Annotated in this window: 52 protein-coding genes, 2 tRNA genes, 1 other RNA gene and 1 pseudogene (2 of these 56 cut by a window edge); 29 read left to right on the top strand and 27 right to left on the bottom strand. The window is 71.4% G+C overall.

What is annotated here, in order from left to right; translation table 11 throughout:
- Both ACFW3L_RS02675 and ACFW3L_RS02670 read left to right on the top strand, forming a co-directional pair.
- Positions 1-406 carry the 3' portion of a hypothetical protein gene (locus tag ACFW3L_RS02675; RefSeq protein WP_378735579.1) on the top strand. The gene continues 200 nt to the left of window position 1, outside the view, so the window shows 406 of its 606 coding nt (coding positions 201-606); its start codon lies off the left edge, out of view; it ends in the stop codon at positions 404-406.
- 9 nt (positions 407-415) lie between these two features.
- Positions 416-1,762 (top strand): sigma factor-like helix-turn-helix DNA-binding protein, encoded by a 1,347-nt coding sequence (locus ACFW3L_RS02670; protein ID WP_378735577.1) that lies wholly within the window; start codon positions 416-418, stop codon positions 1,760-1,762.
- A gap of 830 nt (positions 1,763-2,592) precedes the next feature.
- Here the strand turns inward: ACFW3L_RS02670 and ACFW3L_RS02665 are convergent.
- From ACFW3L_RS02665 to ACFW3L_RS02650, 4 genes and pseudogenes are all read right to left on the bottom strand, one after another.
- Positions 2,593-2,800 (bottom strand): annotated as a pseudogene (locus ACFW3L_RS02665) (MbtH family protein).
- Positions 2,801-3,564: 764 nt separating this feature from the next.
- On the bottom strand, positions 3,565-3,756 hold the full coding sequence (locus ACFW3L_RS02660; protein WP_378735575.1) for a hypothetical protein: 192 nt from the start codon (positions 3,754-3,756) through the stop codon (positions 3,565-3,567).
- Entirely contained in the window at positions 3,753-4,286 is a 534-nt protein-coding gene (locus ACFW3L_RS02655; protein WP_378735573.1) for a Clp protease N-terminal domain-containing protein, read from the bottom strand. The genes ACFW3L_RS02660 and ACFW3L_RS02655 overlap by 4 nt, the downstream gene beginning before the upstream one ends.
- Positions 4,287-4,428: 142 nt before the next feature.
- Positions 4,429-4,992 carry a TetR/AcrR family transcriptional regulator gene (locus tag ACFW3L_RS02650; RefSeq protein ID WP_378735571.1) on the bottom strand — a complete coding sequence of 188 codons (564 nt, stop codon included), beginning with the start codon at positions 4,990-4,992 and terminating at the stop codon, positions 4,429-4,431.
- 105 nt (positions 4,993-5,097) lie between these two features.
- Here ACFW3L_RS02650 and ACFW3L_RS02645 point away from each other — a divergent pair, with 105 nt between their 5' ends.
- Positions 5,098-6,300, top strand: coding sequence for an MFS transporter (locus ACFW3L_RS02645; RefSeq protein WP_378735569.1), 1,203 nt, complete (start codon positions 5,098-5,100; stop codon positions 6,298-6,300).
- Between the two features lie 136 nt (positions 6,301-6,436).
- Here ACFW3L_RS02645 and ACFW3L_RS02640 read toward each other — a convergent pair whose 3' ends face one another.
- Together ACFW3L_RS02640 and ACFW3L_RS02635 are read right to left on the bottom strand one after the other, a co-directional pair.
- Positions 6,437-6,904 carry a MarR family winged helix-turn-helix transcriptional regulator gene (locus tag ACFW3L_RS02640; protein WP_378735567.1) on the bottom strand — a complete coding sequence of 156 codons (468 nt, stop codon included), beginning with the start codon at positions 6,902-6,904 and terminating at the stop codon, positions 6,437-6,439.
- Between the two features lie 78 nt (positions 6,905-6,982).
- Positions 6,983-7,912 (bottom strand): DUF5996 family protein, encoded by a 930-nt coding sequence (locus tag ACFW3L_RS02635; RefSeq protein ID WP_378735565.1) that lies wholly within the window; start codon positions 7,910-7,912, stop codon positions 6,983-6,985.
- 138 nt (positions 7,913-8,050) lie between these two features.
- Here ACFW3L_RS02635 and ACFW3L_RS02630 point away from each other — a divergent pair, with 138 nt between their 5' ends.
- Entirely contained in the window at positions 8,051-8,695 is a 645-nt protein-coding gene (locus ACFW3L_RS02630) for a hydrolase (RefSeq protein ID WP_378735563.1), read from the top strand.
- Positions 8,696-8,709: 14 nt separating this feature from the next.
- On the top strand, positions 8,710-9,018 hold the full coding sequence (locus ACFW3L_RS02625; RefSeq protein ID WP_378735561.1) for a GNAT family N-acetyltransferase: 309 nt from the start codon (positions 8,710-8,712) through the stop codon (positions 9,016-9,018).
- A 230-nt stretch (positions 9,019-9,248) separates the two neighbouring features.
- Here ACFW3L_RS02625 and ACFW3L_RS02620 read toward each other — a convergent pair whose 3' ends face one another.
- Positions 9,249-9,821 (bottom strand): TetR/AcrR family transcriptional regulator, encoded by a 573-nt coding sequence (locus tag ACFW3L_RS02620; RefSeq protein WP_378735559.1) that lies wholly within the window; start codon positions 9,819-9,821, stop codon positions 9,249-9,251.
- 84 nt (positions 9,822-9,905) lie between these two features.
- On the opposite strand from ACFW3L_RS02620, the gene ACFW3L_RS02615 reads away from it, so the two are divergent.
- The 3 genes from ACFW3L_RS02615 to ACFW3L_RS02605 all read left to right on the top strand — a co-directional run bounded on the left by ACFW3L_RS02615 (position 9,906) and on the right by ACFW3L_RS02605 (position 12,977).
- Positions 9,906-10,853: an SDR family NAD(P)-dependent oxidoreductase gene (locus tag ACFW3L_RS02615; RefSeq protein ID WP_378735557.1), complete on the top strand. Its 948-nt coding sequence runs from the start codon at positions 9,906-9,908 to the stop codon at positions 10,851-10,853.
- A 293-nt stretch (positions 10,854-11,146) separates the two neighbouring features.
- Positions 11,147-11,350, top strand: a complete 204-nt coding sequence (locus tag ACFW3L_RS02610; RefSeq protein ID WP_378735555.1) for a cold-shock protein — start codon at positions 11,147-11,149, stop codon at positions 11,348-11,350.
- 235 nt (positions 11,351-11,585) lie between these two features.
- On the top strand, positions 11,586-12,977 hold the full coding sequence (locus tag ACFW3L_RS02605) for a DEAD/DEAH box helicase (protein WP_378735552.1): 1,392 nt from the start codon (positions 11,586-11,588) through the stop codon (positions 12,975-12,977).
- Between the two features lie 76 nt (positions 12,978-13,053).
- Here the strand turns inward: ACFW3L_RS02605 and ACFW3L_RS02600 are convergent, their stop codons facing one another.
- The gene (locus ACFW3L_RS02600; RefSeq protein WP_378735550.1) at positions 13,054-13,950 is read right to left on the bottom strand and encodes an SDR family NAD(P)-dependent oxidoreductase; all 897 of its coding nucleotides are present in this window, start codon (positions 13,948-13,950) and stop codon (positions 13,054-13,056) included.
- A gap of 267 nt (positions 13,951-14,217) precedes the next feature.
- Here ACFW3L_RS02600 and ACFW3L_RS02595 point away from each other — a divergent pair, with 267 nt between their 5' ends.
- Positions 14,218-15,090: a helix-turn-helix transcriptional regulator gene (locus tag ACFW3L_RS02595; protein ID WP_378735548.1), complete on the top strand. Its 873-nt coding sequence runs from the start codon at positions 14,218-14,220 to the stop codon at positions 15,088-15,090.
- A 182-nt stretch (positions 15,091-15,272) separates the two neighbouring features.
- Here the strand turns inward: ACFW3L_RS02595 and ACFW3L_RS02590 are convergent.
- Both ACFW3L_RS02590 and ACFW3L_RS02585 read right to left on the bottom strand, forming a co-directional pair.
- Positions 15,273-15,348: transfer RNA gene (locus tag ACFW3L_RS02590), tRNA-Arg, on the bottom strand.
- Positions 15,349-15,495: 147 nt separating this feature from the next.
- Positions 15,496-16,746, bottom strand: a complete 1,251-nt coding sequence (locus ACFW3L_RS02585; protein WP_378735546.1) for an aspartate aminotransferase family protein — start codon at positions 16,744-16,746, stop codon at positions 15,496-15,498.
- A 160-nt stretch (positions 16,747-16,906) separates the two neighbouring features.
- On the opposite strand from ACFW3L_RS02585, the gene ACFW3L_RS02580 reads away from it, so the two are divergent.
- Positions 16,907-18,373 (top strand): NAD-dependent succinate-semialdehyde dehydrogenase, encoded by a 1,467-nt coding sequence (locus tag ACFW3L_RS02580; protein ID WP_378735544.1) that lies wholly within the window; start codon positions 16,907-16,909, stop codon positions 18,371-18,373.
- 52 nt (positions 18,374-18,425) lie between these two features.
- Here the strand turns inward: ACFW3L_RS02580 and ACFW3L_RS02575 are convergent, their stop codons facing one another.
- The 4 genes from ACFW3L_RS02575 to ACFW3L_RS02560 all read right to left on the bottom strand — a co-directional run bounded on the left by ACFW3L_RS02575 (position 18,426) and on the right by ACFW3L_RS02560 (position 21,380).
- On the bottom strand, positions 18,426-19,094 hold the full coding sequence (locus ACFW3L_RS02575; RefSeq protein WP_378735542.1) for a GntR family transcriptional regulator: 669 nt from the start codon (positions 19,092-19,094) through the stop codon (positions 18,426-18,428).
- 48 nt (positions 19,095-19,142) lie between these two features.
- Positions 19,143-19,892, bottom strand: a complete 750-nt coding sequence (locus ACFW3L_RS02570; RefSeq protein ID WP_378735540.1) for a maleate cis-trans isomerase — start codon at positions 19,890-19,892, stop codon at positions 19,143-19,145.
- Between the two features lie 37 nt (positions 19,893-19,929).
- The gene (locus ACFW3L_RS02565; protein ID WP_378735538.1) at positions 19,930-20,799 is read right to left on the bottom strand and encodes an Asp/Glu racemase; all 870 of its coding nucleotides are present in this window, start codon (positions 20,797-20,799) and stop codon (positions 19,930-19,932) included.
- A 98-nt stretch (positions 20,800-20,897) separates the two neighbouring features.
- A complete protein-coding gene (locus ACFW3L_RS02560) occupies positions 20,898-21,380 on the bottom strand; it encodes a DUF3830 family protein (RefSeq protein WP_378736174.1) in 483 nt (160 codons plus the stop codon).
- Between the two features lie 350 nt (positions 21,381-21,730).
- On the opposite strand from ACFW3L_RS02560, the gene ACFW3L_RS02555 reads away from it, so the two are divergent.
- The 3 genes from ACFW3L_RS02555 to ACFW3L_RS02545 all read left to right on the top strand — a co-directional run bounded on the left by ACFW3L_RS02555 (position 21,731) and on the right by ACFW3L_RS02545 (position 25,262).
- Entirely contained in the window at positions 21,731-22,762 is a 1,032-nt protein-coding gene (locus ACFW3L_RS02555; protein ID WP_378735536.1) for a D-2-hydroxyacid dehydrogenase, read from the top strand.
- A gap of 25 nt (positions 22,763-22,787) precedes the next feature.
- Positions 22,788-24,317: an amidase gene (locus tag ACFW3L_RS02550; RefSeq protein WP_378735534.1), complete on the top strand. Its 1,530-nt coding sequence runs from the start codon at positions 22,788-22,790 to the stop codon at positions 24,315-24,317.
- Between the two features lie 273 nt (positions 24,318-24,590).
- Complete coding sequence (locus ACFW3L_RS02545; RefSeq protein WP_378735532.1) at positions 24,591-25,262, top strand: response regulator; 672 nt, start codon at positions 24,591-24,593, stop codon at positions 25,260-25,262.
- Position 25,263: 1 nt separating this feature from the next.
- On the opposite strand, the gene ACFW3L_RS02540 is transcribed toward ACFW3L_RS02545, so the two are convergent.
- Entirely contained in the window at positions 25,264-28,374 is a 3,111-nt protein-coding gene (locus tag ACFW3L_RS02540) for a BTAD domain-containing putative transcriptional regulator (RefSeq protein WP_378735530.1), read from the bottom strand.
- 158 nt (positions 28,375-28,532) lie between these two features.
- Here ACFW3L_RS02540 and ACFW3L_RS02535 point away from each other — a divergent pair, with 158 nt between their 5' ends.
- The 6 genes from ACFW3L_RS02535 (at position 28,533) to ACFW3L_RS02510 (ending at position 33,958) form a co-directional block, all read left to right on the top strand.
- Positions 28,533-29,414 carry an NAD(P)-dependent oxidoreductase gene (locus tag ACFW3L_RS02535; RefSeq protein ID WP_378735528.1) on the top strand — a complete coding sequence of 294 codons (882 nt, stop codon included), beginning with the start codon at positions 28,533-28,535 and terminating at the stop codon, positions 29,412-29,414.
- A 181-nt stretch (positions 29,415-29,595) separates the two neighbouring features.
- The gene (locus tag ACFW3L_RS02530; protein WP_378735526.1) at positions 29,596-30,006 is read left to right on the top strand and encodes a hypothetical protein; all 411 of its coding nucleotides are present in this window, start codon (positions 29,596-29,598) and stop codon (positions 30,004-30,006) included.
- A complete protein-coding gene (locus ACFW3L_RS02525; RefSeq protein WP_378735524.1) occupies positions 29,996-31,699 on the top strand; it encodes a sensor histidine kinase in 1,704 nt (567 codons plus the stop codon). Before ACFW3L_RS02530 ends, ACFW3L_RS02525 begins: the two co-directional genes overlap by 11 nt.
- A complete protein-coding gene (locus tag ACFW3L_RS02520) occupies positions 31,696-32,355 on the top strand; it encodes a response regulator transcription factor (protein ID WP_378735522.1) in 660 nt (219 codons plus the stop codon). The genes ACFW3L_RS02525 and ACFW3L_RS02520 overlap by 4 nt, the downstream gene beginning before the upstream one ends.
- A gap of 164 nt (positions 32,356-32,519) precedes the next feature.
- Positions 32,520-33,125 (top strand): DUF4956 domain-containing protein, encoded by a 606-nt coding sequence (locus tag ACFW3L_RS02515; protein WP_378736172.1) that lies wholly within the window; start codon positions 32,520-32,522, stop codon positions 33,123-33,125.
- Entirely contained in the window at positions 33,122-33,958 is an 837-nt protein-coding gene (locus ACFW3L_RS02510; RefSeq protein WP_378735520.1) for a polyphosphate polymerase domain-containing protein, read from the top strand. The genes ACFW3L_RS02515 and ACFW3L_RS02510 overlap by 4 nt, the downstream gene beginning before the upstream one ends.
- Before the next feature lie 237 nt (positions 33,959-34,195).
- Here the strand turns inward: ACFW3L_RS02510 and ACFW3L_RS02505 are convergent, their stop codons facing one another.
- Together ACFW3L_RS02505 and ACFW3L_RS02500 are read right to left on the bottom strand one after the other, a co-directional pair.
- The gene (locus ACFW3L_RS02505; RefSeq protein ID WP_378736170.1) at positions 34,196-36,145 is read right to left on the bottom strand and encodes a heavy metal translocating P-type ATPase; all 1,950 of its coding nucleotides are present in this window, start codon (positions 36,143-36,145) and stop codon (positions 34,196-34,198) included.
- 661 nt (positions 36,146-36,806) lie between these two features.
- Positions 36,807-37,523, bottom strand: coding sequence for a phosphatase PAP2 family protein (locus ACFW3L_RS02500; protein ID WP_378736168.1), 717 nt, complete (start codon positions 37,521-37,523; stop codon positions 36,807-36,809).
- 778 nt (positions 37,524-38,301) lie between these two features.
- On the opposite strand from ACFW3L_RS02500, the gene ACFW3L_RS02495 reads away from it, so the two are divergent.
- From ACFW3L_RS02495 to ACFW3L_RS02475, 5 genes are all read left to right on the top strand, one after another.
- A complete protein-coding gene (locus tag ACFW3L_RS02495; RefSeq protein WP_378735519.1) occupies positions 38,302-38,979 on the top strand; it encodes a GntR family transcriptional regulator in 678 nt (225 codons plus the stop codon).
- Between the two features lie 499 nt (positions 38,980-39,478).
- Positions 39,479-40,579, top strand: a complete 1,101-nt coding sequence (pdhA, locus tag ACFW3L_RS02490) for a pyruvate dehydrogenase (acetyl-transferring) E1 component subunit alpha (protein WP_378735517.1) — start codon at positions 39,479-39,481, stop codon at positions 40,577-40,579.
- A 15-nt stretch (positions 40,580-40,594) separates the two neighbouring features.
- Positions 40,595-41,608: an alpha-ketoacid dehydrogenase subunit beta gene (locus tag ACFW3L_RS02485; RefSeq protein ID WP_378735515.1), complete on the top strand. Its 1,014-nt coding sequence runs from the start codon at positions 40,595-40,597 to the stop codon at positions 41,606-41,608.
- 12 nt (positions 41,609-41,620) lie between these two features.
- Positions 41,621-42,877, top strand: a complete 1,257-nt coding sequence (locus ACFW3L_RS02480; protein WP_378735513.1) for a dihydrolipoamide acetyltransferase family protein — start codon at positions 41,621-41,623, stop codon at positions 42,875-42,877.
- A gap of 118 nt (positions 42,878-42,995) precedes the next feature.
- Positions 42,996-43,382, top strand: a complete 387-nt coding sequence (locus ACFW3L_RS02475; RefSeq protein ID WP_378735511.1) for a DUF952 domain-containing protein — start codon at positions 42,996-42,998, stop codon at positions 43,380-43,382.
- Positions 43,383-43,473: 91 nt separating this feature from the next.
- On the opposite strand, the gene ACFW3L_RS02470 is transcribed toward ACFW3L_RS02475, so the two are convergent.
- Positions 43,474-43,854 (bottom strand): PLD nuclease N-terminal domain-containing protein, encoded by a 381-nt coding sequence (locus tag ACFW3L_RS02470; RefSeq protein ID WP_378735509.1) that lies wholly within the window; start codon positions 43,852-43,854, stop codon positions 43,474-43,476.
- Between the two features lie 353 nt (positions 43,855-44,207).
- Here ACFW3L_RS02470 and ACFW3L_RS02465 point away from each other — a divergent pair, with 353 nt between their 5' ends.
- Complete coding sequence (locus tag ACFW3L_RS02465) at positions 44,208-44,933, top strand: GntR family transcriptional regulator (RefSeq protein WP_378735507.1); 726 nt, start codon at positions 44,208-44,210, stop codon at positions 44,931-44,933.
- A gap of 60 nt (positions 44,934-44,993) precedes the next feature.
- Here the strand turns inward: ACFW3L_RS02465 and ACFW3L_RS02460 are convergent, their stop codons facing one another.
- The 5 genes from ACFW3L_RS02460 to ACFW3L_RS02440 all read right to left on the bottom strand — a co-directional run bounded on the left by ACFW3L_RS02460 (position 44,994) and on the right by ACFW3L_RS02440 (position 49,213).
- A complete protein-coding gene (locus tag ACFW3L_RS02460; RefSeq protein WP_378735504.1) occupies positions 44,994-46,055 on the bottom strand; it encodes an aspartate-semialdehyde dehydrogenase in 1,062 nt (353 codons plus the stop codon).
- A complete protein-coding gene (locus ACFW3L_RS02455) occupies positions 46,052-47,323 on the bottom strand; it encodes an aspartate kinase (RefSeq protein ID WP_378735502.1) in 1,272 nt (423 codons plus the stop codon). Before ACFW3L_RS02455 ends, ACFW3L_RS02460 begins: the two co-directional genes overlap by 4 nt.
- A gap of 180 nt (positions 47,324-47,503) precedes the next feature.
- Positions 47,504-48,103: a recombination mediator RecR gene (recR, locus tag ACFW3L_RS02450; protein WP_378735500.1), complete on the bottom strand. Its 600-nt coding sequence runs from the start codon at positions 48,101-48,103 to the stop codon at positions 47,504-47,506.
- Positions 48,104-48,329: 226 nt separating this feature from the next.
- On the bottom strand, positions 48,330-48,677 hold the full coding sequence (locus tag ACFW3L_RS02445) for a YbaB/EbfC family nucleoid-associated protein (RefSeq protein WP_378736166.1): 348 nt from the start codon (positions 48,675-48,677) through the stop codon (positions 48,330-48,332).
- A 59-nt stretch (positions 48,678-48,736) separates the two neighbouring features.
- On the bottom strand, positions 48,737-49,213 hold the full coding sequence (locus ACFW3L_RS02440; RefSeq protein WP_378735498.1) for a MerR family transcriptional regulator: 477 nt from the start codon (positions 49,211-49,213) through the stop codon (positions 48,737-48,739).
- 79 nt (positions 49,214-49,292) lie between these two features.
- On the opposite strand from ACFW3L_RS02440, the gene ACFW3L_RS02435 reads away from it, so the two are divergent.
- On the top strand, positions 49,293-50,429 hold the full coding sequence (locus tag ACFW3L_RS02435) for an alkene reductase (RefSeq protein WP_378735496.1): 1,137 nt from the start codon (positions 49,293-49,295) through the stop codon (positions 50,427-50,429).
- A 134-nt stretch (positions 50,430-50,563) separates the two neighbouring features.
- Positions 50,564-51,727 carry a methyltransferase domain-containing protein gene (locus ACFW3L_RS02430; RefSeq protein ID WP_378736164.1) on the top strand — a complete coding sequence of 388 codons (1,164 nt, stop codon included), beginning with the start codon at positions 50,564-50,566 and terminating at the stop codon, positions 51,725-51,727.
- 52 nt (positions 51,728-51,779) lie between these two features.
- Here ACFW3L_RS02430 and ACFW3L_RS02425 read toward each other — a convergent pair whose 3' ends face one another.
- Complete coding sequence (locus ACFW3L_RS02425; protein ID WP_378735494.1) at positions 51,780-51,977, bottom strand: DUF6243 family protein; 198 nt, start codon at positions 51,975-51,977, stop codon at positions 51,780-51,782.
- 119 nt (positions 51,978-52,096) lie between these two features.
- Here ACFW3L_RS02425 and ACFW3L_RS02420 point away from each other — a divergent pair, with 119 nt between their 5' ends.
- Positions 52,097-52,708: a TetR/AcrR family transcriptional regulator gene (locus tag ACFW3L_RS02420; RefSeq protein WP_378735492.1), complete on the top strand. Its 612-nt coding sequence runs from the start codon at positions 52,097-52,099 to the stop codon at positions 52,706-52,708.
- Between the two features lie 12 nt (positions 52,709-52,720).
- Here the strand turns inward: ACFW3L_RS02420 and ACFW3L_RS02415 are convergent, their stop codons facing one another.
- Both ACFW3L_RS02415 and ffs read right to left on the bottom strand, forming a co-directional pair.
- Positions 52,721-54,877: a DNA polymerase III subunit gamma and tau gene (locus ACFW3L_RS02415; RefSeq protein WP_378735490.1), complete on the bottom strand. Its 2,157-nt coding sequence runs from the start codon at positions 54,875-54,877 to the stop codon at positions 52,721-52,723.
- A 120-nt stretch (positions 54,878-54,997) separates the two neighbouring features.
- Positions 54,998-55,093: signal recognition particle sRNA small type (gene ffs, locus ACFW3L_RS02410), an RNA gene on the bottom strand.
- A 107-nt stretch (positions 55,094-55,200) separates the two neighbouring features.
- Between ffs and ACFW3L_RS02405 the strand changes: the two genes are divergently transcribed.
- Positions 55,201-55,288: transfer RNA gene (locus ACFW3L_RS02405), tRNA-Ser, on the top strand.
- 62 nt (positions 55,289-55,350) lie between these two features.
- Here the strand turns inward: ACFW3L_RS02405 and ACFW3L_RS02400 are convergent.
- Positions 55,351-55,535, bottom strand: the 3' portion of a protein-coding gene (locus ACFW3L_RS02400) for a hypothetical protein (protein WP_378735488.1). It continues 118 nt past the right edge of the window; the window shows 185 of its 303 coding nt (coding positions 119-303); its start codon lies beyond the right edge, outside the window; its stop codon occupies positions 55,351-55,353.

Here is a 55,535-nt window from a genome sequence, read left to right as displayed (position 1 = left end):
GGACTGCCCCATGAAGGAGTACGAGAGGGCCCGGCGTGGTGAGGGGAAGTATGCCAAGTATGTCTCACGTCCAGCGGCGACCCTCGAGGAGATGGTCAAGACGGTCGTCGGTGCCGAATGGCAGGTCGTCCCGGGCACCTCTCGGCAGAAGCCCATGCGCGCGAGGATCCGAGAGGTTGGATCGGAGGACGAGGAACGGCACTTCGTCGTCGGTCAGTTGACCCCTGGAAACCTCAAGCATCTCCTCTGGCCCGCGATCATCGACCGTTCCTCTGGGCCGTCTTGGCCGTGGACCATCTGCATCGTCGATCCGTTTCGCGCGCCGGTGACTCCCGAGCAGAAGGACTCCCACCGACGCCTGGCCGATTTCCTCGGTGTCCAGATCGTCTACTTCACCGAGATGTAGGGACGCGCGATGGGAAAGAGCGAGAATGATATCGAAGAGTGGGTGGGAGAACTCCTCGACCAGCGCGAACGGGATATCGTCACCGCCCGCGCCGAAGGACGAACCCTGGATGAGGTCGGATCGAACCTGGGCTTGAGCCGTGAGCGCGTACGCCAGCTGCAACGACGATCGCGTGGACTCCTCGCGGAGAGGGCGGACATCGCCCGTGAGGGCTGGAAGAGGACGCTCCACGAAGTGGGCTCGGGCCTGGCCACTCCGCGAAGAGTCTTCGCCGCCGCGCTAGGGCTGGCCGATCATGCCGCTCTGGACGAGCTTCTCGTCGCCGCAGGGTTGAGCCGCCCACGCACGTGGGCGGGACCCCTTGGCGGCTGGTGGAGTGTCACCCCCGAAGCACTGGGGGTTGGTTTGCGCCGCCTCACAACTTCCGCTCCGTTCCGCGGTGACGAACTCGACCTCGAGGCTGATCGGGCGGGCCTACCCAGAGATCTGCCGCTCACCGCATTACTGACCCACCCTGACTCGCGCCTGGCCCTGAGTGTCGATAGGCACTGGGTTCGCCGCAGGGCCCGGGGGCGTGATGCCGCGTATCTGTGGCTATTGGAGGTAGGACGTCCCTGTCGGTTGGAAGAGATGCTGGCGTCTATGGACGCGGTCAACATGGCCGCGGCTCGGGAAGCGCTACGCCGGGACGAGCGCTTCCGGCAGATCCGCCCTGAGGGAACTTGGGCCCTGGCTGAGTGGACCCACCTACGCTCTTCTCCTTACACGACCGCGCTGGAGGCGATGGTCTCGGTCGTCGCCGAGACCGGTCCTCTCACACGAACACAGCTCTTCGCTCGAGTCACGGAACTGTACCCCGTCACTCCATGGCGCTTGAAGCAGTGCCTACTGAGTGACCAGTTGGGGGAGACCCCGTCAGGTCACATCGACCTCGCCTCCCGCGGCGCCCGTCCCATCGAGAGGGAGGAACCCCTCAAACCCGAGACCATCGCCTCCAAAGGTCAGGTCCTCGGTGCGCGTATTCCGGTCACTCGGGACATCGTCCGTGGCAGTGGTGTCACCGTGCACCCCTGGTTGACCTGGAGGCTCGGGTTACGCCACGCTCCCACGACTCGCACGTTCTCAATGCCCGACGGGCAACCACCATTGACCGTGCTGTATGGCACCAGCAATTCCCAACTCTCCAGTCTTCGGCTACACACGCTCGCGCTCGATGTCATCGACGGGTGCGAACTCGTGGTGCTGTTCCGGATGGACGACGACACGGCGCGAGTCACTCACGGATGCGCCCCGGACGAATGTCCCGGGCGGAGGGGGACTACGCCTGCCCCCTCGGCCTCGCACCTCTGGCAGTAACGCCGTTAAGGACGCCCCCTGGAAGCGGGTAGAGACGAGATATTCCAGGGGGTCTTCTTCCTGTACCTGTGAGAAAGCGATGAACGTGGAGTTCGTGGCCGCATCTCCGGAAGGTTCTCGGGTTTGGGTTCCGCGAGGACCCGGGCGGTGCGTAGCCCGGGGCGGCTACCGCGAGTGAAGAACGAGAGCAGCGCGGTGACGACGTAGTTCCTGCCCATCCCCAGCGTCGCGATGATCACCCCACCGAGCGCGGGTGCCAGGACCGAGCCGAGTTCGCCGTTGAGGGCGGGCAGGGCACCGGCCGCGGGCAGTCTGTCACGTGGGACGAATCCGGGGGCAGCGGCCTGGCAACGACGGCGCTGAACGAACCGAGGAAGCCGTTGAAGGCGGCGACCGCGTAGATCCACTCAGAGCCAGGGTTGGGCGGGCCCGAGGGTATTGACAGCCAGGACCCCGAAGCCGGCGACGGCGGAGGACCGGCCGACGACGATGAGGCGGTGCCGGTCGGCCCCTGTCCGCGAGCATCCCGCCGACCAGGGTACCCGTGAGGACGCTCACCGCCGAGGTGGTGTAGACAGTGGCCACGAGCAGAGAGGACCCGGTGAGCTCGTAGCCTACGTGGGCAGGACTACTGCGGTGAACCCCGGCCCGAAGATGGAGACGAGTCGGGCGACGAAGCGATCCTGAACTCTCGGCTCAGGCGCAGGGGGCTAGTGTCGACCATCAGCTGGGAGAGCTTCACGGATGGGTCGAGCGGTGGACCGCTCTCGGGTGTGCCGCTGTTCGGGAGGCGGTGGGCCCCTCTTCCGGGTGAGGGGCTCACCGCGCCCTCAGGCGAGCGCCTCGCGGAGGCTGCGGGGACGCAAGTCGGTCCAGTGCGCGTTGACGTGGCTGAGCGCCTCACCTCGGGAGACGGGTCCCGTGGACGAGGGTCCAGCCTGCGGGGACCTGGGCTAACCCGGGCCACAGCGAGTACTGGTCCTCGTCGTTGACGAGGACGAGGAAGGTGCCTTCGGTGTCGTCGAAGGGGTTGGTCATGGTCGCTCCTTCATTGGGGTCGCGTGACACGGACGGGGGTCTAGAGGGTCTCCAGGACCCGTTCGATCTGGTCGAGGACGTCGTTGCCCTGGGCCCAGGTGCGCGCGGCGCCGTAGCGCAGCGAGTGGACCCGCTCCTCCTCGACGGCGGGGAGGCGCTGCCAGAGGTCCTGTGCCAGGAGGTCCGCAGTGAAGGGGGCGGTCTCGTAGAAGATGCGTCGGTGTCCTGGAGCTTGTCGATGTTCTCCTGGGACTGCCAGGCGGCGAAGTCCGTCCCGGCCTCAGTGGCGGCGGTCGCCTCCGTGCCGAGTCCGTCGAGGATGTGGGCGCCCCAGGTATTGGTGTTGGTGACGGCGAATTCGTTGTCGGCCCCGAAGACCACCGCAAAGGTGTGGTCGCTGAGCTGGTCGGCGTAGGTCTCGCTGATCTAGGTGACGCGTTCCTCGTAGCGGTCGCGCTCGGCCCGGGCAGGCTCGCCGTCCCCGACGACTTCGGCGAGCCTAAGGCTCATGTCGCGGAGTTCGTGTCCGGCACCCTCGAAGTCGAACAGGACGGTGGGGCGCGATCTCGGAGGGTCGCGACCTGTGGAGGGCGAGACGGTGGAGAAGAACGAGTCTCCTGGCCGGTACGCCGCCAGGAGTTCACCCGCTGTGGCCGCAGGTGCGGCGGGGCGCCGCCCTTCGCGTGTGGCGTCAGTTCTTCAGCCCTTCCCCACACCGGCTCGGGCTCGATCCGGGGACCCCCGAGAACCCGGGACCCCGCCCCTCAACGCCGCCGGAGCACCAGGAGGTAGATCAGGACCGAGACCCCCATCATCACCCCGCCACCCAGCATGTTCGTCGGGTCCGGATCGCCCGTGAGCGGCGTGGCGGACACCAGGATCAGCAGGCCGCCGAGGAAGAGCAGCACGCAGGCGATCACCAGCTTCAGGCGGCCCTCGGGGTCGAGTCCGCTCACGGGGACTCCGGGGCGGAGTCGGGGGAGGGCGCTTCGGTGGCCGGGTTCGTGACGGGCGGCCCCGGCTCGGCGGCCTCCCGCGTCATGGCGGCGATCAGGTCCTCGACTTCTCCTCGTACCCGTTCGGGTGCGATCCCGAGGTTCCGCAGCAGGCCGGGAACGGTCGCGCGGTCCCGGTAGAGGACCCCGAGGAGCAGGTGTTCCGTGCCCAGGTGGCCGTGCCCGTGCCGGGCCGAGGCGTGGAAGGAGTACCTCAGCGCCGCGCGGGTCTCCCGGGAGAAGGGCAGCCCGTCGTCCACGGGCCGCTTCCTCGCGGGGATGGTCCTGAGGACCTCCGCCTCGGCCGCCTCGTAGCCGACCCCGAGCCCGCCCAGGGCCCGGGCCGCCAGGTCCTCCTCCTCGCGAAGCAGACCGAGCAGCAGGTGCTCGGGGCCCATCCGCCTGTGGTGGAGCCGCGTGCCCTCTTCCTGGGCGTGGACGACCACGCGCTTCGCGGCGTCGGTGAACATGTCGAACACGGGGTCTCGCATCGCTCGGAGGGGGACGTGGGGACCCATCCTCTCGCGTCGGCCCGGAACCGGGGCGGCCGGGCTACTGCTCGGGCTGGGCGTAACCGAGCGCGTCGACACCGAGCGGAGCGATTCGCTTCCGGGGCTCCGCCGCCGCTCACGGTCAGGGCAGGCGGTCGACGAGGGCGTCCACCGCGGCGGCGACCACGACGCGATCGGGGCCGCCCTGCTCGCGCTCGAAGTACCAGTGCATGGACCAGCCCTCCACCAGGGCGTCCAGGGCTCGGCACGCCTGCGGGGAGAAGTGCGCCGACAGGGAACCCCTGCTCACACGCGGCCACTCCCGGGCCGCCGAGCGGACAGCCTCGTTGTGGTTGGCGTACGCGTACATCTCGAAGAGCAGCACGAACTGGTGCGGGGCGGCGTACTCGGTGCCGCAGACGAGGTCCACCACCGCCTCGCGCGCCTCGGCCTGGTCGCGCGCCGCGCCCATCCGCCCCGCGTAGTACTCCGACATGGTCGCGACCAGGTGGAGGAACGCCTGTTCCAGGATCGCCGTGAGGTCGTCGAAGTGGTAGGTCAGCGACCCCAGGGGCACCGAGGCCCGTTCCGCGATCGCACGGTGGGTGGTCCTGTGCACGCCGCGCTCGGCGATCACCTCCAGCGCCCCGGCGATGATGCGTTCCTTGCGCCGAGGGTCGTTGGCCACACGCCTGGCACCAGCCATGATATCCCTCCCCGGGCTCCATTGTGGCGTGCGCCCGGACCTGGTTCTCCCACACCGAAGTGTGTACATTTGTACGCGTTGCCATCGACTCACGGAGGACCCCCGTTGATCACCGCCATGCGGCGTCGGCGCCTCGCGCTGTGCTTCCTCTTCCTCCTGCCCGGGCTGGGGATCTCCTCATGGGTCACCCGCACCCCCGCCATCCGCGACGCCCTGGGCGCCTCCACGGCGGAGATGGGCCTGGTGTTGTTCGGGCTCTCCGCCGGGTCCATGCTCGGCATCCTCGCCTCCGGCCCGCTCGTCGCCAGGCTGGGCGCCCGGCCCGTCATCGTGTTCGGGACCGTCGCGGTGATCGCGAGCATGCCGACCATCGGCCTGGGAGCCGCCCTGTCGTCCGCGCTCCTGGTCGCGTTCGGCCTGTTCCTCTTCGGTCTGGGCATGGGCAGCGGCGAGGTCGCGATGAACGTCGAGGGCGCCGACATCGAGCGGGCCCTGTCCCAGCCGCTGCTGCCGAAGCTGCACGGCTTCTTCAGCCTGGGCACCGTGATCGGCGCGCTCACGGGGATGGTGTTCACCGCGACCGGGTTCTCCGTCGTGTGGCACCTGGTGGCCGTCGGGACCGTGGCCCTGGTGACGGCGAGCGTCACGCTCGGTTCACTGCCTCCCGGAACCGGCCGGAACCCCAGGCGCGCGCCCGAGCAGGCGGCGCGGTCGAAGGCGCCCGCCCTCTGGAAGGACACCCGCCTGGTGCTGATCGGCGTCATCGTGCTCGCGATGGCCCTGGCCGAGGGCACGGCCAACGACTGGTTGCCGCTGGTCATGGTCGACGGACACGGTTTCGACCAGACCTCGGGGTCGATGGTCTACGCCGTCTTCGCGGCGTCCATGACGGTCGGCCGCTTCGCCGGGGGATACTTCCTGGCACGCTTCGGCCGTGCGAGGGTGCTCGCGGCCAGCGCGGTGGCGGGCGTGGTCGGCATGGGCCTGGTGGCCGGGGTCGATAGCCAGGCGACCGCCGCCGCGGCCGTGGTCCTGTGGGGGCTCGGCGCCTCACTGGGGTTCCCCGTGGCCCTGTCCGCGGCCGGGGACTCCGGCCCCGACTCGGCCGCACGGGTGTCCCTGGTGGCGACGGTGGGCTACGTCGCGTTCCTGGTCGGACCGCCCGTGCTCGGCTTCCTGGGTGAGGAGTTCGGCCTGCGCGGGGCCCTGGTCGTACCGCTGCTCTTCGTGGCACTGGCGGGTGGCCTCAGTTCCGCCGCCCGCCCGCGCACCACCGTGAGCAGGATCCGCGACACGGACCCGGTGTGAGCCCCGTCCGGTCTCCCCGGGCCGACCGACACGCGCTCGCGGGCCCTCGTCGCCATGGACCCACAGGCGAACCCGTCACCCGGCTCCGAGGCGCGGGCCCTGCCGACACCCCTCGGCGCGAACACGCGGCGCACGCTCAGTCGGGCTGCTTCTCCATGTGGTCCGAGACGCGCTGGCTGAGCCGGGCGAACGTGCTGAGCTGGTTCGGAGTGAGGGCGTCGACGAACAGACGGCGCACGTGCTCGACGTGGAGGGGCGCCGCCTCCTCGATCGCCGCGTGACCGGCCGGGGTCACGACGATGAACGCTCCGCGAGCGTCGTCGGGGCACTCCTCCCTGGCCACCAGACCACGCTTCGTCATCCGCCTCACCTGGTGGGAGATGCGGCTCTTCTCCCAGTTCAGGAGTTTGGCCAGTTCCAGGAAACGCATCTTCCCGTCACTGGTGCCGGTGAGGTTGACGAGGATCATGTAGTCGGAGGCGGACATCCCGGAGTCGGCCTGGAGGAGACGGGAGAGTCGCCCGATGAGCGTCTCCTGCATGTGAATGAAGCCGTCCCACGCGGCCTTCTCCTCCGCGTCCAGCCAACGTGGTGTCTCGTCCATGGACGCAGCGTAACAAGGAAGTTGACGTCTCACCCACCTGCGGGCGGCGGAGGAGTGGCCCTCCGCCGCCCGGTCTGTTCAGGCCCCGGCCCACCGGAGGGGGTCGTCCTCCAGGGCGGCCCGGTCCCAGCGCCCGGGGTTCGCGGCGGCCTCGTAGGTGGTGCGGAGGAACTCGGCGACCGCCCGGTCGGGGTCGGGGGCGGCCCGGGCCACCTCGTAGGGCAGCAGGAACTGCTGGAACTCGGCGCTGTAGTAGGCGCCCTCGGGGCCGACCGGCTGGTCGGCGAAGCCCTCGGGGGCGGGGTAGGCGTACGAGTAGAAGGCGCCCTCCTCGCCGCCACCGGGCCAGAACCCGCAGCTGGACAGTTCCCGGGAGTAGCCCTCGACCATGACCCAGTCCCCGCAGTTGGGGGCCCCGCCCGGGTGCGGGGGAGCCGACCGGCCGGAGAAGCGGGTGCAGGCGAGATCCATCCCTCCCCAGAAGAAGTGCACCGGGCTGACCTTCCCGACGAAGTGCGACCGGAACTCACCGATCACCCGGTTCGCCTGGAGGAGCTGACGCCAGAAGAGGGTGGCCGCCTCGGCGTCGTAGGAGGCGTGCTCGTGGTCCTCGGCGAAGGGGATCGCCGGGTCGACCTCGTTGGGACGCGGCCGGATCGGCGCCTCGATCCCGAGCCGTCCGAGCACGTCCAGGATCCGGGCGTAGAACTCGGCGACCGTCATCGGACGCAGCGGGAAGCCCCCCGTCCCGCCGTCGCTGCCGCGGACCTCCAGCCGGTGGCCGACGAGGTCGAACTCGATTTCGAAGGCCCCGTCGCCGTACGGGACCGCCGACGTCGTCAGTCCGCGCGGGCTGACGTAGAAGGTCACCTGCCACCAGTGGTTGACCAGGGGAGCGTGGGCCATGCGGATCTTGCCCACGATCTGGGTCCACATGTGCAGGGTGTCCCGGGTGGGGGTCCAGTCCGACACCCGCAGGGCGGGCCAGTTCCGTGATGTGAGGGTCATCGTCTCTCGCTTCCGTCGCGACACCACCGGAGGTTGGTGCACCAACCTCCTGGTCGAGGATCATAGTTGACGCATCAACCAATGCTGCTAATTTGGATGACGCATCAACTACACACCCATCGTGGAGAGGGACCCCCCGTGAGCACCACCCCCAAGAACGGGCTCCAGGCACTGCTGACCCCGGAGGAGAGCGTTCTCCTCCTGATCGACCACCAGCCGTTCCAGTTCGCCAACCTGAACAGCCACGAGCCGTCGATGGTCGTCAACAACGCCGTCGCCCTGGGCAGGGCCGCCAGGGCGTTCGACGTCCCGACCGTCCTGACCACCGTGCTGGAGGAGCGCGGCGGACACCTCATCCAGGGGCTGCGGGACGTGTTCCCGGAGCAGAAGCCGATCGACCGCACCTTCATCAACACCTGGCAGGACGAGCGCGTCGTCGACGCGGTGAAGGCGACCGGCCGGAAGAAGCTGGTCGTCGCCGGTCTCTGGACGGAGATCTGCGTGGCGATGCCCGCGATCCAGGCGGCGGGCGAGGGCTACGAGGTCTTCGCGGTCACCGACGCGTCCGGCGGTGCCTCGGCGGAGGCCCACGACATGGCCGTGCGGCGGATGGTCCAGGCCGGCGTGGTGCCGATCACCTGGCTGGCGGTGGCGGGCGAGTGGCAGCGCGACTGGGCCCGTGAGGAGACCGTGTCGGCCATGACCGGGGTCCTGGAGCAGCACGGTGGTGCCACCGGTGTCGCCTTCGCCTGGGAGACGCAGCTGTTGAACTCCCGCGCCTGACACAAGGAGGACCCATGGCGGTCGAAGTGAACGACGTCCCCGAAGCGAAGCGCTACGAGGCCCGCGTCGACGGAGAAACGAAGGTCGCGGGCATCGCGGGGTACATCCGCACGGCGGAGCTCGTCGCGTTCGTGCACACCGAGGTGGCCCCGGAGTACGAAGGTCGTGGGGTCGGGTCCGCGCTGGTCCGCGCCGCGCTCGACGAGGCCCGCTCCGCGCGCCTGCGGGTGCTGGCGACCTGCCCCTTCTTCGCGGGGTGGATCGCGCGTCACCCCGAGTACCAGGACCTGCTCTACCAGTCCCGGAGCCGGGTCAGCGACTGAGCCGCACCGCACCGGAAGCCGCCCGAACCGCCTGCACGGTCCGGGCGGCCTCCGCCGTCCGGTCCGGCGCCAGCGACCCCACCGACCGGGGCGCCTGAGGAGCGACGGGGACCGCACGGCCCGCCGTCGAAGGCTCGGACCCCTTCCCTCACACGTCCGCCGATCCACCGGAGCGACGGCCGTTCGTCGCTGCCGCGTCCGGAAGCGGGCCCCGGCGCGCGGACGGAGCCTCAGCGCGTGGACGTCGCCCCGGTGGCGGGCGAGGCGGTCGGCCGCAGACCCGCGACGAGGGTGTCCACGAAGACGTCGCGGTCCTCCGGGCCCCCCAGCCGGATGGCGTGCTCGATCCCGCAGACCAGACGCTCGACCTGGGCCGTGGTCAGGTCCCCGCGGAGCGCACCGCTCCCCTGCGCCCTCTGGAGAAGCCCCTCGAGCTCCCCGAAGATCGAGGCCTTGAGCGCCGCCACCTCCTCGCTCACGTCCTCGTTGGCGAGGAGGACCGCCTGGAGACCGCCCGCCTCCAGGTGCAGGTCGACCACGGCACGCAGGGCCACCTCGAACCCCCGACCCGGATCCGGGTCGGCGCAGGCCTGAGCCGTCAGCGCTCGCAGTCGGCCCAACGTCTCCACGGTGAGCTCCTCGACGAGGGCGTGGGACGTGGGGAAGTGACGGTAGACGGTCCCGACCCCGACCCCCGCCTCACGGGCGATCTCGTTGAGGCGCAGGTCCTTGGGGTCGCTGCGCCGGGCGACCTCCAGGATGCGCTCCCGGCTCCGGGCGGCGTCAGCGCGCAGTGCGTTCATGAGGGCATCCTACTTGAATCGGATAAGCCATCCGTTTGCTGTTACAGTAAGCGGATAGTTCATCCGATTCAAGGGAGAGGCACCATGGACTGGGACACCGAAGTGCTGCCCGAGCAGCACGGACGCACGCTGGTGGTGACGGGGGCGACCGCGGGCATCGGGTACTTCGCGGCGGAACGACTCGCCGCCGCCGGAGCGCACGTCGTGCTCGCGGGGCGCTCGCCCGAACGCCTGCGCACCGCCGAGGCCGCGATCCGCGAGCAGGCACCGGACGCGAACCTGAGCTCGTTGCTCCTGGACCTCGCCGCACCGGCGTCGACGGCCGCGGCCGTCTCGGAGCTCGCGGAGTACGAACGTCTGGACGGACTGCTGCTGAACGGCGGGTCCATGGCGCTGCGCGCCGCCGACCGGACCGCCGACGGCCTGTCGACGCTCCTGGCGACCCACGTACGGGCGAACGTGGGCCTTGTGGCGGGGACGCTCCCGCACCTGGAGCGAACCGCGCGAAGGCACGGCGGAACCGCCAGGATCGTGCACACCTCGACCTCGTTCGTGGATCTGCTGCGCACAGGGGTCCGGGACGTGCGGGCCCGTTCCCGCATCGGTGTGCGCGCCTACACCCGGAGCAAGGCGGTCACGGAGATGTTCGCCTACGAACTCGACCGGCGGCTGCGGGCCTCGGGTGCGCCGGTGGCCTCCCTGGTCTCCCGCCCGGGGGTCGGCGTGGACGCCCGGACACCGCGCCGCCCGGGCATCCGGGACGAGACGGTCCCCTTCCAGCGCAACCCCTACACGTTGTGGGCCCAGGGCAAGGACGCGGCGGCCTGGTCCGCCCTGCGCGCCCTCACCGACCCCGGGGCCCAGGGCGGCGACCTCTACTCCCCCAGCGGCGGTGTGAAGGGGCCGCCGGTCCGCCTGACCCCGAACCCGCTGACCCAGTCGCCCCCTCCGGACACGATGGAGTCGGTGTGGCGCCAGCTGGAGGAGCTCGCCGGGGTCCGGCTGCCGACCGCCGTCCCCGCCCCGGCCTGAGCGGTGGGTCACGACGGGCCGCACCGTCGTGACTCGCGCCGCTCCCGGGGGCGAACGCGCGACGGGGCCCATGAGAACCGGATCGACGACTCCCAGTGCACCCCCTCTTTTCCGCACCACTCTTTCTGACGCCACGTGGCACACCAGATAATCGGGATAATGGAATTTTCTGTGCTACTGTCAGACGAGTTGCAGTAGTGGCCCCATGGAACCTCACTTCCATAGGAGATCACCGCAGTGACGGGAAAATCGTCATCTGCGGTTTTCTTCATTGTCGAGCGAGAGGTGCCATCATGGCCACCGGTACAGTCAAGTGGTTCAACGGCGAAAAGGGCTTCGGCTTCATCGAGCAGGACGGTGGCGGCCCCGACGTCTTCGCCCACTACTCGAACATCCAGGCCACGGGCTACCGTGAGCTGTCGGAAGGCCAGTCCGTGCAGTTCGACGCCGTCGCCGGGGCCAAGGGCCCCCAGGCCGAGAACATCACGCTGCGCTAAGCCTGATCCGGGGGGAGGCGACTCCCCCCGTGACGGGGTCCGCCCTCCAGGAGCCGGACCCCGTCTTTTTGTTTTCCCGCGCCCGGTTTCACGCGCGCCGATTCTCAAACCATCTCCACTCGCCCCGGAAATCCTCCAGTCGGGCGTACAGATTTCATTCATCCGGTGTCACCGGTTTTCTCTGTGAGGCCGTGAGGCCTCCCGCCCGGCGAACTCCGACGGCGAAAGGCCATTCATGAGCCATCCCCACCCCACCACTGACCGTGCCCGACCGGCACGGAGTTACGGTCGACAGCGTCCCGGCGGCTCCGCCCGCCCTCGCAACGCGGGCCCCTCCGGTGAGTTCGCGCTCCCCGTCACCGTCACCCCGGCCCTGCCGCCCGTGGACTCCTTCGAGGCACTGGACATGCCCTCGGCCCTGAAACGGACCCTGGCCCGCCAAGGGCTGACGACCCCGTCCGACATCCAGGCGGCGACCCTGCCCAACTCCCTGGCCGGACGCGACGTGCTGGGCCGTAGCCGGACGGGTTCCGGCAAGACCCTGGCCTTCGGCCTGCCCCTGCTCGCCAGCCTCGACGGTCGCAGCGCGGAACCGCGGCGCCCCCTGGCCGTGGTCCTGGCCCCCACCCGGGAGCTGGCCCAGCAGGTCGCCGGATCCCTGGAGCCCTACGCGCGTTCGGTGGGGGTGCGCACCACCACCGTCGTGGGCGGCATGCCCCTCCACCGGCAGGCGCGTTCCCTTCAGCAGGGGAGCCACCTGGTCGTGGCCACCCCGGGACGGCTGCGCGACCTGATGGAGCGCGGCGACTGCGTGCTGGACCAGGTGGAGACCACCGTCCTGGACGAGGCCGACCAGATGACCGACATGGGCTTCATGCCCCAGGTGACCGCGATCCTCCAGGTGGTACCGAAGGGTGGGCGGCGCATGCTGTTCTCCGCCACCCTGGACCGGAACGTCGACCAGCTGGTCCGCCGGTTCCTGGAGGACCCGGTGGTCCACTCGGTCGACCTGTCCGAGGGCGCCGTGTCCACCATGGAGCACCACGTCGTGCACGTCTCCCCCGGTGAGAAGAGGTCGGTCGCCACCAGGATCGCCGCTCGACAGGGCCGGGTGATCATGTTCCTCGACACCAAGCGCGCGGTGGACCGGATGGCCGCACACCTGCTCGCCAACGGGGTGCTCGCCGCGCCCCTGCACGGCGGACGCACCCAACCCCAACGCACCCGCACCCTCGACCAGTTCAAGCGGGGCGACGTCACGGCACTGATCGCGACCAACGTCGCGGCACGCGGTATCCACGTGGACGGCCTGGACCTGGTCGTGAACATCGACCCGCCCACGGACCACAAGGACTACCTGCACCGGGGCGGGCGCACCGCCCGGGCCGGCGAGTCCGGCAACGTGGTCACGCTGGTGATGCCCGCCCAGCGCCGCGACATGACCCGTCTGGTCGGCAGGGCACGGATCGAACCGCGCACCCTGGGCGCCGGAGCGGACACCCCGGAGCTGGCCGAGGTGACCGGGGCGCGCGAACCCTCGGGCCTGCCGGTGACCGTGCGGTCCACCGTCCCGCAGGAGCGCGCACGCGCGCAGACGCCCCGTGGACGACGGCGCCCGCGCCGCTGAGCCCGGGCCCCTCCCGTCACCCGGCCTCCCTCGGAGGGAACGGGAGAACCGCCCGGAGGCATCGGCCGGTGTGGGGTCAGCTCGGCCGGTCGAGCGCGAAGGAGAACTCCGGACCGACGATCCGGACCGTGGCGTCCCACAGAGCCGCGGCCGACTCCGGCTCGCGCGCGGACCGTGAGGCCCTGCGCACCTTCGGATAGCCCCGGACGCTGGCGATCCCGTCGGGGCCGACGTAGGCGTTGCCGCCGACCTCCTGTGTCGCGGCGAACAGGGTGGGGAGCCCGCCGTGCTCGGCGTCGTTCAGCAGGGGCCGCGCCAGACCGTTGAGCCAGCCCGCCACACCACCGACGTGGCTGACCAGGTTCGTCCTGGCGATCCCCGGATGCGCGACGACCGACCGCACGGGGCTGCCGACGGCGTCGAGCCTGCGCTGCAACTCGTGGGAGAACAGCAGGAGGCCGAGCTTGGAGTCGCAGTAGGCCTTCCAGGGGTCGTATTCGCGCTTCTGCCAGTTGAGGTCGTCGGGGCGGACGGTACCCAACCGGTGCAGCTGCGACGCCACGTGGACGACGCGGTCCGTGACGTGCGGAAGCAGCGCGTTCGTGAGCGCGAACGGGCCGAAGTAGTTCGTGGCCGTCTGGCTCTCCAGACCCTCGTGGGTGCTCGCGTAGGGCACCATCATGACCCCGGCGTTGTTGATCAGGACGTCGAGGGGGCCGGTCCAGGAGTCGGCGAACGCCCGGACGGACTCCAGACTCGCGACGTCGAGCCGCCGCACGTCGATCCGTCCGCGGCCGCGGCCGAAGGTGTCGGCCACCCGCGCGCCCTTGGCCGGGTCGCGCACGGCCATGACGACATCGGCTCCGGCAAGGGCGAGTTCGCGCGTCGCGACCAGGCCGATCCCGCCGGTGGCGCCAGTGATGACGAAGGTCCTGCCGGTCAGGTCGGGGAGATGCGCCGCTGTCCACTTCACACTCATGTCCTCGTCTGCTCTCTGGTTCGGGGAACGGCGGGACCGTGTCCGCGACGGTGGTTCCCGAGGGCCGACCTCCTCGCGCTGGGCGACGCGAGATCCGTCCTGGCCACAGCCGGTTTCGGAAGCGTCCGGAAACGACGACGCGGCTGCCGGTGGTGTTCACTCAGGAAACCTAGGGTCGTGGCGGGGGCACATCCAGGACATGTGGAACCGTGCCCTGGCAGGGCCTGGATACGGGTGGCGCGGCGGAGGAGAGTGTCTCCCATGGAGAGAACTGGGCTGGCCGAGTTCCTGCGGTCGCGCCGGGAGAGCCTGCGCCCGGAGGACGTGGGCGTGGTCGCCGGCGCGCGCAGGCGGGTGCGGGGACTGCGACGCGAGGAGGTCGCGCAGCTGGCCGCGATGTCGGTCGACTACTACAGCCGCCTGGAGCGCGGCAGCGGCAGTGAGCCGAGCACGTCGATGCTGGACGCCCTGGCACGCGTGTTCCGCCTGAGCCTGGACGAGCGGGACCACCTGTACCGGTTGGCCGGGCACAACGCCCCGGACCGGGTCTCCGGAACCTCGCACGTCTCACCCGCTCTTCTGCGGGTCCTGGACAACCTCTCCGCGACCCCTGCCTTCGTCGTCTCCGACATCGCCGAGCCCCTGGCGCAGAACTCGCTGGCGGTGGCGCTCTTCGGAGACTGGAGTCGATTCTCGGGAGACGACCGCAGCGGTATCCACCGCTGGTTCACGCGACCCGACAGCGAACGGGCCGTGTACCCGCCCGAGGACCGGGAGCGCCAGGGCCGCTCACTCGTGGCCTCCCTGCGCATCGCCGTCACGCGTCGGGGAGCGAACTCCTCCGCCGCCCGCCTCGCCCGCGAACTCGAACGGAGCAGCCCGGAGTTCGCGCGGCTGTGGGCGGACCATGACGTGGCCCACCGGTTCGAGGACCACAAGGTCCTCGTCCACCCTGAGGTCGGAACGATCCGCTTCGACTGCCAGGCGCTCTTCAGCGAGGACCAGTCCCAGACGCTCGTCGTGCTGTCGGTTCACCCGCGCGGTGCCGAGGCGGAGAAACTGCGACTGCTCTCGGTGCTCGGCTCCACGCGGTTCACCAGCGTGACCACCGCCGACCGAGACGACGAACGCTAGTCCGTCGACCCGACACGCGGCCGGTGCCCGACACCCTCGGCCCGGCGGCACCCGCACGAGGCCCCCGCCCACAAAAGAAGCCGCCCGAGCTGCGTGAGCGGTTCGGGCACGGGGTACGGGACAACACAAGACGATGCCCGTACCTGTTTCCAGGTCCGGGCATCGTCTCCACTGTCTCAAGGTGGTGCACTCGGGAGGACTCGAACCCCCAACCTTCTGATCCGTAGTCAGATGCTCTATCCATTGAGCTACGAGTGCAGGTCTTCAGTTGTGTGTCGCCCGGTTGAGCTGGGCTCTCCCTTGCGACGTCTCCGACTCTATCACGGTGTTGGAGTGCGTTCGCGCCGTTTTCCGGTGTGACGCGGGCCATGGGGCGCCGACGCGGCGGTCGGCGCCCCACAGGGCCTAGACGCTCTCCTCCACGGAGGCGGCCCACAGCTCGAGGGCCGTGTCGATCTGCTCGCCGTTGACCACCAGGGCCGGGATGAACCGGACCACGTTGCCCGCCGGGCCGCAGGTGAGCAGCAGCAGGCCGTTCTGGGCGGCGGCCTGCTGGGCGCGCTGCGCGGCGGCGCCGTCCGGGCTGCCGTCCTCCTTGACGAACTCGTTGGCCCGCATCAGGCCGCGGCCACGGACGTCACCGATGCCCGGGTGCGCCTCCGCGATCTTGACCAGGCCCTGCTGGAGCCGCTCGCCTTGGCGGGCGGCGTTCTCCACCAGGTTCTCCTCCTGGATGACGTCCAGGGTGGCCAGGGCGGCCGCGCAGGAGACCGCGTTGCCGCCGTAGGTGCCGCCCTGGGAGCCCGGCCAGGCCCTCTGCATGATCGCGGCCGGGGCGGCGATCGCGGACAGCGGGAAGCCGCTGGCCAGGCCCTTCGCGGTGATGACGATGTCCGGGCGGATCCCCGAGGGCTCGTGGCCCCAGAACGTGCCCGTACGACCGAAACCGGTCTGGACCTCGTCCACGACCAGGAGGAACCCGTGCTTGTCGGCGCGCTCCCGCAGCCCCTGGAGGAAGGCGTCCGGGACGGGCACGTAGCCCCCCTCACCGAGGACGGGCTCGATGAACACGGCGGCGGTGTCCTGGGGGGACGTCACCGTCGCGAACTGGTAGTCGAGCTCCCGCAGAGCGTGGGCGACCGCGTCCTCCTCGGACAGGCCGAGGCGGTACGCGTACGGGAAGGGCGAGACCACCACACCGGGGGCCAGCGGACCGATGCCCGCGCGGATCTTCACCCCGGACGTGGTGAGGGAGGCGGCACCCATGGTGCGCCCGTGGAAGGAGCCCTGGAAGACCACGGCGTTCTGACGGCCGGTGGCCTGGCGGGCCAGGCGCAGCGCGGCCTCCACGGCCTCGCTCCCGGAGTTCACGTAGAACAGGCGGTCGATGCCCTCGGGCAGGACCTCCCCGAGGCGTTCGGTGAGTCGCAGCAGGGGCCGGTGCATCACGGTGGTGTACTGGCCGTGGATCAGTGTCGCGACCTGCTCCTGGGCGGCGGCGACCACCTTGGGGTGGCAGTGCCCGGTGCTGGTCACGCCGATCCCGGCGGTGAAGTCGAGGAAACGACGGTCGTCCTCGTCGTAGATGTAGACACCCTCGCCTCGCGCCGCGACGACCGGGGTCGCCTGCTTGAGAACCGGGGAGAGCTCCGCCATGCGGTGGCCTCAATTCCTTGTGTCGAGTTCCGTAGGATTGTTGACAATCGACGCTGCTATGGAAACATCCGGGGCGCGGCGGTGTCCAGCGGACGCACGTCGGGCAGTTCTGACCACAGGCCGCCCCAAGCCGGGTCGGCCCGTCGACGGAGGAGAGAACATGTCGGATCGCGAAGCACGGGTCGTCGCACAGGTGGACAAGAGGCTCCACCTCGGCGGAAAGTGGCGGGACGCCTCCTCCGGCGCGACCTTCCCGGTCGAGGACCCGTCCACCCGCAAGGTGCTGTGCGACGTCGCCGACGCGGGCCGCGAGGACGCCATGGAGGCCCTGGACGCGGCCGAGCGGGCACAGCCGGGGTGGGCCAGGGTGGCGCCCCGCGAGCGCGGCGAGATCCTCCACAGGAGCTTCCAGCTGCTCATGGAGCGGCAGGAGGAGCTCGCCGTCCTCATGACCCTGGAGATGGGCAAGCCGCTGGCCGAGGCGCGCGGGGAGATCGCCTACGCCGCCGAGTTCTTCCGCTGGTTCTCCGAGGAGGCCGTGCGGATCGAGGGCGGGTTCGCCACCTCGCCGGACGGGAAGTCCCGCTTCCTCATCATGCGCCAGCCGGTGGGCCCCTGCATGCTCATCACCCCCTGGAACTTCCCCATGGCGATGGGCACCCGCAAGATCGGGCCGGCCATCGCCTCCGGGTGCACCATGATCCTCAAGCCCGCGCACCAGACGCCGCTCTCCGCGCTCGCGCTGGCCGGGATCCTCACGGAGGCGGGGCTGCCGGAGGGCGTGCTGAGCGTGCTGCCCACCACGAACCCCGGGGCGATCACCGAGCCCCTGCTGGCGGACGGCCGCATCCGCAAGCTGTCGTTCACCGGGTCCACCGCCGTGGGCCGCAAGCTCCTGGAGCAGAGCGCGCCGCAGGTCCTGCGCACCTCCATGGAGCTGGGCGGGAACGCGCCCTTCCTGGTGTTCGACGACGCCGACCTGGACGCGGCCGTGGACGGGGCGATGCTCGCCAAGATGCGCAACATCGGGGAGGCCTGCACCGCGGCCAACCGGATCTACGCGCAGTCCGGGATCGCGGAGGAGTTCTCCCGGCGCCTGAGCGAGCGCATGGGCGCGCTCCGGCTGGGCCGGGGCCTGGACGACGGCGCGGACGTGGGCCCGCTGATCGACGACAAGGCGCGGGACAAGGTCCAGGGGCTCGTGGACGACGCCGTGCGGCGGGGCGCGCGCGTGCTGGTCGGCGGCGGCGCCGGTGAGGGGCCGGGACACTTCTACCAGCCGACCGTGCTGGCCGACGTCCCGTTCGCGGCCGAACTGTCCACCACGGAGATCTTCGGCCCGGTGGCTCCGGTGCTGACCTTCGAGACGGAGGAGGAGGCGGTCCGAGCCGCCAACGACACCGAGTTCGGCTTGGTCAGCTACTTGTACACCCGGGACCTGAACCGGGCCATGCGGGTCAGTGAGGCCCTGGAGACCGGCATGGTCGGCCTCAACCAGGGCGTGGTGTCCAACCCGGCGGCGCCGTTCGGCGGAGTCAAGCACTCGGGCCTGGGCCGCGAGGGCGGCCGCGTGGGCATCGACGAGTTCCTGGACACCAAGTACGTGGGGATCGGCGGGCTCGACTGATCCCGGCGGAGGCGCCTCGGGTGGCGGGAACGCCGCCCGGGGCGGTCTCCGATCAGGTGCCGGTCTCCGCGTTGATCCGCGCGACGGTGTCGGTCATGTGCGACTCGATGAGCGTGAGGAGCCGTTCCTCCTCGCCGTCCACGATCGCGTCCAGGATGCGGCGGTGCTCGTCCAGGAGCTCCTGGGGTTCGGGGTAGACGGCCTGCATCACGGTCAGGCACATGCGGGTCTCCACCAGGAGGGTCTGGGCCATGCGTTCCAGGCGCGAGTTCCCCGAGCAGCTGACCAGGGTCCGGTGGAACTCCTGGTCGGCGTCGCTCATCGCGGTCCGGTCGGCGCTGGCGGCGGCCTCGGCCAGCCGGTCCACGGCCGGGGTGAGGCGGGCCAGGGCCTCCCCCCGGTTGCCCCGCATGATCAACTCGCAGGCGGTCCGCTCCACCGCGAGCCGGGCCACGTAGACGTCCCGGACGTCGTCCGGGGTCAGCTCGCGCACGAACAGGCCCCTGTGCCGTTCACTGCGGAGCAGACCCTCCTGGACCAGGCGCTGCATGGCCTCGCGGAGGGGCCCCCGGCTCACGCCCAGCCGCCCCGCCAACTCGGCCTCACCGAGCTGGTCCCCGGGCGCGAGGGAGCCGTACATGATCGCTGATCTCAGCTGGTCGGCGATCAGCTCGGCGGTGGACCGCCTGGGTACGGGTCTGAGCTGGCCGGGGGCTGGCATGGCATTCCTTTCAAAGGTGACGAAACGGGCGTGGGTAGGCCCCCGAGGCTATTCGGCCTCGAAGGCGCTCCGGACCACGGAGGCCCCGGACCGGAAGAGCGTCCCCGGACCGGACCGCGCCTCACACTGACCGGCGAGCCGGATGCCCTCCCAGATGCTGACCTGGTTGGCGGTGAGCACCGTCTTGCCCAGCAGCGCCTCCATCGGTTCGATGAGGTCGGCGCTGTGCAGGGCGGTGTCCGGGACCAGGACCGCCTCGGCCCTGGGGTGGTCGTTGGAGATGACGAAGTCGAGTGCGTCGTCGGGGTCGAGGTGGCCGACCTCCGCGGCCGTGGCGATGCCGTGGCTGGCCATGGACATCACGGTCACCCCCGCGTCGTTCAGGAACTCCACGAAGCGCAGGGCGACGTCGTCGGGGTAGGTGGCGGCGATGGCGACCCGGGACGCGCGCAGCTGGCTCAGGGCGTGCACGAACGCGAAGGACGTGCTGGAGGTCGGGACCCCCGTCACCTCCCGCACCCCCTGCACCTGGCGCCGCGCGCCCTCCCAGCCGAACACGAAGCTGCCGCTCGTGCAGGCCCAGACGGCGGAGTCGACTCCCATCGTGGTGAGCTCCTGCGCGCCCTTGGCGAGGACGCCCTCGCTGCCCACGTCCAGCAGGGCGTCCACACGGTGGGCGTCCTCGCGCATGAGCGTGTGCACCACGGGGAGCTCGATCCCCCCGCCGAGCAGGCCGGCGAAGGTTCCGTAGTCGTCCTCGGCGCTGTGACCGGGATAGAGGATTCCTACTCGGGTCATGGTTCTCCTTGGCTCTCGGGCGCCCTCCGGGCGGTGGTCACACGGCGCTGGGGGCCGTCGCGTCGATCAGCCGTTGTCCGTGGGCCACGGCCCGGTGGTCGGCGGTCCGGAGCAGGTCCCACATGGTGACCTGGTTGGCCGCGATCACCGGTTTGCCCAGCTCACGTTCGAGGGGCGCGATGATGTCGTAGGTGAGGACGTTGGTGCAGCTGATGAACACCGCCTGCGCGTCGGGACGGTCCACCTCGTGCACCGCGCGGGCGACCTCGGCGTAGGTGACCCTCCAGATGTGGCTGAGCAGGCCGAGGCCCACGCTGGAGGTGACCCCCACGTCGTGCTCCTCCAGGTAGTCGAGGAGCCGGTCGGTGACGGTGTCCACGTACGGGGTGACCACCGCGATCCGGCCGACGTCCAGGGCTCGCAGCGCGCGGATCAGCGCGCCCGAGGTGGTGACGGCGGCGGGGGCTCCCGCGTCCCGCATGGTTCTTCGGAGCTCACGCTCGCCCTCCGCGCCGTGGACGAAGCTGCCCGAGGCGCAGGCGTAGCCGACCGCGAGGGGTTCGGGGGCCATCAGGGCGCGGACCGCCTTGGTCACGCCCTTCCTCTTGCTGAGAGCGGCGGCCTGGTGGACCGTCACCGGGATGCGTACGAACGGCAGGCGGGTGATGAGCAACGAGACGTCGTCCGGCGTCCAGCGCCACAGTTCGCGGTCGAGCGCGAAGTCGTAGGGCGCGACGACGCCGACCCCGGCCTGCCAGGGGGTCAGTGTGGCCGCCGACAGTTCGACGACGTCGTGCGCCGCGGGTTGCTCGGGCAGGGCCGGATGTCCCAGGAACAGGCCGCCCGTGGCGGGGATCTCGGGTTCGGGGCCGTCCTCGTGGTCCGGTCGGTTTCCCTCGGTCCGCATCGGTCACTCACCTCCCAGTGCTGGTCCCGTTTCCGCCGGGCGCGGCCGGTGCCGCCCCGGTCCCGTCCCCTCGGGACGGGCTTCTCCGTCCGGGCGGGTCAGCGTTCGAGCCGTTCGAACAGGAGGCGCTCACCGACGCTGCCGGAGCGCCAGACGTCGTTGCAGGCCTCGGCCATGGCGGGCAGGTTCTCCACGACGGTGGCGAACACGTTGCCGGGGACCCAGCCCACGTCTCCGTTGAGCAGCAGGTTGTTGCGCCCGTAGAAGAGGGCGAGGTCGATGACGCCGGGCAGGTGCTCGATGCCCTTGTCCTCCTTGAAGGTGCGGTCGAGCATGCCCTCGTCGAAGGAGAAGTAGACGAGGTCGCCGGGGATCGGTGTGACGGTGGGGTTCTCCTGGCCCGGTTCGGGGTCGGCGAACCTCGGCACCATCGTGTAGACCTCGTTGCGCGCGTACTTGGCGTGCTGGACGGCGTCCCCCTGCGGGAGGGCGTTCCACACCGCCTCGCAGGTGCGGGGCGCGTCCTGGTCGAGCAGTTCCGCCACGCAGGAGACCCCGCGGCTGGCGAGGGTGACGGTCATGAGTCTGGGCAAGTGGTGTCCCTCCGACGGTGCTTTCGCGGTGTACCTCGTTCGGTGCCCTTCGGTCCGTTGTGAACTGTTGATTGTCGACAATCTTACGATCTACCTACCAAGATCGGCAATAGGCACCGGGACGTGCGGGTATGTCGGGAGCGTCGGTGCGGGTGGACGACACTCCGGACGGGCGCTGGGGGACTCCGCGAGACACGCCCCATAGGCCCGAAACAGCCGTTTTGTGGATTGTTGACAATCCTATGTCGGCTCCCTAGCGTTTCCCGTGCAGGGCGGAAACACCCCTCCGACGACAGGATCGGCACGTCAGAACACCGTCGCAACCGGAAAGCGCGCCCGTGAACAGTTCCACCACCCACCCGTCCGTGCCCGAACGTCCCCGACTCGTCGTGCTCCGCGGTGCGGACCTTCCACCCGGACACGAGCGCATCGACGACCACCCGGGACTCGGCGAGGTCGTCTACGCCACCGCCGACGAACTCCCGGCCAGCCTGCCCGGCGCGGACGTCCTGCTCGTGTGGGACCTGTTCACCGAGGCGCTGTCCGACTCCTGGTCCAAGGCCGACTCCCTGAAGTGGGTGCACGCGGCCACCACCGGAGTGGACAACCTGATGTTCCCCGGGCTGGTCGAGAGCGACGTCCTCGTCACCAACTCGCGCGGCGTGTTCGACGAGCACATCGCGGAGTACGTGCTGGGCCTGGTCATCTCCTTCGCCAAGGACTTCCACGGCACCTGGGACCTCCAGCGCGAACGCCGGTGGCGGCACCGCGAGACAGAGCGGGTGGCGGGTCGGCGCGCCCTCGTCGTCGGCACCGGACCCATCGGCCGCGCGATCGCCCGCAAGCTCACGGCGATGGGCATGGAGGTCCACGGCTCGGGCAGCCACGCACGCGACGGCGACCCCGACTTCGGGTCCGTGGTGGAGTCCAGCCTGGCCGAACGCGGCACCGACGGCGGACGCACCCTGTTCGGCGAGCTCACCGAGGCCGACTACGTGATCGTCGCCGCGCCGCTCACCGAGTCCACCCGGGGCCTGGTCGACCGGACCTTCCTCGACCTGATGAAACCCACCGCGCGGCTGATCAACATCGCGCGCGGCCCCATCGTCGTCCAGTCCGACCTGGTCGTCGCCCTGGACCGGGGCGTGATCGCCGGCGCGGCACTGGACGTCTTCGAACGGGAACCGCTCAAGGCCATCAACCCGCTCTGGGGGCTGCCCGGCTCCGTCGTGTCGCCGCACATGTCCGGTGACGTCGTCGGCTGGCGGGAGGACCTGGTGGAGCTGTTCCTGGACAACCTCGCCCGTTACCTGGACGGGCGGGGACCGCGCAACGCCGTGGACAAGAGCCGGGGCTACGTACCCGGCTGACCCCCGCGTGACTTGGGAGGCTGATGTGACGATCCGTTCCGACCGGGCCGGGACCGATGACGCTGGTGCGGCCGCCGGTGCGGCCGAAGGCTCCGCCGGGGCCGCCCCGGGGGCCGCGCGCGGCGTCCCGACGGCGCGCGCGGGTCAGCCCGTGACACCGGCCGACCTGTCCGCCGAGGAGCTCCTCCGCGCCTACTCCAGCGGGGAGCTCTCCCCGGTGGAGGCGGTGGACTCGGTCCTCGAACGCATCGAGCAGGACAACCCCGCTCTGAACGCGTTCTGCCTGGTCCGCCCCGAGGAGGCGCGCGAGGCGGCACGCGCCTCCGCCGAGCGGTGGCGGCGCGGAGAACCCGAGGGCCGGTTGGACGGGGTGCCCGCCTCGGTCAAGGACATCCACCTGACCAAGGGGTGGCCCACCCTCAAGGGGTCGGTCACCTCCTCGCAGGAGGGTCCGTGGGACGAGGACTCCCCGGTGGTGGCGCGGATGCGCGAGCAGGGGGCGGTGTTCGTCGGCAAGACCACCACCCCCGAGCTGGCCTGGAAGGGCGTCACCGACAACCCGCTCACCGGCATCACGCGCAACCCGTGGGACCTGTCCACCACGCCCGGCGGCTCCAGCGGGGGTTCGGCGGCGGCGGTGGCGGCCGGGATGGGCCCGTTGTCCACCGGGACGGACGGGGGCGGTTCCATCCGCATCCCGGCGAGCTTCACCGGCATCTGCGGGATCAAGCCCACCTGGGGCCTGGTGCCGCACTTCCCGGCGAGCCCGTTCGGGTCGCTGGCGCACACCGGCCCGATGACCAGGACCGTGGGCGACATGGCGCTCATGCTGGACGTCGTCTCCGGGTTCGACTCCCGGGACTGGATGGCCATGCCCACGCCGGGGCCCGGCCTCGCCGAGGCGGGGCGCGGCACCGACCCGGAGGAGCTGGTCCGGGGGCTGCGGATCGCCTACAGCCCCACCCTGGGCGGGCAGAGCGTGGATCCGGAGGTGGCCCGCGCGGTCGCTGAGGCGGTGCGCGTGTTCGCGTCGCTGGGCGCCGACGTGGAGGAGGCCGACCCCGATCTTCCGGACTCCCTGGAGGAGTTCCACGTGCTCTGGTACTCGGGCGCCGCCAAGGCCACCGACCGGCTCAGCGACCGGGACCGGGACCTCCAGGACCCGGGGCTGCGGGAGATCATCGAGGAGGGCAATACCTACTCGGCTCAGGACTACCTGACGGCCATGGCGCTGCGGATGGCGATGGGTGCCCGGATGGGGCGCTTCCACGAGACCTACGACCTCCTGCTGACGCCCACCATGCCGATCGTGGCCTTCGAGGCCGGGCTGGAGTCGCCGCCGGAGCTGTCCGGGAAGCGGTGGACCTCCTGGGCCGGGTTCAGCTACCCGTTCAACATGACCCAGCAGCCCGCCGCGAGCATCCCCTGCGGGTTCAGCGGGTCCGGGCTGCCGATCGGCCTCCAGGTGGTGGGCCCCCGGCACTCCGACGAGCGCGTGCTCCGGGCCTGCCGCGCCTTCGAGCTCGCCCGCCCCTGGGCGGGTCGACGTCCGTGACGCGCGGGCTCCGGGCCCCGGGCGCGGGGGCCCGGGGCCCGGGCGCGGGGGCCGGAGCCGGGTGACGAGATGGTGACGATGCGGCGACGGTGGCCACACCAGCACCGGCCGTGATCTGGCGCTTTGCCCCCCGGGTCCGTCCTTTGTCCGTTTCCGGGACCTTCGCCCGGGGAGTTCGGTGCCTTAAGACCCCCGCCGCACCCCCCGCAGGCGTTAACGTCTTCCTCGGAGTGGTGTCATGCGCGTACGGACACGAGACGAGGGAGGTCCGCGATGATCGACGGTGGAGCCGAGGGTGCCCGGAAGCCGATCAGGGTCTTCCTCGTCGACGACCACGAGGTGGTCCGGCGCGGTGTGGCCTCGCTGCTGGAGACCGAGGACGACATGACCGTCGTGGGTGAGGCCGGGACCGCCGAACAGGCGCTGTCGCGTATCCCCGTGGTCCTGCCCGACGTCGCCGTGCTCGACGTGCGCCTGCCGGGCGGCTCCGGGGTGCAGGTGTGCCGGGAGATCCGGTCCGACCACCCCCAGATCGCCTGCCTGATGCTCACGTCCTTCGCGGACGAGGACGCCCTGTACGACGCCGTCATGGCCGGGGCCGCCGGGTACGTGCTCAAGCAGATCCACGGCGCCGACCTGGTCGGCGCGGTGCGCACGGTCGCCGCGGGCGGCTCCCTGCTGGACTCGGGCAGCACCGGCGCGATGCTGGAGCGGCTGCGCGGCGCCCAGGCCGAGCCGGACCCGCTGGCGGAGCTGACCCCGCAGGAGCGTCAGATCCTCGACCTCATCGGTGAGGGCATGACCAACCGGCAGATCGGTGAGCGGCTGTACCTGGCCGAGAAGACCGTCAAGAACTACGTCTCGGCGCTGCTGGCGAAGCTGGACCTCAAGCGGCGGACCCAGGCGGCGGTGCTCGTCGCGGAGCTGCGCGGCCGCCGCTACTGACTCAGCCGTTCCGCCCGGCGGCGAAGGCCGCCGCGAACCCCCGCTCACCGAGCGCCGAACGCGCCCTGGCGGTGGCGCGGTCGACGTCGCCCCGCTCTCCCGGGGGCAGCGGGGCGCCCACCGACGCGCGGAGCGCGGCCGCGTTCCCCAGCAGGGTCGCCGCGCGTACGTGCTCCCCGGCGAGGGCGTACGCGCCCGCCAGTCCCTCCAGGGCGAGCGCCACCGACCTCGGGTCTCCCATGGTCCGCGCGCTGGCCTCCCCCTGCCGGTGCAGGGTGAGGGCGGTCTCGGCGTCACCGCGCAGCTCGGCCACGAAGCCGAGTTCCGCGAGGATCAGCGCCACCCCCGGTTCCCCCTCCCTGCTGCGGTTCCACTCCAGCCAGTGGTCGAGGTGCCGTTCGGCGTCGTCGAGCCGCCCCCGCCGCCGCGCCGCGAAGGCCAGGCCCATCTCCGCGAACTGCTCCTCCTGTCTGCTGGTCCGCTCCGCCGCGATCCGCCGTGCCCGTTCGTGCAGCTCGTCGGCCTCCTCCAGGTCCCCGGCGAGCAGGGCCAACCGCCCCAGGGCCGCCAGCCGGTAGGAGACCTCGGGCCAGAGCCCGAGTTCCTCGGCGTCGCGGAGCCCGTCCCGCCGCAGCCGGGCGGCCTCGGTGTAGTCTCCGGCGATCTCGGCCAGGTCGGCCAGGACCGCGGTGCTCCGCAGCCGTCCCCAGCCGTCACCGATCTCCTCGAACAGTGCCAGGCTCCGCGTACCGGCCCTCCGGGCGGCCTCGATGTCCCCGCGCAGGAGCGCGGGCGAGGCCAGCGTGACGAGCGCGGCCGCCACTCCCCAGCGGTCGTCCTCGGCGCGGGACTCGGCCAGCGCCGCCAGCACCCGTTCCTCACGGATGCGCTGCTCCCCGTAGCCGTACTGGGCGTAGGCCATGAACCACCTCGCCCGCGCGGCCCGCACCCCGTGGGCGTCGAACCGTTCCAGCACCTCGCGGGAGCGGCCGACGGGGTCCACGTCGTCACCGAGCAGCATCCCGATGCCGGTCCGCCAGGCCGTCGTCTCCACCCTGAGCGGGTCGTCGTCGCGCACCTCGGAGCCGCCGCGCCCGTGGGAGAGCGCGAGGGTCAGCGACCTCCGCGCCTCACCGAGACGGCCCCGGAGGAACCAGTACCAGACCAGGGCGTTGGCCAGCCTCAGGCCGTCGCGCGAGCCACCCGCGTGCTGGAGGGCGGCACGGAGGTTGCCCGCCTCCGCGTCCAGCCGCGCCAGCCAGTCGCGCTGGTCGCGCCCCCGCAGGTCGGCGCGTTCCGCGAGGCCGAGGTAGTGGGCGAGGTGCCGGTCGCGCACGCGCTCCAGCTCCCCTGCGGCCACCATGCGCTCGACGCAGTAGGCCGCCACCGACTCCAGCAGCCGGTAGCGCCCGTCCCGGTGCACGACCAGCGAGCGGTCCACCAGTCGTCCCAGCAGCTCCAGGACGTCGGCCGGGTCCACGCCCGCCCCGGAGCACAGCTCCTCGGCGGCGCTCAGCGTGCAGCCGTCGGCGTGTGCCGCCAGACGCCGCAGCACCACGCGTTCGGGGTCGGTCAGGGGCTCCCAGCTCCACTCGATCATCGCGCGCAGGGTCCGCTGCCGCGCGGGCGCGTCCCGCCTGCCCGAGGTCAGGAGCCGGAACCGGTCGTCCAGGCGCGCGGCGAGTTCGGCCACGTCCACGGACCGGACCCGGGTGGCGGCCAGTTCCAGGGCGAGCGGCACGCCGTCCAGCCGTCGGCAGATCGCCTCCACGTGGGCCCGGTTCTCCTCGGTGAGGGTGAACCGGGGTTCGGCCGCCGCCGCGCGCTCGACGAACATCCGCGCCGCGCCGTCCGCGTCGAGCGGCGGGACGGTCCACAGCAGCTCTCCGGCGGTGGCGAGGCGTTCCTGGCTGGTCGCCAACACGTGCAGGCCGGGCACCGCGCCGAGGAGCCCGGCGGCCACCTCCGCCGCCGCGCCCACCACGTGTTCGCAGTTGTCCAGCACGACCAGCGTCCGCCCGCCGCGCAGCGCGGCCGCCAGCCGGGCGGTCCCCGGCTCGGACGCGGAGTCCCCGTCCCGGGGCCCGTCCTGCCGTACTCCCAGGGTCGCCGCCACCGTGTCGGCCACCTCCTCGGGCCCGCTCCCGGACGGCAGACCGGCCAGCTCGACCAGCCACACCCCGTCCGTGAACCGCCCACCGAGGGTGTGGGCCACCTCCACCGCCAGCCGGGTCTTGCCCACCCCGCCCGGTCCGGTGAGCGTCACCATCCGACCGGTGCCCAGCAACGCGCGGATCTGCGTCACCGCCTCCGCCCGGCCGACCAGCTCCGTGAGACGGGCCGGGAGGTTGCCGCGTTCCGCCGTGCGGCGCGGCGCCGCACGCAACGCGGGGTCCTGCCGGAGGACGGCCGCGTGCACGGCGGTGAGTTCCGGGCCGGGGTCGACGCCGAGTTCGTCGCGCAGCCGCGCGCGGACGTCGCCGTAGCCCTCCAGGGCCTCGCTCTGCCTTCCGGAGCCGTACAGCGCGCGGATGTGGGCGGCGCGGAGCCGTTCCCGGAGCGGGTGCGCCGCGACCAGTTCGGACAGTTCGCCCGCCACCAGCCCGTGCTCCCCGAGGTCGAGGCGCGTCTCGGCCAGCTCCTCCGCCGCGACCAGCCGCAGCTCCGCCAGCCGACGGGCCTCCGCGAGGGCGAACCCCGCGTCCTCGAAGCCGGAGAACGCCTCCCCGCGCCAGAGCGCCAGGGCGTCGGCCAGCCCCTCCGCGCGCTCACGGTCGGTCAGCTTCCGCGCGTGCGCCACCGTCGCCTCGAACCGGTCCGCGTCCACCTCGTCCGCGCCGACCCTCAGCCGGTACCCGAACGGGCCGAACAGCACGGCGCCCGCGTCACCCAGCGCGCGCCGCAGCCGCGACACCTTCCCCTGCAACGCCCCGGCGGGATCGGCCGGAAGGTGCTCCCCCCAGAGGTCGTCGACGAGCCGGTCGGCCGCGACCGGTCGACCGCGATGAACCAGCAGGTCCGCCAGGAGGGCGCGGACCTTCGCCTCGGCCACCCGGACGGGCCGCTGGTCGTGGGTCCACACCGTGAGCGGACCGAGCACCCCGAAACGCATTCACGCAGACTAACCGGCCGACCGGCGGAGGGCGGGCGGGCGCCCTCGGGGCGGCGCGCGGGTCCCGCCCGGGTGGCGGCCGACCGGCAGCGGACCGACGGCCGACCGACAGCGCCCCCGGGCACCGTGGGAACCACCGCACGACGAGAGGAACACCCATGAGCACCACCCAGTCCCCCGTCACCGTGATCGGCCTCGGCCCGATGGGCGAGGCGCTGGCCAGCGCGTTCGTGGAGGCCGGACACCCCACGACCGTCTGGAACCGCACCGCGTCCAAGGCCGACGCGGTCGTCGCGAAGGGCGCCGTCCTCGCGGCGTCCCCCGCCGAGGCCGTCGCAGCCAGCCCGCTGGTGGTCGTCTGCGTCCTCGACTACGACGCTTCGGACGCGATCCTCCTGCCGATCGCGGACACGTTGAGGGGGCGCACCCTCGTCAACCTCACCGCCGACACCCCGGACCGCTCCCGCGCCGCCTCCGCCTGGGCCGCCCAGCACGGCATCGACTACGTCGACGGCGCGGTGATGTCGCCCACCTTCACCATCGGCACCCCCTCCGCCGTCGTGCTCTACAGCGGATCCGAGGAGGTCTACCGCGCCCACGAGGGAACCCTGGCCGCGATCAACGGTTCGCACACCCACCTGGGCGCCGACCACGGCCGCGCCGCCGGCTACGACCTGGCGCTGCTCGACATCTTCTGGACCTCGATGTCCGGGCTCGCGCACGCGTTCGCGCTGGCGAAGGCTGAAGGGGTGGAGGCGGCGGACTTCGCCCCCTTCGCCCAGGGCATCATCGGGATCCTGCCCGAGTCCGTGACCGACATGGCGGGCAAGCTCGACCGGGGCTCGTTCCCGGCGGACGGCTCCGGCGTCCTCTCCAACACGACCACGATGAAGCACATCGTCCACGCCGCCCGGGACCGGTCGATGGACCCGGGCCCGCTCGGGGCCGTCCTCCCGTTCGCGCGGGCGGTCGTGGACGCGGGCCACGGCGGCGACAACTTCGCCCGCCTCGCCGTGCACTACCTGGAGGGCCGTTCCTGACCGCGACGGGACGGGCCGAGGCGAAGCGGAGGCCCCCAGGGGCACGGCTCGGCCTCCGGGCCCCGGGCGGGCCCCTCCGGTGCGGAGGGGCCCGCCCCTCGTCGCCCGCCGACCTGGGATCATGAAGATCTCCTCACGTCCGTTTCATGCGGACGCCTCCTTCACAGGGGAAGCTCGTGTCATGAGATCACCTCTGGTGCCGCTGGCGGTCGGGGCGCTGACAGTCGTCGCCGTCTCGGTCGCCGCCCTGCTGTGGGCGCTGTTCCTGCGCGACCCCGACCCCGGGCTCGCCTCCGAGGTGGTGCTCGGCGAGTCCCCCGAGGCCGCCGCCTCCGCCGACCCCGACGACGGCGTGGTCAGCCCTCCTCCCCCGGTCACCGACCGGGACGGGGACGGCTCCGAGGACCCCTCTCCGGAGCCCTCGACCGAGCCCTCGCCCAGTCCCTCACCCGAGCCGCCGACCGGCTTCCCCTTCGACTGTCTCGACGGGGGTTCCGGCCACGAGACCTGGGGTGAGGAACAGTGGGAGCTCTGGTGGGAGTCCTGCATGGACACGCGGTACGAGAACGGGGACGACGACGATGACGACTGACCGCCAGCGGGGGGCGGACGGTGAGGGGACCGACCCCGGACCCGCCGCCGACCCCGACGCCACCACCGTCCACGTCCCGCCGGGCCGGTCCAGACCCGAGGACCCGGCGTACGACGCGCCGCCCCCGGGAGCCCCCTCCTCGGGCGGCACCTCCGTGTTCCCGACCCTCGTGCTGCGCGGCCCGCAGCCCGAGCTTCCCCAGCGGCGCCGGGTCCCCGCCCGGCTGCTCATCATGGCCTGGGTGGTCCTGCTCATGGCCGCCGTCCTCGTGCTGGTCAACGTGGTCACGTGGAGCGCGCTGACCGCCCGGACCGACGAGCGGGTCGACCGCGCTCTGGACCAGGAGATCGCGGAGTTCCAGGAGTTCGCGGCGGTCGGGGTCGACCCCGGCACCGGCACCGCCTTCACCGACGTCTCCACCCTCATCCGGGTCCACCTGGAGCGCCAGTTCCCCGAGGACTCCGAGATCCTCTTCGGCTGGGTCGACGAGCCCGAGTCGGGCGCCACGGGCGCCGAGGGAACGGCCTCACGCGGGAACCGGGGCTCGGCCGAGACCGTCACCGGCCGCATCCGGCAGGGGCAGGAGCCCCCGTACGATCTCTCCGCGGACCCCGCGATGGTCGAGGCGGTCCTGGGCACCCCCGACGCCCGAGGGGTCCTGGACACCCCCGCCGGTCCGGTCGAGTGGGAGAAGATCCGCGCGCTGCCCCCGGAGGGCGACGGGGGCCCGGCGGGCTGGTTCGTGATCGGCTACTTCACCGCGTACGACGACGACACCTCCGCCGGGACCATGGGCACCCTCGCCCTGGTCAGCGCGGTCGGGCTGCTCGCCGCCGCCACCGCCGCCTGGTGGGTGGCGGGCCGCATCCTGGCCCCCGTGCGGCTGGTCCGGCAGACCGCCGCGCAGATCTCCGAGGAGGACCTCTCCCAGCGGATCGAGGTGTCCGGGCGGGACGACATCGCGGCCCTCGCCGAGCAGTTCAACAGCATGCTGGACCGGTTGGAGGGCGCCTTCACCGAGCAGCGCAGGTTCGTCGACGACGCCGGGCACGAGCTGCGCACCCCCATCACGATCGTGCGCGGCCACCTGGAGCTCATGGGCGACGACCCCGAGGAGCGCCGAGAGGTGGTCCGGCTGGTCACCGACGAGCTCGACCGGATGGGCCGCATCGTGGAGGACCTGCTGCTGCTCGCCAAGGCCCAGCAGCCCGACTTCGTCCGCTCCGAGCCCGTCTCCCTGGCCGAGCTCACCAGCGACATCGACGCCAAGGTGCGCCAGCTCGGAGACCGCGACTGGCGGCTGGAGTCGCTGGCGGAGGAGACCGTGCGCCTGGACCCCCAGCGCGTCACCCAGGCGATGGTGCAGCTGGCGGCCAACGCCGTGCGGCACACCGCCCCCGGGTCCACCCTGCGCACCGGTTCGCGGGTCAGCGACTCCGAGGTGCGCCTGTGGGTGGCCGACCAGGGCCCCGGCATCCCCGCCGTGGAGCACGGCCGGATCTTCGAGCGCTTCTCCCGGGGCGGCCGCACCGAGCGCGGCGACCGGGGCGCCGGGCTCGGCCTGGCCATCGTCCGCGCCATCGCGGAGGCGCACCACGGCCGGGTGGACCTGGTCTCGGCGCCCGGGGCGGGCTCCACCTTCACCCTCGTCATCCCCCTGACCCCCGGCCGCGTCGGAAGGGAACACCTGTGAGCCGAGTACTCATCGTCGAGGACGAGGAGCGGATCGCCTCCTTCGTCCAGAAGGGGCTGACCGCCAGCGGGTTCACCACCACGGTGGTGGGCACCGGGGCGGAGGCGGTCGACTACGCCGTCACCGGTGGCTTCGACCTCATGCTGCTGGACCTCGGGCTGCCGGACACCGACGGGTTCGACGTCCTCCGCAGGGTGCGCGCCCTGGGAGTGGACGTGCCCGTGGTGATCCTGACCGCCCGGGACGGCGTCCGGGACACCGTGACGGGCCTGGAGATCGGTGCGGACGACTACGTCACCAAGCCGTTCCGGTTCGAGGAGCTGCTGGCGAGGGTCCGGCTGCGGATGCGCACGGAGCGCGCCCCGGACCTGACGGTGCTGCACGCGGGCGGGCTCCGCCTGGACCTGCGGACCCGCCGGGTGGCGGTGGGCGAGGACTCGGTGGACCTCACGGCCCGCGAGTTCGCGCTGCTGGAGCTGCTCATGCGGCACCAGGGGCAGGTGATGACCCGCCAGCAGATGCTGTCGCACGTGTGGGGTTACGACTACGACCCCGGGTCGAACGTGGTGGACGTGTTCGTGCGCGCGCTGCGCCGCAAGGTGGGCCCGGAACGCATCCTCACGGTGCGGGGCATGGGGTACCGGCTGACCGGCTGACCAGTCGAGGCGCCCTCCCCGGGGGCCGACCGGCCGAGCACCTGGGCCGGTCGGCCCCCGCGTGTCCGGGACCGGACGCCCGTGCGGCGGCCGCCTCCGAAACATGAGGGTTCCCTCATGCGGCGCTCATGATCGCCTCACCGCGGCTGCCCACCATGGTCGACATGTTCTGGTTCGCACTTGCGGTCGACCTGACCGCGATCACGTTGTTGTCCTACGTCCTCTACTTCCGCAGGCACGGCCGGCGGGACCTGGTGCTCGCCTACGTGGCGCTCAACGTCGGCATCTTCGCGGTCGTGTCGATGCTGGCCCAGCAGGAGGTCGGCCTGGCGGTCGGCTTCGGGCTCTTCGGCGTCCTGTCGATCCTGCGCCTGCGCTCGGACCTCATCAGCCAGGGGGAGATCGGCTACTACTTCATCGCGATCGCCCTCGGCCTGGTGAACGCGGTGGCCGCTCCGGCACCGTGGCTGCTGCTGGGACTGAACGCCCTCCTGCTGTCCTCCCTGTACGTGGCCGGGCACCCGAAGCTGCTGGCCCGCACCCAGCGCCGGGTCATGACCCTGGACGTGGTGCACGAGGACCCGACGGCGCTCCGGCAGGACCTGGAGCGGCGACTGCGCGGCCGGGTGCGGCACGTGGACGTCACCGAGGTGGACTACGTACGCGACCTCATGGTGGTGGACGTGCGCTTCCAGGAACCGAAGCCGACCGAGGTCCCGGGGCGGCCCGCCGGACGCCAGCCGCTGGCCTCCATGTGGGGTGGGCGTTGAGAACCCCCTCCCCCACCCCCGTCCTCTCCCCCGCCACGGCGCCGTCCGGGCTGGACCGGCTGCACCCGGTCTCCCTGGCGGAGATCAACGAACGCGCCGCCCTCGTCACCCGCACCTGCCGCAAGTACCTGCTCCCCGCCGACCTGGTGCCCGCCCTCTTCGACGGCGCGGAGGACGCGTTCGGGGTCCTGGAGATCGACGGACGGACGTCGTTCCTGTACTCGTCCACCTATCTGGACACCCCGGATCTGCGGACCTTCCACGACCACCGCCAGGGGCGGCGGCTGCGCTACAAGGTGCGCACCCGCTCCTACGTGGACACCGGCACGACGATGTTCGAGGTGAAGCTGAAGGGGGCGCGCGGGATCACCGACAAGGTGCGCGTCGAACTGCCCCCGGGCTCCCCCGTGGACCGTCTGACCTGGCGGACCCGTGACTTCCTCGACCGCTCGCTGAGCCGGTGTCGGCTCGCTCCCCCGGACGTCCTGCGGCCCTCCGCCGTGACCGACTACCGGCGGACCACCGTCGTGGCCCTGTCCGGCGAGGAGCGGGTGACGATCGACCACGGCCTGGTGGGTTACCGGGGCGACTGGGAGGTGCGGATGCGCCCGAACGTGGTGCTGCTGGAGGTCAAGACCCGGGGCGGGCTGACCACCACCGAGCGGCGGCTGCACGCGCTCGGGGTGCGGGAGGCCCGGTTCAGCAAGTACGCGGCCGCGCTGGCCGCCCTCGAACCGGACCTGCGCGGCAACCGCTGGCACCGGGCGATGGGCCACTGCATGGACCACCCCTCCCGTGTGCGGCCTCCGAAGGACGCGGTGGCGGGCGACTGACCGACCGGTACCGGGTGTTTCACGTGAAACAGCGGGCCCCCGTCTCGCACCCGCCCCGACGGGTCGCGCGGAGCGACCGCCGCCCCGTAACCGGTCGGGGCGGCGGTCTGGTTGCGCGGGCCCTCTCCCGCTACAAGAGGGAGTCCGCGGCACCCACAATGGTGACACCCGGTTCCCCGCAGGTCCAGACCGGCAGGGGTTCCACTCTTCGGTCGGGGCCGTTCCGACCGCTCCCGGTCAGTCCGTGGGACGCAGGTCCAGACGCCGGAGCAGTTGGGCGTTGAGCGCCACGATGATCGTGGACAGGCTCATCAGCACCGCACCCACCGCCGGGGCGAGCACGATGCCGACCGGGGCCAGCACCCCGGCGGCCAGCGGGACCGCCGCCACGTTGTACCCGGCGGCCCAGACCAGGTTCTGGACCATCTTCCGGTACCCCGCCCGGGACAGCTTCCGGACCGACACCACACCGCGCGGGTCGTCGGAGGCCAACACCACTCCGGCGGACTCGATGGCCACGTCGGTCCCGGCGCCGATGGCGACACCCACGTCCGCCCGGGCCAGGGCGGGGGCGTCGTTCACCCCGTCACCAACCATGGCGACCCGGTGGCCCCGCTCCTGGAGGTCCCGGACCACCGCGTCCTTCTGGTCCGGCAGCACCTGCGCGAACACCTCGTCCAGGCCGAGCTCGGTGGCGACGGCGTCGGCGACGTTGCGGGCGTCACCGGTCACCATCGCCACACGTACCCCCTGCTCCTGGAGCTGACGGACGGCCGAGGCGGACTCGGGGCGTACCTCGTCGGCCAGGGAGAGCGCCCCGACCACGGAGCCGTCCACCACCAGGTGCAGGACGGTGGCGCCCCGGTCGCGCCAGAACCCGGTGCGTTCGGCCAGGTCGACGGGTTCCGTGACGCCCAGGGACTCCAGGAGCGCGGGCCCGCCCACCTGGACCTCGGCACCGTCCACGACCGCCCGGACGCCGTGTCCGGTCAGGGAACGGAAGTCCGTGGCCCCGGGCACCGGCCCCCGCTCCCGGGCGGCCCGGACGATCGCCCTGGCCAGCGGGTGCTCGGAGTCGGCCTCGACCGCCCCGGCCAGGGCCAGGACCCGTTCGTCGGTCCACCCGTCGACGGCGGCGGAGTCACCGACCGCCGGGGCGCCCCTGGTCAGGGTTCCGGTCTTGTCGAAGAGCACGGTGTCCACGAGCCGGGTGCGCTCCAGTGACAGCCGGTCCTTGACGAGGATGCCGTTGCGCGCCGACAGGGTCGTGGAGATCGCGATGACCAGCGGGATCGCCAGCCCCAGCGCGTGGGGGCAGGCGATGACCAGCACGGTGACGGTCCGTTCGACGGCCTGGCTGCCCTCCCCGAGGACCACTCCCCACACGGCCGCGGTGACCACGGCGGCGGCGAGGGCGAACCAGAACAGCAGCGCGGCCGCGCGGTCGGCCAGCGCCTGCGACCGCGACTTCGACTCCTGGGCCTCGCTGACCAGGCGTTGGATCCCCGCGAGGGTGGTGTCGTCACCGACCGCGTCCACCCTGATCCGCAGGGAGGAGTCGGTGGCGACCGTCCCGGCGACCACCCGGTCGTCCTCGGCACGGGTGACGGTACGGGACTCGCCGGTGATCATGGACTCGTCCACGGCGGCGGATCCCTGGACGACCGTGCCGTCGGCGGGGACCCGCCCACCGGAGCGGACCAGGACGGTGTCGCCGGTGCGAAGATCGGCGGCGGGGACCTCCTCGACCCCGCCGTCGGAGCCGACCCGTTCGGCGCGGTCCGGCAGCAGGGCGGCCAGGGCCTCCAACGCCCCGGAGGCCTGCCCGAGGGCGCGCATCTCCAGCCAGTGGCCGAGGAGCATCACCACGACCAGCAGGACCAGCTCCCACCAGAAGTCGAGCTCCATGCCAACCACCCCGAAGGTGGAGAGCAGGCTCGCGACGAAGGCGACGGAGATCGCCATCGCGACCAGGGTCATCATCCCGGGCCTGCGTTCGCGCAGCTCACCGGGGACACCGGCGAGGAACGGCCAGCCGCCGTAGAGGAAGACCACGGTGCCCAGGAGTGGCGGCACCCAGGTGAGGGCCTGCGGGACGTCGTAGCCGAGCCACCCGGAGATCATGTGGCTGGTGAACACCACGGGCACGCTCAGGAGCAGGCTCCACCAGAACCGGGCGCGGAACATCGCGGCGTGGTCCCCGTGTCCGCCGTGACCACTGTGGCCCCCGTGGCCCCCGTGACCGCTGTGGCCCCCGTGACCACCGTGGTCACCATGGTCCTTGGCGGCGCCGTGGTCCCCGTGACCGGTGTGATCCGCGTGGCTACCGTGACGCGCACGGTCCCCGTGGTCACGGTGCTCACCGTGGTCGGCGCGCCCCTCGTGCGCCCCGCCGTCGTCGTCGCCTTGCTGACCTGTCGTCATGTCGACCCCTCTCCTGCTCCGACCCTGCACGCCCGGGGCCTCCGAACCACGGAGGTCCGCGTCGTACGCGCGTCTCGCACCAACGCATATACCCCTTGGGGGTATTCCGAAGCGGGTCCGAACACGAAGAACACCCGCCGAGCGTCTCGACGGGTGTTCCTGCCGGACCCCTGCGGGCCGGAGCGGGCTAGGCCGTGTTTTTGTGGATGCTTTCGCCGGTGGCTGGCGGAGCCGCCATCGATGCGAGCGGCCGCCAGGCAATCTCTCGCAAGACGATGAGCGAAGCTGCCCCTACTGTGCGCTGCTACGCGAGCTCCGCAGCCTCGCACAGCGGGGGCCCGCCCGGGTTTGGCTGTCCGAGCTTCATCGGCGCGCCGAGAGGCAGCCTGGCAACGCGAGCGCGGAATGATCCAAAAAACACGGCCTAGGTGGCGGTCTCGGTCTCCCGGCCGTACCAGGGCCACCACTGCACGGTGTGGCCGTGCGGGATCATCCGGTCCAGGCGGATCGTGAGTCTGAGCGCGAACCCGCCCGCGATCATCCCGGCCAGCAGGTCCGTGAACCAGTGGAAGTGCAGGTAGATCGAGACTGTCGACTGGAGGAGCGCGATGCCCACGATGCAGTAGGCCAACCGCCTGATGATGTGGGGGCGCGCCGCGCCGAACCGGATGATGAGGAACAGCACCAGGCCGTAGATGAGGATCGCGTTGGCCCCGTGCCCGGAGGGGAAGGCGACGTTGCCCGCCCCCGCGAAGAAGTCCGGGTCGTAGTACTTGGCGTGACCCCGGTTGAACAGCAGCTTCATCACGGAGACCAGGGACATCATCCCGAAGACGCCGCCCGCCCCCAGGATGATCGGCCGCCAGCTGCGGTGCCAGTAGGCCAGCTGGAGCGTGGTGACGCCCAGGACCGGCAGGGCCACGTAACGCGAGGCCACGTTGTCCGGCCAGAAGATCAGCGGCTCGCGCAGCGTGTCCCAGTAGGGCCGGGGCAGCTCGTTGAGGAGGTTGTCGACCGGGTGCAGCGGCCCCGCGGCCAGCATCGTCATGACGATGAGCGCCACGAAGAGCATGATCGCGATGCGGTCGGAGGCCAGCCCCCACGCGATCTCGCTCACACTCGGCCACCTGACCGCGCGCACGACGGGCGGCCCCGGCGCGAGCTCCTTGCTCGGCACCACGGGGATCGGGCCGCTGTAGGGTCCGGGTTCCGGCTTGCGCCGCTCCGGTTCGTGTGGCGTCGTGGACTGTCTGGACCGCGCGTGCCGGGTCCGCGAAGGTTGCGTCATGTGCTCAGTGCTGTCTCACACGTCGTGGGCTCGCCTGTGGCACTGCTTGAGGCGTGGGGGACGGGCTAGCCGCGGTTGTTGGGACTGATCCTGACGTCCCCGGGGGCCGACACGGAGTGTGGGACGTACCGGGGGCTTACCCCTCACACCCCGTTCGACGGTCGAACCTTCGGACTGGTTCACGGTGGTCGTGACCGGTCGCCGGGCAGGCTCGACGTCCAGGGAACGGAACTGGTCGACAGTGGCGTCTGTGTGGGCGCTCGTTACCGCGATTGCTTCGGTCAGCGCAGGTCAGGGCGCTCTCGTCGGGCCATCACCGTGACGTGGGTAACTCTCCGTACGGCTTTGGGTGGATATTGCCAACACGCGAGCCTACCCGGACAGTCGCCCTCATTGGTGGTTTCCCGGGCCAAGTGTGACCCTTCCACCTCGGACTTTGCCGGAAGCCCACGTCGACGACCGGCGCGCTTCACCCGCACGCGACCGGTTCGTGAGGGTTCCGTTAGCACTTCGAGGCCGACCGTCCGGCGGACACGTGCGCGTGTGGCACCCTTCAAGGAGCTTGTCAGACGCTGGAGTGTGTCGGCACGTGTGCTGGTCGCGCACGGGTCGGAAGACGGAAGGGCCCTGGATGGTCGACCTCCCACAGTTGCCGGAGGACCCCTCGAAGCTGGCCCGTGAGCCGCTGAGGGAACAGATCCGGCAGGTACTGGTCGAGGGTCTGCTGTCCGGCCGCTGGCAGCCCGGAGAACGCATCGTGGAACGCAGGATCGCCACGGAGCTGAAGGTCAGCCAGGCGCCGGTCCGCGAGGCGCTCCGCGAGCTGGAGACGCTGCGCCTCATCGAGACCGTGCCGAACAAGGGGGCCCGGGTCAGGGCCTTCGGAGTCCAGGACATGGCGGAGATCTACCCCGTCCGCGCCGGTCTAGAGCTGGTCGCCGCACAGTTGGCCGCGCCGCGCCTCGCCGAGGACCCCTCCGTCCTGGAACGCGAGGTGGAGGCGCTCCAGCGCGCCACGGCCGAGGGGAACGTCACCGAGCAGATCCGGCACAGCGTGGAGTTCCACCGCGAGGTCGTGCGGGCGGCGGACAACAGCGTGCTGCTGCACACCTGGGAGTCCCTGGGGGTCGAGGTGTGGACGGCGCTGTCGGTGCGCTGGCTCAACATGGAGCTGCACGCCAAGGCCGCCGACCACGCGCAGATCACACGGGCCTTCCGCGAGGGCGATCCCGCCGTGGGGCAGATGCTCAGCGACCACGTCATGAACTACGTCGAGGCGGCGCTCCGGACCCACGAGGGCAGTCGCTAGGCCCCGGGAGGCGGGGCTTCCACGCCCCTCCCCTCCCTTCCCACCTGGGCGGCTCCTGCCGTCACCTGGTGGTTTGCACCGAACTCCGGGTTTCTGTCCTAAAGTTGTATTGATCGATCATCGATCAGACCGTAGAGTGTGCGCGACGCACGTCACACCACACACGCGCGTGCCCCCTGGTGGCACGGGGTTGTTCATCCGGCCGGTGAACGAACTCGGCCGACCTCCCGGCGGATGCTTACCGCACCCCAGACCGGGAAGCAATGCCGTCAAGGGTCGCGGCGCGACAACTGCACACGTGACCCCGATTCGCTTCGCGTCCGCACCCGGGCCCCGCCAGGCCCGACCGGACGCGCCCCGCAACAGCCACAGTGTCGCCGCCGATGAGCCCGGCGGCGGCACGCGCCGGGACCACGCCTGACAGCGGGGTCCGGGCGGGCCGCGTCTCCGACCCACAGGACGGATGCGCGCGGCCTCCGCGCACGTAGAAAGGCACACCATGGCTGACACGGCCAAGCCGAAGGGCGGCACCGCCCGGGCCTCCGCGTCCCGGCGCCGGACCCGGAAGGACTCCGGCATCGGCAACGAGAAGCCGGAGACCCTCCTCGACTACTACCGCCAGATGCTCTTCATCCGACGCTTCGAGGAGCGCACCGGACAGGCCTACACCCAGGCCCGCGTCGGCGGTTACTGCCACCTCAACCTCGGCGAGGAAGCCACCGTCGTCGGTCTGATGACCGCCCTCCAGGAGCGCGACTACCTGTTCACGAACTACCGTGACCACGGGTACGCGATCGGCAAGGGCATGGACCCCAAGCGGGTCATGGCCGAGCTCTACGGACGCGTCGACGGCGTGTCCAAGGGCTGGGGCGGCTCCATGCACATGTACGACACCGAGACCCGCATGCTCGGCGGCTACGGCATCGTCGGCGGCCAGCTCCCCCTGGCCACCGGTGCGGCGCTCGCCGTCACCTACCGCGGCGGCGACGAGGTCGTCATGTGCCAGATGGGCGACGGCACCACCAACATCGGCGCCTGGCACGAGTCCCTCAACATCGCCAAGCTGTGGAACCTGCCGGTCGTCTTCGTGGTGATCAACAACTTCACCGGCATGGGCACCACCGTGGAGATGTCCTCCGCCGAGCCCGAGCTCTACAAGCGCGGCGCCGCCTTCCGCATCGAGGGTGAGCGCGTCGACGGCCGTGACGTCCTGGCCGTCCGCGACACCGCCACCCGCCTGGTCGAGCGCGCCCGCGAGGAGCAGACCCCGTTCCTGCTGGAGGCCTGGAGCTACCGGCAGAAGGGCCACTCCGTCGTGGACCCGGCCAAGTACCGCACCGACGAGCAGCGCGAGTCGGCCCGGGCCGAGGAGAACGACCCGATCGTGATCTTCGACGCCCAGCTGGCCAAGGCCGGGATCCTCACCGACGACCTGCGCGACGAGATCGCCGCCTCGGTCAAGGCCGAGGTCACCGAGGCCGCCGACTTCGCGGAGAACAGCCCGAAGCCGGACGTTTCCACGCTCTTCGACTACACCTACGCCACCCCGGTGCCGAACGAGTCGCGGCGTATGCCCGCCGACCCGGTGTTCGCGGAATAGGAAGGAACCACTCACATGTCCGTGATCACCTATCGCCAGGCCCTGCGCGACACCCTGCGCGCCGAGATGGTGCGTGACGAGAACGTCCTCGTGATCGGCGAGGAGATCGGCGTCTTCGAGGGCTCCTACAAGATCACCGAGGGGCTCCTCAAGGAGTTCGGCCCCCGCCGGGTCAAGGACACCCCCATCGCCGAGGAGGGCTTCGTCGGCGCCGCCGTCGGCGCCGCCATGCTGGGCCTGCGCCCGGTCGTGGAGCTCATGACGATCAACTTCTCGCTGATCGCCATCGACCAGATCATCAACCACGCCGCCAAGATCTACGGGATGTTCGGCGGCCAGACCAGCGTCCCGCTGGTCATCCGCACCCCCGGCGGCGGCGGTCAGCAGCTCGGCGCGACGCACTCGCAGAACATCGAGCTGTTCTACTCCTTCATCCCCGGCCTCAAGGTGATGGCTCCCAGCACCCCGGCCGAGGCCTCCTCGATGCTGCGCGCCGCGATCCGCGACGACGACCCGGTCCTGTTCCTGGAGAACCTGGGCCTGTACAACTCCAAGGGTGAGGTACCCGAGGACTACGCGGAGCCGGAGAACGACAACGTCGCCACCATCGGCCGTGCCGCCGTGACCCGCGAGGGCAGCGACATCACGCTGATCGGCTACTCCCGGATGGCGATGGTCGCCACCCAGGTGGCCGAGAAGCTGGCCGAGGAGGACATCAGCGTCGAGGTCGTGAACCTGCGCAGCCTGCGTCCCCTCGACCGGCAGACCTTCGTGGACTCGGTCAAGAAGACCGGTGCCGCGGTGATCTGTGAGGACGACTGGCTCACCTACGGCATCGGCGCGGAGATCGCCGCGTCGATCCAGGAGGGGGCCTTCGACTACCTGGACGCCCCCGTGCGCCGGGTGGCCATGGCCGAGGTCCCCATGCCGTACGCCAAGCCGCTGGAGACCGCCGCCCTGCCGTCGGTCGAGTCGATCAGCACCGCGATCAAGGAAACCCTGAGCGCCGTCGGCAAACGGGTCGGGTAGAGGGAGTAGTCAATGAGCGAGATCCACATGCCCCGCCTCTCCGACACCATGGAGGAGGGCGTCATCTCCACCTGGGTCAAGAAGGTGGGGGACAAGGTCGCCTCCGGTGACGTGCTGGTCGAGATCGAGACCGACAAGGCCGTCATGGAGTTCGAGGCCTACGAGGACGGTTTCCTCGTCAAGCAGAACTTCTCCGAGGGCGACACCGTCCCCATCGGTGAGGTCATCGGTTTCATCGCGGACTCCCCGGACGCGGTGCCCGAGGAAGCGGCCGCGCCCGCCGCCCCGGCCACCGAGGCCCCCAAGGAGGAGCCGCAGGAGGAGGCCGCCGCCGCGCCCGCCCCCGTCGCCGACGAGCCCGCCGGTGAGCGCCCCCGGACCTCTCCCCTGGCCCGCAGGCTGGCCAAGGAGTACGGCCTGGACATCACGAAGATCCAGGGCTCCGGCCCCAAGGGTCGGATCGTGCGCGCCGACATCGAGGCCGCCAAGGACGGGTCCGCCGCCCAGGCGACCCCGGCCGCCCCCGCGCCGAGCGCCCCGGCGCCCGCCGCCCAGGCCGCCCCGACCCAGGACGAGGTCCGGGGTTCCGAGGAGGTCAAGACCAGCAACGTGCGCAAGGTGATCGCGCGCCGTCTGACCGAGAGCAAGCAGACGGTCCCGCACTTCTACCTGCGCCGCTCGATCGACGCCGAGGCCCTCAAGGCCTTCCGGGGCCAGATCAACGAGCAGCTGTCCAGCACGGGCGTGAAGGTCAGCTTCAACGACCTGATCGTGAAGGCGTGCGCCACCGCGCTCAAGCTGCACCCGGAGGTCAACACCTCCTGGATCAACGACACCCTGGTCCAGCACCACCGGACCAACGTCGGCGTGGCCGTCGCCGTGGACGCCGGGCTGGTCGTGCCGGTGCTGCACGACACCGACAAGGCGACCCTGTCCGAGATCTCCACGCGCACGCGTGAGCTCGCGGGCAAGGCCCGGGACAACAAGCTGAAGCCGCAGGAGATGAGCGGCGGTACCTTCAGCGTGTCCAACCTGGGCATGTTCGGTATCGACAGCTTCTCCGCCGTGATCAACCCGCCGGAGGCCGCCATCCTCGCGGTCGGCGCCATGCGTCCGGAGGCCGTGGTCGTGGACGGTGAGGTGGCGGTGCGCAACCGCATCCCCCTGGAGCTGTCCGTGGACCACCGCGCGGTCGACGGTGCCGTGGGCGCCGCCTTCCTCAAGGAGCTCGCGGAGATCCTGGAAGAGCCCATGCGGATCATCCTGTAGCACCCCCGTACGCGACGCCCCGGCCCGAGTCCCCGGCCGGGGCGTCCGTCGTTCCCACGGCACGTCCGGGAACCCCTGGTCCCCGCGCCTCCGGGGGTGACGCGGTAGCGTCCGCTGCATGGCTCACGTACTGCACCTGACCGAACTCTCACGCTGGCGCGCCGACGGGGACGTCGAGGCCGACTCCCTGGGCACCGAGGGGTTCCTGCACGCCTCGCCCGACGAGGCCACCATGCTGGCGGTGGCCAACGCCTTCTACTCCGATCCCGCGGAGGCGCTGGTCGTACTCGTGGTGAACACCGAGAAGGTGGACGCCGAGGTGCGGTGGGAGGCGGCGGCGCCCGTCCCGCCGCCCGGGGTCGACGCGGACGTGCTCTTCCCCCATGTGTACGGACCGATCCCCCGACCGGCGGTGACGGGACTGCGCCGTCTGGTCCGGAACCCGGAGGGGCGGTACACGGCGCTGGAGACGGTGATGGAGCCCGGCCCCTGTTTCCAGGGCTGATCCCACGTCGACGCGTCGACATGGGAACTTGTCCACAGGCTGTGGACAATGCGAAGGGCCCCGGGATCACCCGGGGCCCTTCGTCGTGCGGTCAGGCGTTGCCGAGTCCGGTCTGGTCGGGCGGGATGTTGCTGTGCTGCCCGACGCTCCCCGGGACGGTGTGCCGAGCCCGGCCCTTGTCGATGCCGAGGAAGCGGTTGAGGTGCCCCTTCCTGCCGACCACGAACCAGGCGACCGCGCCGAACAGGGGAAACCACAGGATGAAGATGACCCAGAGGAGCTTGCCCCCGCCGGTGGTGTCCCCGTTGGCCAGGGTCGAGATGACGGCGGCGATCACCAGCACGGCGATGGCGAGGAACAGGAGGAGGAAGAGGACACCGGTGATGCCGCTCAACCAGGCGAAGGTGCGTTCGCCGCTGTCCATCTGCGACAGGCTCACTCGATCAGCGAGCTCCGACAGGTTCGTGATCATGTCTCCCCCAAGCAAGAAGTGACTCCCTAGTCACATAGCGTAGTATTTCGTGGCGGCCAGTCACGCACATTCCGACGCTTTCGGGCGTTTCCCCTCATCGGCCCACGCACCTCCGAATCCGTGGTTTCGCAGGGTTCCGAGCCGACTACTTTCGGGTAGCGCCCCCCACCGGGCTTCCCCACTGCTTTACTGGAAACATGGGCGAGCTTCGGCGAACTGGCAGGTCCACTCCCTCCCTCCGGCCCGGGGCCGGCACCGGCGACGGTGCCCGCACGGCCACCCGTGACCAGCGATCCGCGCGTCCGGCCAGAGCCACCCCTCCGAGCAGGGGCGCGGCAGAGGCCGGGTGAGCGGTGTCCAGGCAACCCCGCTACCTGTGGCTGGCCGAACAACTCCGAGAACCGATCCTCAACGGCGAGATCACCCCGGGCACCCGACTTCCGTCCCGCACCCGCCTGGCCCGCTCCTACCGGGTCAGCGAACAGATCTCCCGCACCGCTCTGCGCCTCCTGGTCACCGAGGGCCTGGTCGAGGCCAGGCCCGGCTCCGGGTACTTCGTGCGGACCGTCCCGGAGACCTTCCGGCTCTCCCGGACCGACGCCACCTCCGGCTCCGGCCTGGGACAACTCAGCCGTGAGCGGGTCAGCACCGAGCAGGAGCGGTGCACGGCCCCGCTGAGCACCAGACTCCGGCTGCGCGACGGCGACCCGGTGTACCGCACCACCTCGCGGGGGCTCTCCTCCGACCGCCCGGTCACCCTGCACCGGTCCTGGGAACCGGCGATCCTCACCGCCGGAACCCTGCGCACCCCCTTCGACGCCACCGAGACCGGCACCCTGGAACGGCTGGGCGCCGCGGGGTTCCCCGTGGACCGGGTCGTGGAGGAGGTGGGGGTCCGCGCGCTGCGAGACTCCGAGGCCGTACTCCTGGACTCCGCCCCGGGCGTACCGGTCCTGGTGGTCGAACGCACCCACTACTGCGGCGACCGCCCGGTCGAGACCTCCGACCTCATCGGCTCGGTCGAGCAGTGTCGACTTCTCTACAAGTTGTCCCTGGCCCGGCCACGGAGCCGCCGGTAGGCACGCCGAAGGGCGGTGGCCCGTTCCGCAGGGGAACGGGCCACCGCCCTCGGTGCGGCCTCAGGCCTGGGTGAACTCCTTGGCGACGACCTCCGCGATCTGCGCGGTGTTCAGCGCCGCGCCCTTGCGCAGGTTGTCCCCGCACAGGAAGAGGTCGAGCGACTTCGGGTCGTCGATCGACTGCCGGATGCGGCCGACCCAGGTCGGGTCGGTGCCCACGACGTCGTTCGGGGTCGGGAACTCGCCCTTGGCGGGGTCGTCCACGACCTTGACGCCCTCGGCGCCGGCCAGCAGCTTGCGGGCGTCGTCGGCGGCGACCTCGCTGTCGAAGGACGCGTGGACCACCAGCGAGTGGGTGGTGATGACCGGCACGCGCACGCAGGTCGCGGAGACCTTCAGGTCCGGCAGCCCCAGGATCTTGCGGGACTCGTTGCGGACCTTCAGCTCCTCGGACGACCAGCCGTCGTCCTTGAGCGAACCCGCCCAGGGCACGACGTTGTAGGCCAGCGGCGCCGGGAAGGGGCCGAGCTCGTCGACGGCCGCGCGCATGTCACCCGAGCTGTCACCGAGGGTGCGGTCACCGCCCGCCTTGGCCATCTGGTCGCGCAGGACGTCGATGCCCTCCTGGCCGGCTCCGGAGGCGGCCTGGTAGGAGGAGACCACCAGCTCCCTGACGCCGTAGGTCCGGTGCAGCGCACCGATCGCCACGATCATCGAGAGGGTGGTGCAGTTCGGGTTCGAGATGATGCCGCGCGGGCGGTTGCGCACCTGGTCCGCGTTGACCTCGGGAACCACCAGCGGGACGTCGGAGTCCAGGCGGAACGCGCCGGAGTTGTCGACGGCCACCGCGCCACGGGCCGCGGCGATCGGCGCCCACTCCTTGGACACCTCGTCCGGCACGTCGAACATGGCGACGTCCACGCCGTCGAAGACCTCGGGGGCCAGCGCCTGCACGACGACGTCCTCGCCGCGCACGCTCAGGACCTTGCCCGCGCTGCGCGCGGAGGCGACCAGCCGGATCTCGCCCCACACGTTCTCACGCTGGGTGAGGATGTCGAGCATGACGGTGCCGACGGCGCCGGTGGCACCGACGATGGCCAGGGTGGGAAGACGGTTGCTCATCGGCCGGTACCTCCGTAGACGACAGCCTCGACCTGGTCGGCGTCGAGCTGGAACTCGCTGTGCGCGGCCTGGACCGCCGCGTCGACCTGGTCCTCCTCGACGATGACCGAGATGCGGATCTCCGAGGTGGAGATCATCTCGACGTTGGTGCCGGAGGAGGCGATCGCGTCGAAGAACCGCGCGGTGACGCCCGGGTACGAGCGCATGCCCGCACCGATCAGGGAGACCTTGCCGATCTTGTCGTCGTAGCGCAGGGAGTCGTAGCCGACCTTCTCCTGGACCTTCTTCAGGGCGCCGACCGCCTCCTTGCCGAAGTCCTTGGGGACGGTGAACGAGATGTCCGTGCGGGAGGTGGAGACCGCCGACACGTTCTGCACGATCATGTCGATGTTGATCTCGGCGTCCGCGAGCGACTTGAAGATCGTCGCGGCCTCACCGACCTTGTCGGGGACGCCGACGACGGTGATCTTGGCTTCGCTCCGGTCGTGGGAGACCCCGGAGATGATCGGCTGTTCCATGCCTTCGCTTTCCTCGACTTCCGAGACGATCCACGTCCCGGGCTTCTGGCTGAACGACGAACGGACGTGCAGGGGAATGTTGTACTGGCGCGCGTACTCGACGCAGCGCAGGTGCAGGATCTTCGTGCCGCTGGCGGCCATCTCCAGCATCTCCTCGTAGGAGATCTGCGGGATGCGCTGCGCGGAGGGAACGACGCGCGGGTCGGCGGTGAACACGCCGTCCACGTCGCTGTAGATCTCGCAGGCGTCGGCGTTCAGCGCGCCAGCGAGAGCGACGGCGGTGGTGTCGGAACCGCCACGGCCCAGGGAGGTGATGTCCTTGGTGTCCTGGGAGACGCCCTGGAACCCGGCCACGATGCAGATCGAGCCCTCGCCGATGGCCTCCTGGATACGGCCGGGGGTCACGTCGATGATCTTGGCGTTGCCGTGCAACGACGTGGTGATGACCCCGGCCTGGGAGCCGGTGAAGGAACGGGCCTCGTAGCCCAGGTTCTCGATGGCCATCGCCACGAGGGCCATCGACATGCGCTCACCCGCGGTGACGAGCATGTCGAGCTCGCGGGCGGGGGGCATCGGGGAGACCTGTTCGGCCAGGTCCAGCAGTTCGTCGGTCGTGTCGCCCATGGCCGAGACCACGACCACGACGTCATGTCCCGCCTTTTTCTGAGCCACGATCCTTTGGGCTACTCGCTTGATGGCTTCCGCGTCAGCCACGGAAGACCCACCGTACTTCTGCACGATTAGGGCCACGATCGATGCTCCTGAGGAGTTGGGATCAAGACAATGAACAACAAAGTGTAGCCAGCGACGACCAAGGCACCCCTTCCGACCTGCGGAGGGGAGGGCGTGGCGTCTTGACACACCGGCGATCGGGTTACCCGCCAGAGCGGAGGTTACTCATATTTCCGCCCGATTACGGCGAAGTGTGAGCTAGAACTCGAGGCTGCGGCGGCCCTCGAAGGCACGCCCCAGAGTGACCTCGTCGGCGTACTCGAGGTCGCCGCCGACGGGGAGTCCGCTGGCGAGCCGGGTGACTTTCAGGCCCATGGGTTTGACCAGCCGCGCCAGGTAGGTCGCGGTGGCCTCCCCTTCCAGGTTCGGGTCGGTCGCCAGGATCAGCTCGGTGATCTGGCCGTCGGCCAGACGGGTCATGAGCTCCTTGACCCGGAGGTCGTCGGGGCCCACTCCCTCGATGGGGCTGATGGCGCCCCCGAGCACGTGGTAGCGCCCGCGGAACTCGCGGGTGCGTTCGATGGCGACGACGTCCTTGGACTCCTCGACGACGCAGATGACGGCGGCGTCGCGGCGGGCGTCACGGCAGATGCGGCACTCGGTCTCCTCTGCGACGTTGCCGCAGATCGAGCAGAAGCGCACCCGCTCCTTGACCTCGACGAGTGAGTTGACCAGGCGCTTGACGTCCGCGTGTTCCGCGGACAGCAGGTGGAAGGCGATGCGTTGCGCGCTCTTCGGACCGACGCCGGGCAGTCGCCCCAGCTCGTCGATCAGATTCTGAACCGCGCCCTCGTACATGCCTACCCACTCGGTCGGAACCGGGCAGGGGCCCGGTGGGGCCACTCCTGCCCCTCCCCCCACCGTATCGGGGGGCGGTGACCTCTCGCGACCGTCCCCCGACCGCGTCGCCGAAAAGCCGCGCGGCGGTCCGTCGCCGCTCCCGTACCGACGGGCGGTACGGGAGCGGCGGCACGGCGACCGTGAGGTCTCCGGGAACCCGCGCGGGCCCCGGAGGCACCTGAGGCTAGAAGCCGGGGAGGCCGGGCATGCCGCCGGGCATCCCGCCGCCGCCCAGGCCCTCGGCCAGCGGGCCCATCTTCTCCTGCTGGAGGCGCTCGACCTGGGCCTCGGCGTCACGGATGGCCGCCAGGACCAGGTCCGCGACGGTCTGCGCGGTCTCCTCCGCGTCGGTGGGGTCCACCGCCTTCGGGTCGACGGTGATGTCCTCGACCTGGCCCCGCCCGCTCAGCTTGACCTTGACCAGGCCGCCGCCGGAGGTGCCCACGACCTCGGCCTCCTCCAGGGCCTGCTGGGCCTGTGCCAGCTGCTGCTGCATCTGCTGGGCCTGCTGGAGCAGGGCCTGCATGTCCATTCCGCCAGGGTTCACGGCCGTCTCCTCGCCACACACGTGGTGCTGTTCATAGCTTCGTGTCACTTGCCTGTGAGGGTAACCGGTCCGACCGGGGCACCCCGGCCACGTCCGTCGGCGCCCCCGCCGCGCGCACCGGCGGCCCGGTCACCCGCGGCGGCCCCGGAGCCGTTCGCCCGGACGTCGGGCGGGGAGACGCGGGAGTCCTCGATCACCTGGTCCAGGGCCTCGCGGGTGCGCTCCAGCCCCCGGATCGCCCCGGTGACCCGGTCCCGTTCGCGCCGGAGCCAGTCGAGCAGGTCCGGGGCGGGCTCGCCGCGCTCCCGCGCGTACACGCAGGGCAGCAGCTCACGGATCACCTCGGTCGAGAGCCCGGCCCCCAGCAGGCACTGGACGCGGTCCACCCGCTCCACGGCGTCCTCGCCGTACTCGCGGTGCCCGCCCGCGGTGCGTGTCGAGGCGAGCAGGCCACGCTCCTCGTAGTAGCGCAGCGAACGGGGGCTCACCCCGCTCCGCGCGGACAGCTCTCCGATGCGCACGGGCGCCTCCCGTCGTCTCCTGTGACCCTGGCCACGAACGCTTGAACCTCACACGGGTGTCAGATTCTACGCTCCTCGCATGGACACCGCGAAGACCCACGGAAACCCGCTCCTGGACCCCTACGACCTCGGGTCGCTGCACCTGCCCAACCGGGTGGTCATGGCCCCGATGACCCGTCTGCGCGCCGACCGGAACGGCGTGCCCGGCGACCTCATGGCCACCTACTACGCCCAGCGAGCCAGCGCGGGCCTGATCGTCTCCGAGGGGATCTCGCCCAGCGTCGACGGCCAGCAGTACCTCACCGAACCGGGCCTGTACTCGGAGGCGCAGGTCGAGGGGTGGCGGCGGGTCACCGACGCCGTGCACGCCTCGGGCGGACGCGTCTTCGCCCAGATCATGCACGCCGGGCGAGGCGGCCACCCGGCCAACCGCCCCGACGGCGGGACCCCGGGCGCCCCCTCGGTCGTTCCGCGAACGGACCCCGTCCACAGGCTGGACGGCAAGGTGGCTCCGGTCGCCCCACGCGCGCTGACCCTCCGGGAGATCGGCCGTACCGTGGCCGCGTACGCCGAGGCGGCGCGCGCGGCGGTGCGGGCCGGGTTCGACGGGGTCGAGATCCACGGGGCCAACGGGTACCTGCCGCACCAGTTCCTGGCTGACAACACCAACCAGCGCACGGACGCGTACGGCGGCGGGGTCACCGGGCGGATCCGGTTCCCCGTGGAGGTCACCGAGGCGGTCGCGGACGCCGTCGGCGCGGACCGGGTGGGGCTGCGGCTCTCCCCCGGCAACAGCCAGTTCGAGATGGTGGAACGCGACCCCGCCCCGGTCTACCGGGAGCTGCTGCGCCAGGTGGCTCCGCTCGGCCTCGCCTACCTGCACGTCACCGCCGACCCGGTGCACCCCGCGCTGGCAGAGGCTCGGCGGGACTGGCCCGGAACGCTGGTGGGCAACACCGGGGAGCACGAGGCGACCACCCCGGAGAGCGCCGCCGCGCTCGTGGCCGGAGGGCGCGCCGACCTCGTGTCGGTGGGCCGCCCCTACATCTCCAACCCGGACGTGGTGGAGCGGCTCGCGGCCGGGGTGCCGTGGTCGGTGATCAGGGAGAGGAACTTCCACTACACGTCCGGTCCCCGGGGCTACGTGGACTACCCCACGCACGACCAGGCGGACACGCGTCGGGACAACGCGCGCTTGGTCGCACCGTTGACCTGATTTCACCAGGCAAGGGAGCGAAGAGTAGCGCACGAGTCACTCTGGGTTGAAAGGATGTTCGACGGGGCTGGTCGGCCGCTCCGGCGGCCGCGCCCCGACCGAGACAGCCGGACCACCAGGGGACTGAGGACGTGTTGACCGCCAGAGAGCGCAACTCGGCTCTGATCGAGGCGATAATCGCGGACGGCACGCTGACCGACGCCGCACTCGTCGACGCCTTCCGCTCCGTGCCCCGCCACCTGTTCATCCCGGAGCACGGCGCGCTCGCGGCGAACGGCAGCGCCCTGGACGCCTCCGGGAACCCGGACCGCTGGTTGGCCGCCGTCTACGCGGACGACGCCATCGTCACCCGGGTCGAGGGTCCGGAGGTGGCGGCACGGCACGGAGACGGCCGGGGCCCGGCCACCTCGTGCAGTTCCGCGCCCACGGTGCTCGCGCGCATGCTGGAGCTGGCCGGGCTCGCGAACGGGCAGCGGGTGCTGGAGGTCGGCACGGGGACGGGATGGAACACGGCGCTGCTCGCCCACCGGCTCGGTGACGGCGCGGTGACCTCGCTGGAGATCGACGAACGACTGCTCGGCGCGGCCCGGGGCGCGCTCCACGACGCGGGCCTCTCCCCCGACACACGCCTGGCCGACGGGTACGGCGGGTACGCGGAGGCGGCACCCTTCGACCGGATCGTCAGCGCGTGCGGGGTGCGCCGCGTGCCCGGCGCCTGGCTGGAGCAGCTCACCGACGACGGACTGGTCGTGTGCCCGTGGGGACTGTTGGAGAGCGCCGGGGTGCTCATGCGCCTCGAACGGACCGAGACGGTGGCGGGGACGTCCGGGGCCAGGGCGGTGGGCCGGTTCCACGGGGGCGTGGGTTTCGTGCCGCTGCGCACCCCGTACACGTCTCCCCGCCCGGCCCGGGACGCCGGTCAGCAGCCGGACGAGTACCGGCTCACCCAGGTCGACCCCGTCGCACCGATGCTCGCCTTCGCCTCGGCCTTCGCGGTCTCGGTGATGGTCCCCGACTGGCGGATGCGGCGGCGGTGGATCGGCACGGGCTCGGGCATGTGGCTGTGCGACGTGCGGGGGGACTCGTGGGTGCGGGTCTACCCCTACGGCACCTCGTGGATGATCGAGCAGGGTGGCCCCAGGAGCATCTGGGACGAGGTGGAGGAGGCCCTCGCCACCTGGTCCGACCTGGGGAAACCCGGGCCGGACCAGTTCGGCCTCGTGGTGGGAGCCGACGGCGGGCAGCGGGTGTGGTTGGACACACCGGACGGGCGGTCCTGGCCGACCGGTTCGACCTGAGCCGGGTCGGCCCTCCGCCGTTCCCTCAGGCGGGGGGGCCGACGCCGAGCGGTCACGCCTGGCCTTCGGCGTCCCCGGTCTCGGGGGTGGAGTGCTTCTCGCGGAGCCTGCGCAGGAGTTCCTGCTTCTGCTCACGCGCGGTGGCGCTGGGCCCGCCCTTGCCCCCGCCCTGGCCGCCACGGAGCGTGGAACGGGAGACGGTGGTGCGCTGACCACCCATCCCGAGGAGGTTGTCACTGTTCTTGGCCATGCCGTTGACTCCTCTCGTCATCAGGCAGCGAGACGCATCGTCTCGTCTTAGCCGTCACCCCTGATGCTACCCGTGCCAAGACGATACGTCTCGTCATTTTGGAGCGTTACCGTGGAGACATGGCCGACAACACCGATGAACAGAGCCGACGGGCCCCGGACCCCCGCCGCCGCAGCCAGCGCGCGCAGAACGCCATCGTCGACGCCGCCGAGGAGCTGCTGGGTGAGGTCGGCTACTCCAGACTCACCATGGAGGCCATCGCCGCCCGCGCCCGGGTGGGCAAGCAGACCATCTACCGCTGGTGGCCGTCCAAGGCCGCCGTCGTCTTCGAGGTCTTCACCCGGCTGACCGGAGCCGAGGCCGGGCAACCGCTGCCCGACACCGGCGACCTCGCCGCCGACCTCAAGACCGTACTCCGCGCCACCATCGACGAGTTCAACGACCCCGCGACGGACCGGACCACCCGGGCCTTCACCGCGGAGGTCCAACACGACGAGGAGTTCGCCCGAGCCGTCACCGAACAGCTCGTCCGACCCAACGGAGAGGCGGTCAAGGAACGGCTGCGCTCCGGACAGGCCGCCGGGCAGCTCGCCACGGACGTCGACCTCGACCTCGTCGTGGAGCTGCTCAACGGCCCCGTCAACCACCGGTGGCTGCTGCGCACCGCGCCGATCACCCACGAGTACGCGGACCGGCTCGTGGACACCGTCCTGCGGGGACTGCGCCCCTGACCAGCCCCCGGCCTAGCTCTCGCCGCCGTGCTCGATCTCCTCGAGCAGCTTGCCGCCGAGCTCGGTCTCGATGAGCGCGGCACCACCACCTGGGGAAACCGAGGCACCGGCGGAACCTCCCGTGTTCCCCTGGGGCTTCGGGGCGGGACCGGCGGGCGCCGGACGGCTCGGCTCGGGCGCCCGCTCCGGAGCACGCTGGGCGGGGCGGCCGAAGCCGCCGTCGTCCGGCGGCGGGGCCGAGGCACCGTCCTCGTAGGGGTCGGGCGGCGGCTCCTGGAGACCGGTGACGATACGGTCCGGCGGCGGTCCAGCCGCCACGTCGGGTCGCGGGGCCTCCGGTGCGGGGGCCGGTTCGGGCCGGGAGACCGGGGGCGGCGCGTCCCAACCGGGGGGCTCGCCCTCCGCCTTCGGGGAGGGCGCCGGGGCCGGTGCGGGTTCGGCCCGACGCTGGGGGGAGGCCTGCGCCGCCCCACCACTGGCGGGGGCCACCCGGACCTCGATCCCGAGGACCTGCTGAATGGCACCGGCCACCACCTGGTCGCTGCCGCTGTTGCTGAACCCCTTGGCCTCGTTGGGCTTGTTGAAGCGCAGCAGCACGCTGTTGCCCTCGACCCCGACCGGCTGGACGTCGCCGCCGGCCAGCACCATCCAGGTGAACCGGCGGCGACCCTTGACCGCCTCCAGGATCTGGGGCCAGGCGCCCTGGACCCGACCCAGGTCGAGCCCGCCGCCACCGGCGGGGGCCTGACGCTGCGGGGCCGGTTGGGGGGCGCCGCGCGGCGGGGCGTCCCAGCCAGCGGGCTCGCCGGTCGCGGCCCGGGAGGTCCGGGGGGCCTGCGGCGCCGGGCTCGGAGCGGGTTCGGGAGCACTGGCGCGCGCGGGTGCCTCGGGAGCGGGTTCGGGTGCGGCCTGCGGCGCGGGGGCCGGAGCTGCCTGCGGCACTGGCGCTGGCGCGGGTGCGGGCGCGGGTGCCACCGGCGCGGGAGCGGCCGGGGCCACCGCACCGGAGGCCAGCCGACGCTCCATCTGCTCCACACGGGCCAGCAGCGCCGTGCCCTGGTCACCGTCGGTGGCGGGCAGCAGGATGCGGGAGCACATGAGCTCCAGCAGCAGCCGAGGCGCGGTCGCGCCGCGCATCTCGGTCAGCCCCTGGTTGAGGATCTCGGCGGACCGGGACAGCGTGGCCGGGCCCAACCTGGCGGCCTGGTCCTTCATCTGCTCCACGGACTCCGGCGAGACGTTCACCAGGCCCTTGTCCAGGGCGTCCGGCACGGCCGCCAGGACCACGAGGTCACGGAAGCGCTCCAGCAGGTCCGTGGTGAAACGACGCGGGTCGTGCCCGCCCTCCACGACCCGGTCCACCAGACCGAACGCGGCGGCCCCGTCGCGGGCGCCCAGGGCGTCGACCATCTCCCCGAGCAGGCTGGAGTCCGTGTAGCCGAGCAGGGAGACGGCGCCCTCACGGGTGATGCCGCCCTCGTCCGAACCGGCAATGAGCTGGTCCAGGACCGAGAGGGTGTCACGGGCCGAACCGGCGCCCGCGCGCACGACCAGCGGCAGCGCGGACGGGTCGTAGGCGACCTCCTCCTGCTTGAGGAGGTCCTCCATGAGCTCCCTGAGGGTGCTCGGCGGGATGAGCCGGAAGGGGTAGTGGTGGGTCCGCGAGCGGATCGTGCCGATGACCTTCTCGGGTTCGGTCGTGGCGAACACGAACTTCAGGTGCGGCGGGGGTTCCTCCACCAGCTTGAGGAGCGCGTTGAAACCCTCGCGGGTCACCATGTGCGCCTCGTCGATGATGTAGATCTTGTAGCGCGAGTTGACCGGCGAGAAGAACGCGCGTTCCCGCAGGTCGCGGGCGTCGTCGACACCACCGTGGGAGGCGGCGTCGATCTCGATCACGTCGATGCTGCCGCCGCCGTCGGGAGCGAGCGCCACGCAGGAGTCGCAGGTGCCGCACGGGTCGGGGGTCGGACCCTGCTCACAGTTGAGGGAGCGGGCCAGGATGCGCGCGCTGGTGGTCTTGCCGCAGCCGCGCGGGCCGCTGAAGAGATAGGCGTGGTTGATACGTCCGCTGCGCAACGCCTGGCGCAGCGGGTCGGTCACGTGTTCCTGACCGCGCACCTCACCGAACGTCGCGGGACGGTACTTGCGGTACAGCGCGATGCTCACGGTGTGATCACTCCCCTGTGTCCCTGCCTCGGTCCCATTCAACCCGCTGGCGGAGACAACTCGCACCTGGTCGGGGAAACCGGGAGGGGGCGGCGCTGGGGCGAGGTACCCCCGGAAACAAGAAAGGACCCCCCGCGCACCCGCCAGAGCCCACTTATCCTTGCTGCCTTCCGGCCCTGGGGAGGTTCGTAGGGTGACGCCGCACGAGGGGTCTGCCCCGAGTGTATCCGAACCCGGGACCCCCGCAACCCGCGCCGGGCCCCTCCTCCGGGCGGCCCGAAAGCCGTTCGAAGCAGTGTCGCGAAGCCTGTAGAGTTGTCCACGGAGGATTCGCCTAGTGGCCTAGGGCGCACGCTTGGAAAGCGTGTTGAGGGCAACCTCTCAGGGGTTCGAATCCCCTATCCTCCGCCACAGGAGCGAGGGCCCCGACCGGGAGACCGGTCGGGGCCTTCGTCGTTTCCACGCTCCCCGGCTCAGCCCACACGCCGGGCGACGACCCTCGACGCGGGCAGACGCCCCGCCTTCGAGGTACCCGTCATCCGGTCGCCGTCGACGGTCAGCGCGAAGACGAGATCGAGCCGCAGGGGTCGGGTGACCGCCTGCCGCCACGTGAGCAGGTCACCTTCCAGAGTGAGGCCGACCAGCTCGCCCGGCTCCT

It is taken from the genome of Nocardiopsis sp. NPDC058789 (assembly GCF_042745575.1).
Classification (GTDB): domain Bacteria; phylum Actinomycetota; class Actinomycetes; order Streptosporangiales; family Streptosporangiaceae; genus Nocardiopsis; species Nocardiopsis eucommiae.
Note: the sequence above shows the minus strand (reverse complement) of the source record. Positions and strands in the feature narration are given on the sequence as shown.

Excerpts from the sequence above, each read along its gene's own strand:
- ACFW3L_RS02670 (WP_378735577.1), top strand. The coding sequence starts at position 416 with ATGGGAAAGAGCGAGAATGATATCGAAGAGTGGGTGGGAGAACTCCTC.
- ACFW3L_RS02655 (WP_378735573.1), bottom strand. The coding sequence starts at position 4,286 with ATGCGAGACCCCGTGTTCGACATGTTCACCGACGCCGCGAAGCGCGTG.
- ACFW3L_RS02650 (WP_378735571.1), bottom strand. The coding sequence starts at position 4,992 with ATGGCTGGTGCCAGGCGTGTGGCCAACGACCCTCGGCGCAAGGAACGC.
- ACFW3L_RS02640 (WP_378735567.1), bottom strand. The coding sequence starts at position 6,904 with ATGGACGAGACACCACGTTGGCTGGACGCGGAGGAGAAGGCCGCGTGG.
- ACFW3L_RS02635 (WP_378735565.1), bottom strand. The coding sequence starts at position 7,912 with ATGACCCTCACATCACGGAACTGGCCCGCCCTGCGGGTGTCGGACTGG.
- ACFW3L_RS02625 (WP_378735561.1), top strand. The coding sequence starts at position 8,710 with ATGGCGGTCGAAGTGAACGACGTCCCCGAAGCGAAGCGCTACGAGGCC.
- ACFW3L_RS02620 (WP_378735559.1), bottom strand. The coding sequence starts at position 9,821 with ATGAACGCACTGCGCGCTGACGCCGCCCGGAGCCGGGAGCGCATCCTG.
- ACFW3L_RS02615 (WP_378735557.1), top strand. The coding sequence starts at position 9,906 with ATGGACTGGGACACCGAAGTGCTGCCCGAGCAGCACGGACGCACGCTG.
- ACFW3L_RS02610 (WP_378735555.1), top strand. The coding sequence starts at position 11,147 with ATGGCCACCGGTACAGTCAAGTGGTTCAACGGCGAAAAGGGCTTCGGC.
- ACFW3L_RS02605 (WP_378735552.1), top strand. The coding sequence starts at position 11,586 with ATGAGCCATCCCCACCCCACCACTGACCGTGCCCGACCGGCACGGAGT.
- ACFW3L_RS02595 (WP_378735548.1), top strand. The coding sequence starts at position 14,218 with ATGGAGAGAACTGGGCTGGCCGAGTTCCTGCGGTCGCGCCGGGAGAGC.
- ACFW3L_RS02585 (WP_378735546.1), bottom strand. The coding sequence starts at position 16,746 with ATGGCGGAGCTCTCCCCGGTTCTCAAGCAGGCGACCCCGGTCGTCGCG.
- ACFW3L_RS02580 (WP_378735544.1), top strand. The coding sequence starts at position 16,907 with ATGTCGGATCGCGAAGCACGGGTCGTCGCACAGGTGGACAAGAGGCTC.
- ACFW3L_RS02575 (WP_378735542.1), bottom strand. The coding sequence starts at position 19,094 with ATGCCAGCCCCCGGCCAGCTCAGACCCGTACCCAGGCGGTCCACCGCC.
- ACFW3L_RS02570 (WP_378735540.1), bottom strand. The coding sequence starts at position 19,892 with ATGACCCGAGTAGGAATCCTCTATCCCGGTCACAGCGCCGAGGACGAC.
- ACFW3L_RS02565 (WP_378735538.1), bottom strand. The coding sequence starts at position 20,799 with ATGCGGACCGAGGGAAACCGACCGGACCACGAGGACGGCCCCGAACCC.
- ACFW3L_RS02560 (WP_378736174.1), bottom strand. The coding sequence starts at position 21,380 with ATGACCGTCACCCTCGCCAGCCGCGGGGTCTCCTGCGTGGCGGAACTG.
- ACFW3L_RS02545 (WP_378735532.1), top strand. The coding sequence starts at position 24,591 with ATGATCGACGGTGGAGCCGAGGGTGCCCGGAAGCCGATCAGGGTCTTC.
- ACFW3L_RS02540 (WP_378735530.1), bottom strand. The coding sequence starts at position 28,374 with ATGCGTTTCGGGGTGCTCGGTCCGCTCACGGTGTGGACCCACGACCAG.
- ACFW3L_RS02535 (WP_378735528.1), top strand. The coding sequence starts at position 28,533 with ATGAGCACCACCCAGTCCCCCGTCACCGTGATCGGCCTCGGCCCGATG.
- ACFW3L_RS02530 (WP_378735526.1), top strand. The coding sequence starts at position 29,596 with ATGAGATCACCTCTGGTGCCGCTGGCGGTCGGGGCGCTGACAGTCGTC.
- ACFW3L_RS02525 (WP_378735524.1), top strand. The coding sequence starts at position 29,996 with ATGACGACTGACCGCCAGCGGGGGGCGGACGGTGAGGGGACCGACCCC.
- ACFW3L_RS02515 (WP_378736172.1), top strand. The coding sequence starts at position 32,520 with ATGTTCTGGTTCGCACTTGCGGTCGACCTGACCGCGATCACGTTGTTG.
- ACFW3L_RS02505 (WP_378736170.1), bottom strand. The coding sequence starts at position 36,145 with ATGTTCCGCGCCCGGTTCTGGTGGAGCCTGCTCCTGAGCGTGCCCGTG.
- ACFW3L_RS02495 (WP_378735519.1), top strand. The coding sequence starts at position 38,302 with ATGGTCGACCTCCCACAGTTGCCGGAGGACCCCTCGAAGCTGGCCCGT.
- pdhA (WP_378735517.1), top strand. The coding sequence starts at position 39,479 with ATGGCTGACACGGCCAAGCCGAAGGGCGGCACCGCCCGGGCCTCCGCG.
- ACFW3L_RS02485 (WP_378735515.1), top strand. The coding sequence starts at position 40,595 with ATGTCCGTGATCACCTATCGCCAGGCCCTGCGCGACACCCTGCGCGCC.
- ACFW3L_RS02480 (WP_378735513.1), top strand. The coding sequence starts at position 41,621 with ATGAGCGAGATCCACATGCCCCGCCTCTCCGACACCATGGAGGAGGGC.
- ACFW3L_RS02475 (WP_378735511.1), top strand. The coding sequence starts at position 42,996 with ATGGCTCACGTACTGCACCTGACCGAACTCTCACGCTGGCGCGCCGAC.
- ACFW3L_RS02470 (WP_378735509.1), bottom strand. The coding sequence starts at position 43,854 with ATGATCACGAACCTGTCGGAGCTCGCTGATCGAGTGAGCCTGTCGCAG.
- ACFW3L_RS02460 (WP_378735504.1), bottom strand. The coding sequence starts at position 46,055 with ATGAGCAACCGTCTTCCCACCCTGGCCATCGTCGGTGCCACCGGCGCC.
- recR (WP_378735500.1), bottom strand. The coding sequence starts at position 48,103 with ATGTACGAGGGCGCGGTTCAGAATCTGATCGACGAGCTGGGGCGACTG.
- ACFW3L_RS02445 (WP_378736166.1), bottom strand. The coding sequence starts at position 48,677 with ATGGACATGCAGGCCCTGCTCCAGCAGGCCCAGCAGATGCAGCAGCAG.
- ACFW3L_RS02435 (WP_378735496.1), top strand. The coding sequence starts at position 49,293 with ATGGACACCGCGAAGACCCACGGAAACCCGCTCCTGGACCCCTACGAC.
- ACFW3L_RS02425 (WP_378735494.1), bottom strand. The coding sequence starts at position 51,977 with ATGGCCAAGAACAGTGACAACCTCCTCGGGATGGGTGGTCAGCGCACC.
- ACFW3L_RS02420 (WP_378735492.1), top strand. The coding sequence starts at position 52,097 with ATGGCCGACAACACCGATGAACAGAGCCGACGGGCCCCGGACCCCCGC.